The following is a 56,164-nucleotide window of genomic DNA, read 5'->3' as shown; positions in this document are numbered from 1 at the left end:
CTTCACGATGGCGACGGTGACCGGGAGCCGGAACCGGACCGTGGTCCCCTCGCCGGGGTCGCTCTCGACGGAGACGGAGCCGTCGAGGTCGCGCGCGGTCGTCCGGACCACGTCCATCCCGACGCCGCGGCCGGAGACGTCGGTGACCTCCTCCGCGGTGGAGAAGCCGGGGTGGAAGACGAGGTCGTAGGCCTCGTCGTCCTCCATCGCCTCGACCGCCTCGCGGCTCTTGACGCCCTCTTCGACCGCCTTGTCGCGGAGCTGGTCGGGGTCGAGTCCCCCGCCGTCGTCCGAGACCTCGATGATCACGTGGTCGCGCTCGCGCTCGGCGGTAAGCTCCACGTGTCCGGTCGGGTCCTTCCCGGCCGCCTCGCGCTCCTCCGGGGGTTCGATCCCGTGGTCGACCGCGTTCCGCAGGACGTCCACGAGCGGGTCGCGCATCTCCGTGAGGATCGTCCGGTCCAGCTCCACGTCATCGCCCTCGATCTCGAAGTCGATCCGCTTGTCGAGGTCCCGCGAGATGTCGCGCACCAGCCGCGGGAACGAGTCGGACACCTGCGAGAACGGGATGAGCCGCATGTCCATCGCCGTGTCCTGCAGGCTGGAGGCCAGCTTGTCCAGCTCGTCCAGCGTGTCCGACTCGGCGTCGGCGGCCTCCAGCTCTCGCCGGAGCTTGATCCGGCTCGTCACCAGCTGTTCGACGAGCCCGTACAGCTCGTCGACCTGATCGACGTCGACGCGGATCGACTTGATCTCGTCGCCGGACTTGGAGTCGGCGTTCGGTCCGGAATCGTCCGACGCCGATTCGGCGTCGTCGCCCCCGTCGTCGGTCCGCTCGGTCTCTCGGCCGGTCTCCTCGTCCGCACGCCCTTCGGCGGGCTGCTCCGCGCCCGCAGAGTCGGCGTCGCTCGGTTCGGCATCGACCGGGGCGGCGTCCGCGTCGCCCGATTCCGCCTCTCCGTCGCTCGGTTCCGCCTCCGCGTCGCCGTCGCTCGACCCGTCGACCGCGACCGCGGTCACCGACTCGACCTGCGTGAGCGCGCGGAGTCCCTCCTCGACGACCTCGGGGTCGGCGCCGCCGACGAAGGCGTCGAACCGCTCGTCGTACTCGCCGTCCTCCAGCGCCTCGGGGGAGGGCTCCGTCGCGTGCCCGTCGAACTGCTCGTCGATCGCCTGGAGGACGAGCGCCGCGTCGACGCCCGGCATCTGCGCGTCGCCGACCGTCACGTCCGCGTACGCGACCGGATCGGGGAGGTCGGCCGCGCCCGCGGGCGGTTCCGGCACCGAGACGTCCGGCGTGCCCTCGTCCGAGGCGTCCTCGTCCAACACGTCCTCGTCCCGGTCGGCGGCGTCGTCTTCGTTCGGTTCACTGTCTTCGTCGCTTCCGGCGTCGGCGTCGTCGACCTCGCTGTCGGTATCGCCGCTCTCGGCGGCCGCTTGATCGGACGCCTCCGCCTCGGCGTCGGCTTCGTTGCCGTCGTCGCCTCCGGCGTCGCCGCTTCCGTCCGCGCCGCCGACGGTGCCGTGTTCCTCCATCTCGCGCAGGCGCGACTCGAGGTCGGAGGGGTCCGTCGACACGTCGCCGGTCTCGGCGATTTCGTCGACCATCGCCTCGACCGTATCGACCCCCTCGAAGAGGAGGTCCATCAGCTCGGGGTTCACCTCGCGGTCGCCCTGCCGGACCGCATCCAGCAAGTCTTCGAGGGCATGTCCGAAGTCGGAGACATCCTCGTACCCCATCGCCGCGGCGTTCCCCTTCAGGGTGTGGGCGACGCGGAACACGTCGTCCATCGCCTCGGCGTCCTCGGGGTCGGCCTCGAGGGCGAGTAAGGCGTTGTTGAGGTCGGTGATCCCGTCTTCGGCCTCGGCGACGAACGCGGCGCGGTGGGAGTCCATCAGGCCTCACCCCCCACTATCGCGCCGGCGACGTCGTCGAGGTCGTACACCGCGTCGATCCCGCCGGTCTCGACCGCGCGCTTCGGCATCCCGTAGATGACGCAGGTGCCCTCGCTCTGCGCCAGCGTGCGCGCCCCGGCGTCGGCCATCGCGCGGATCCCCTCGGCGGCGTCGGATCCCATCCCGGTCAGCACGACGCCGACGAGCGGGTCGTCGATCACCTCGGCCGCGGAACGCATCGTCACGTCGGCCGCGGGGGTGACCGTGTGCGAGTCGTCGTCCTCGTCGAGCGTGACCCGGAGCCGCCCCGAGCGGTAGCTGTCGATGAGGGTGTGGCTGCCGCCGCGGGCGACCAGCGCCTCGCCGGCCCCGATCCGCGCGCCGTCGCTGGCCTCGCGCACGTCGTACACGGAGGCGGCGTCGAGCCGGTCCGCGAACCGCGAGGTGAACGCCTCCGGCATGTGCTGGACGATCACCACGCGACAGTCCGCCATCGGCAGCGCCGCCAGCACGCGCTCGACCGCGTTCGGGCCGCCGGTGGAGGCCGCGATCACCACGGTCAGCGGCTCGTCGACGTCGACCGCGTCCGCGTCGGACCCGGATCCGGCCGAGCGCGACGCCGCGGAACTGGGGTCGTCTCGCTCGCGCGTGGCGGCGTCGAGGTCGGCGCCCGCGACCGAGCGCACCGCCTCGACGAGCCGGTCGGACTCCCGCGAGACGCCGGTCGACACCTCGCCGCCGGGCTTCGCGAAGAAGTCGACCGCCCCGCGGTCGAGCGCCTCGAAGGTGACCTCCGCGCCCTCGTCGGTGTGCGCCGACAGCATCAACACCGGCGTCGGCGTCTCCTCCATCAGCCGCTCGACGGCTTCGAGTCCGCCCATCCCGGGCATCTCGACGTCCATCGTCACGACGTCTGGGCGCGTCTCGGCGACCACCGAGAGCGCCTCTTCCCCGTCCCCCGCCTCGCCGACGACCGCGACCCCCGCGTCGCTTAAGAGGTCGCTTATCAGGCCCCGCATGAACGGGGAGTCGTCGACGACCACCACTCGCGGCGACCCGTCCCGACCGCCGCGCCGATCCGTCGTCCTGCTCATGTCCCACACCGGACCCAGAATCAGCATAAATCCACGGACCCAGTAATCACCCCTGATAATTCAGGGGACACGATTATTTGTCGGTTGACCGCAGTTGCGAGCATGGCAGCCACAGAGGCGGACGCCGAACCGACCAAGGTGTTGGAGTTCGGGCTTGGCGACGGGACGTACTGTCTGGACATCGGGGTCATCGACGAGATCGTCGACGCGGGCGAGCTGACGCGGATCCCCAACTCGCCGGATCACGTCGAGGGCGTGATGGACTTACGCGGCCGGACGACGACGATCGTCGATCCGAAGACGCTGTTCGACATCGACGAGGACGGCCCGCGCGAGCGGATCGTCGTGTTCGACGACGACGAGATCGACGAGGGCGGCACGGTCGGCTGGATGGTCGACGAGGTGTTCCAGGTCCGGGATGTCTCTCCCGAGGACGTCGACCAGAGCACTACCGTCGAGGACGAGGGCGTCCGCGGCATCGTCAAGTCCGACGACCGGTTCGTTGTGTGGGTCTCGCCGGACGTCGACGACGACCTCGCCGCCGACCTCGACGACGTCGAGGCCGCGGAAGCGTAAGCGGGACGCGAGGTCGCCGGACGCGAGGGACGGTGCGGAGTCGACGGCGACCGTCGCCGGTCGGCCGGTTCTCACCCGTGAGAACCGGGTGCCAACGCTTATCAGCCGGCCAACGGGTTGCGTACGTATGCGCGTCTCAAGTGGCGTCCCGGGGTTCGACGATCTCGTCGACGGCGGCTTCCCCGAGGACCGCCTGTACGTGGTCAGCGGTCCGCCCGGGAGCGGCAAAACGACCTTCTGTTCGCAGTTCGCGGCCCAGGGCGCCCGAAACGGCGAGGACGTGCTGTACATCAGCATGCGACGAGACCAAGGAGGGGATCCGCGAGGACATGAGCGGCTACGACTTCGGGTTCGACCGCGCGCTCGACTCCGACCGGGTCACCTTCCTCGACTCCTTCTCGTCGGACGGCCGACGGTTCTTCGGGCTTCCCGGCGACCGCCGCGACCGGTCCGGGGTCACCAACCGTCTCACGGGGTTCATCAACTCCCGCGACATCGACCGGGTTGTCTTCGACTCGACGATGCTGCTGCGGTTCCTCCTCGACGACGATGAGGACACGATGATCCAGCTGCTCTCCTCGCTGAAGCGGACCGACGCCACGACGCTCCTGATATCGGAGATGACCGACCCGAGCGCCTACTCGGAGGAACACTACCTCGCGCACGGCGTCGTCTTCATGCACAACTACCTCGAAGACGAGGGGATGCGCCGCGGCGTCCAGGTGCTGAAGATGCGCGGGACGAACGTCGACACCGACATCCAGGACGTGGAGTTCACCGACGGCGGACTGCGAGTCGGCTCGGCAGCGACGGTGACCCACTGATGTACGACCGCACGTTCGGCACGGAGTGGGACGACCTCTCGCGGGAGGAGGCCGTCGAGCGCGCCTTCGCGCTGGGCGTGGCGGCCGGGGTGGGCACCCCTCACCCCGACGAGCTGGAGCGGGTGCTGGAGGCGTTCCCGGGGAGCTACGACCGGAGCATCGTGGAGCTGGCGTACGACGAGGGGCGGACGAAGGCCCTCGAAGCGAAGGCGGAGCGGGACAACCCCGACGACGAGGAAGTGTGGTCGTCGCTCGTCGACGGTGTCGGGACGCCGCGCGAGTCGCCGGTGCCCGCCGCGCTCCCCGGTGCGATACGTGAACTGACACTCACCGACCGGCCGCGGGAGGGACCGCCATCCTCGCTCGACCTCCCCTCCATGCTCCGAAAGTGATCCCTCGGAAGGGTTTTACCCAACACTCTCTCACGTTCACCAAATGACTGTGCTTCCCGACGCTGTCCGCGGTGCCGACAGCGTCCTCATCAGCGGTCCCCCGATGAGCGGGAAGTACGACCTGTTCAACCGGCTGCTCGCGGCGTGGTCCGACGGTCCGGTCGTGATCTCGACGGGCCGGACCGCGGAGAAGGTCCGCGGCGACTACGAGGAGCTGACGGGGAAAAGCGGCGACGACGTGGTCGTCATCGACTGCGTCACCCACGAGCAGGGCGACAAGCGCGAGGACACGCCGACGACGAAGTACGTCGCCAGCGCCGGCAACCTCACCGACATCGGGATCAAGTTCACCGACGTCGTCGAGTCCTCCGCCGGCCGCGAGCGCGCGGTCGGTCTCTACTCGCTGTCGCAGCTGCTGATGTACTGGGACCCCGAGCGCATCTACCAGTTCACTCGGGTGATGACCTCCCAGACCTCCGGCGAGGGGTGGCCCTTCGTCGGCGTCCTCGGCTCGACCGCCCACGACGAACAGGTCGTACACACCCTCCACGAACCGTTCGAGACCGTCGTCGAGACCCGGGTCGACGACGACGCGCGGGAGTTCCGCGTGCGCGGCCGCGTCGGGCAACCCTCCGACTGGCAGCCGTTCTGAGCCGACTCGACGAACCCCGCCGAAGGCGACTCGACGACACTACCCGGCGATCTCACCCCACCAGTTCGAACTCCGCGCCGATCGGCGGCGCGCCGACGAGTCCCCAGTAGACGAACCGGTAGGTCCCCGGTCCCAGCGGGGGACAGACCGCCAACTCGAGGTCGTCGACCGCGTCGGCGATCCCCGACTCCGTCAGCGTGAGGTCCCAGGAGTACGCCGAACTCGTGTCGATCGATCCCTCGCTCCGGGGGAGTTCGGCCGACTCGCCGGTCGTCGATCCGCGGACGTCGAGCCACCCCTCGCCCGTCTCGCGCTGGAGCGAGTAGGCGAGTTCGCCGCGCGTGGGCGCGGGGGCGTCGCCCGTGTTCCGGAGGACGAGCCGGAGCGACTGGCCGTAGGTCTCGGTGGTTCCCTCGGAGGAAAGCTCCAGCGCGGTCTCGTCGGTTTCGACGAGGGTCTCGGTGACCGACCCCTCGAACGGCCGATCGAGGCGGACGAACCCGTCGTCTTCGCAGGTCAGCGTCGCCGGCGTTCCCTCGGGTCCCTGCGGCCCGTCGCCCGCGGCGAAGTCGAGACAGCCCGCGGTCGCGACCGAGAGGGCGAGCGCGCCCCCGGCGAGCGCGTCGCGTCGCGTGTGGTCCATGCCGACATCGAGGGGCGCCAGCGGCATGAACCGCACGCGTCGGCCCGGGATCGGCGCGGGGTGTCGCCCCATCGACACGTCGCCGGCAGAGCGGTTCGGAACCGCTTTCCCGTCGGCCGTCGGATGGCCCCGCATGGAGCTGTTCGGATCGAGCGGCATCCGCGGGGTCGCGCTGCGGTACCTCACGCCCGCGCTCGTCCTCGACATCGCGAAGGCGGCGGGGACGGTCTGGGACGCCGACCGCGTCGCCGTCGCGCGCGACACGCGAACGACCGGGGAGCTGTTCGCGAACGCGGCCGCGAGCGGTCTCGCCGCGGTCGGCTGCGACGTCGACCGCCTCGGCGTCGTCCCCACGCCCGCGGTCGGTAACTACTGCGAGTCGGCCGAGGTCCCGGCCGTCCTCGTCACCGCCTCGCACAACCCCCCGGAGTTCAACGGGATCAAGCTCGTCGGCGACGACGGCGTCGAACTCTCGGTCGACGTGTTGGAACGGATCGAGCGGCGCGTCCTCGACGACGAGTACAACCACGCCGACTGGCGGACGGCCGGCGAGACGACGCCGATAGAGGGCGTCGTCGACGACTACGCCGATCAGCTGATCGACGCGGTCGACCGCGACGCCGTCGCGGACGCCGACCTCACGGTCGCGGTGGACCCCGGTCACGGCGCGGCCTCCATGGCCTCCCCGCAGATCTACCGCGAACTCGGCTGCGAGGTGCTGACGGTGAACGCGACGCCGGACGGCCACTTCCCCGGCCGCGACTCCGAGCCGGTCGGGGAGAACCTCGGAGCGCTCTCGCGGCTGGTCGCGACCTCGGACGCCGACGTGGGGATCGCGCACGACGGCGACGCGGACCGCGCAGTCTTCGTCGACGAGAACGGGACGTTCGTCGACGGCGACACCTCCTTCGCGGCGATGGCGGACGCCTGCCTCGAACCGGGCGACGCGGTCGTCAGCGCGGTCAACGTCTCCCAGCGGCTCGTCGACGTCTGCGCCGACAACGACGCCGACCTCGAACTGACGCCCATCGGCGCCACGAACATCATCACCCGGACGCGCGAACTCCACGACGAGGGGACGAACGTCCCCGTCGCCGGCGAAGGGAACGGGGGCGTGTTCTTCCCGCCCTACCGGCTCTCGCGGGACGGGGCGTACATCGGCGCGCGGTTCCTCGAACTGCTCGCGGCCGCGGACGGGGCGCCCGTCAGCGAGGTCGTCGCGCCGTACGCCGACTACCACTTCGTGCGGGAGAACGTCGAGTACGCGGACGACGACGAGCGCGACGAGATGCTCTCGGCCGCCCGCGCCTACGTCGAGACGGCCGACGCGGAGCCGAACACGACCGACGGCTACCGGCTCGACTACGGCGACGCGTGGGTGCTCGTCCGCCCGTCCGGCACCGAGCCGAAGATCCGGATCTACGCCGAGTCCGCCGACGCCGACCGCGCCGAACGCTTAGCGAAGGACATGCGCGTCGCCGTCGAGAGCGGCCGATAGCGACGATCTATTTATAAATAAACGAGGCGGTGGCGTCGCCGGCGGCAGAGCCGCCGGCTGCCAGAGGGACCTTCGGTCCCTCGCTGGAGTCAGTCGCCTCCGCTTCGCTCCGGCGACTGACGAGGCTGGGGAGGTGTGAGGTGCGGGGCGGTGCTGTGCGGGGCGGGCCTCACGGCTGGGGCTTTGGCGGTGTTCACCGCCGATCCGTCGGCGACAGTTTACATACAGTCGACTAACTCTTCGACGGCGGCCGCCTCACGAGAGTTCACTTACGAGTAGTATCAGTCCAGCGCGGCGAGCGCCTCGGCCGCCTCGCGGGCCGCTTCGAGGTGGTCGCGTGCGCGGCGCGGGTCGTCCGTCTCCTCGGCGGCGCGGGCGAACCGCGTCAGCGTGCGCGTCAGCGACGCGCGGGCGGCCCCGATACCCTCAGCGTCGTCGACCGAATCCGAAGGCGCGGATCGTTGGGTCTCGGAACGCTGGGATCCAGAGCGCTGGGACTCGGAACGCTGGGACTCAGCGCGTTGGGATCCGGAGCGCTGCGGCGGCGTCGACTGCGGGGATTCGGATTGCCGGGAAGGCGTAGTTGACTGCGGAGACGACCCCGACCCGGCTGGTTCGTTCGCGACAGAATCGACCGCCTCCACGTTCGGGTCGGGCCGTGCCGTCTCGGCCGCGTCGGCCGATCTCGCCGCGTCGGGGTCGACCGAGTCGTTCTCTGCGGCGCCGGCGTCGACGCCGCCTTCCGCGGCCGCCCCCGCGTCGCCCGAACTCTCGGCGCCGCCGGCGGCCGGGACCTCTCCTGCGCCCTCGCCCGCCGCGCCGCCGGCCTCGTTCCCGCAGGTGGGACAGAACTCGCGGCCGTCGTGGCGGAAGACCGGGTCACCGCAGTTGTCGCAGTGCCGGTTCGTCATCGTGGCGCCCTTCAGGAGGAGTTCGGACATCCGCTGGGTGTGCTCGCGCTTCTTTTCGTCCTCCGCGAACTTCTCGCGGAGCTTCTCGCGTTCCGCCTCCTTGTCGAACTCGTCGCTCATGGGCGGACGAACGTGGTTCGCGGGCAAAAGTTCGGCGGGCTTGGGACGGGAGAACTTGGAACGAGACGCTGCGAGCGCGACCGACGCTCTCGGACCGGAGCGACTACTCCTCGGTCACCGTGCGGTCGTCGGGGTCGAGCTCGCCGCGGTGGATCTTCGAGCCGTCCTGCGCGACCTGTCGTCCCAGCACCGCGCACTTCACGCGCATCGGAGAGATGTCGACGCCGAGCATCTCGGTGACGTCGTCGGTGTCGAGCGCGTCGAGTTCGTCGACGGTCATCCCGTGGAGCCGCTCCGAGAGCATGCTCGCGGAGGCCATCGAGATGGCGCAGCCGTCGCCGGTGAACCGCACCGCCTCGATCTCCTCTTCGGCGTCGTCGAGTTTGACGTCTATCTGAATCGTGTCGCCGCAGGAGGGGTTCTCGCCGACGTGCGTGAAGTCCGGATCCTCGAGTTCCCCGTAGTTACGCGGGTTCTTGTAGTGGTCGAGGATCTGCTGCCGGTACATGTCCGAGCCCAGTCCCATACTACCTGTGAGTACGCCGGTCCGGCTCAAAAGGGTTCCGTCGAGCGCGACCATATATAAACGAGAACGGCACGTGCGGTGGCGCGCCGGCGAGCGCCCGAAGGGCGCGAGCCGACCGCGAGGGAGGCGGCGGTCCGGCGCGGCTCCGCCCGCGCCGGGCCGTCCGCCGAGGCTGGGGAGGTGTGAGGTGCCGTGCGGGGCGGGAATCGACTGGGGCTTCGGTGGTGCTTGCGTGGAGACTCCGGGTTCTTACGGCGAGTTCGGAGCGAGCGATCGTTTCCGATTACGCCGCGTGTTCGTCGACCCACGCCGCGAGGTCCTCGCCCGGAATGAACCCCTCGGCGCGCCGTGCGACCGGCTCGCCGTCGACGAAGAGGACGAACAGCGGGACGCTCCGCACGTCGAACCGCTCGATCAGGGGCGGGTCGTCGCGGGGATTGATCAGCCCGACCGCGATATCGACCTCGACGCCGCGGGCGACGTTGCCAAGAACCGGTTCCATGCTGGCGCAGATGCCGCAGCCGTCGGTGTAGAACTCCACGAGCGCGACGCCCGCGTCGTCGACGAACTCGTCGAGTGCGTCTTCGTCGGTCAGCGAAACCGGCCGATCGGCGCCCGACAGCCCCTCGCCGGGCGCCTCGGAGCCTCCGGAATCGTTTGGCACAGTATTGGATCCCATACGCATTATTGGGTGCGAGCGGGGATAACTCCTTCCGTCGGCGAGGTCGGACGGTGGGAGACGAAAACGGGGAGAACAGGGAGAACAGAACCCGACCGGTCGAGGTCCGCGTCCCTACGCGGGATCGTCGCCGTCCGCCTCGGTGCGCCACCCGCCCTTCAGCGTGACGTACCAGACCGAGGCGCCGGCGAGGACGAAGACGGTAGCCATGTACGGGATGATCGGCAGTTCGATCCCGACGAAGTCGAGCACCGTCCGGAACTCGTAGACGATCACGCCGAATATCGCGAGCGTCACGAGCAGGCCGCCGCGGGAGACGTCGACGCTCACCGAATCACCTCGGCGAGCGAGACCGACGCGTCGCCGACCGCGCCGAGCAGCGTCGCCGCCGCGTTCGCGAGCGCGTCGAGAAGCGGCGCGAGCCACACCGGATACGTGCCGACGCCGGGACCGAGCAGGCCGCCCCGGTTGATGATCGCCGCCAGCGGGAGGGCGTACGCGAGGATGACAAGCGTCATCGCGATACCCACCCACAGGCGGAGGTTATCGAGCACGCGCGGCGCGTCGTCGGGACCGGACAGCGCCGGCGGCAGCGTCTCGGCGAGCCCCGAAACCTTCGGGTTCCCCATCGTGAGGACGAGGTTCGCGATGAACAGGACCGTCGAGACGAAAAGCAGCGTCCCGCCGATCGCGATCTGGACGTTCAGCTCCTCGAACCCGCCGAACATCGCCGGGTAGTCGAAACTGGAGTACTCCGGCTCCGCGGTCCGCCGCGGGACGCCCAGGATCCCCTGCGCGTGCATCGCGTTCGACATCAGCGCCATCCCGATGAACCAGACCACGACCTGGACCAGCCCGACCGCCCGGCTGTAGATCGGCTTGTTGGTGATCTGCGGCCAGAGCCAGTAGGTGGCGGCCATGAACGTGAGCGCCACCGCGGTCCCCACGGTGAGGTGGAAGTGGCCCGGCACCCAGATCGTGTTGTGGATCATGTAGTTGATGTTCATGCCGGCGTTCACCATCCCGGAGAACCCGCCGGCGGCGAACATCAGCCCCGCGAGCATCATCCCGGTGAATGCGGGGTCCCGCCACGGGAGATCGGTGAGCCAGCCGAGGAGACCGCTCCCGCCGCGCTGGCGGGCGCCGTACTCGACGCTCGCGACGACGGTGAACGCGGTGAGCAGGCTCGGCAGCAGCAGGAAGAACGTGTTCGTCATCGAGATGAACTTGAACCCCTCGGCGATCCCCGGGTCGAGGTACTGGTGATGGATCCCAACCGGAGTCGACAGGAGGAGGAACAGCACGAACACGACGCGCGCGAGCGGGTCGCTGAACAGCCGTCCGCCGGCGAGCTTCGGCAGCACGGTGTACCACAGCAGGTACGCGGGCATCAGCCAGAAGTAGACGACGGGGTGGCCGAAGAACCAGAACAGCGTCCGGGTCAGCGTCGGGTTCACCTGCTCGATCAGCCCGAGCGACCACGGCAGCAGGAAGATCAGCACCGACGCCGCCACGGCCGAGGAGGCGATGTACCACATCGCCATCGTCGTCAGCACCATGAACGTCTGGAGCGGGATCCGCTCGTCGGGGTTCTCGCGCTTCCACGCGAGCCACGCCCGGAAGTAGTCGGCCCCGGCGATCCACGACCCGACGATGAACACAGCGAGACCCGCGTAGAACAGCGGGTGCGCCTGAAGCGGGGCGTAGAAGGTGAAGAGGACGTCGGCGCTCATGTCGAGCGCGTCGGTGAAGCCGGCGAGGATCGAGATCCCCGTCATCGTCATCCCGGCGGCCATGAGTCCGTACCACGTCCACGTGATCCGGACGTCGACCAGCGGTCGGTCGAGGCTCCGCACGACCGCCCACGTGAACAGCCCGACGAGGAAGAACGTCGTGAAGCTGATAGCGAGGAACACCCCGTGCGCGGTGAGCGAGGTGTAGTAGTCGGAGGAGGCGATGACCCCCCGGAAGACATCGGTTCGGTGGAGCGTCTGGATGATTCCGAACACCGCGCCGAGCGTGAGCGCGAGGAACGAGCCGAGCAGCGCCGCCCGGACCACCCGCGCCTCTTCCGGGAACTTGTCGGCGAACGTCCGATCGCCCTCGATCGCTTCGCTCACGCGCCGTCACCCCCGCTCGTCCGCTCGTCGAAGTCGGACTGGCTCACGACCTCCAGGTTCCCCTGCATCACGTGGTGGCCGGCGCCGCAGTACTCGTTACAGACGATACCGTACTCCGCAGGGTCGTCGGTCTCGACCGTTATCTCGGAGACCTCGCCGGGAATCACCATCGTGTTCGCGTTCGTGCCGGCCACTTCGAACCCGTGGGTCACGTCCGCGGAGGTGACGTAGAACGTCACGGTGCTGTTCGCCGGCACGACGATGGGGTTGGGCTGGAACCCGTACTGCCGAGCGACGACGTACGCCTCGTACTCGTTCTCGCCGACCTGTTCGACGCGGGGCTCCGAGAACCGGTCGGTCTCGTCGAGCGCGCCGGGGTCGATCGTCTGTTCGGTGTCGCTCACCATCGCGACGCCCGGCCCGACGGCGCCGTACGTGACCGAGCCGAGCAGGAACAGTATCAGCAGCACCGACGCCGCCAGCCAGATCTTCTCGTAGGCGTGAATGTCGATACCGTGATCACCCCACGACGACCAGATCCCGGCCGAGGAACTCGATGTAGTAGATGTACACCCACGAGAGCACCAGGATCGCGAAGTATATCGCGATGAGCGTGAGCGTGCCGATCGGATCGAACTCCTCGGTGTCGGCGCTCACGTCGTCTGCGGGAGCGTGTCCTGTCTCGTTTTGACCCATAGGCCGCGGTTATCGACAATAGACCATATAAGGTGTACCCGTTTTCGGACCCTGAAAACACGGGCATTATATATTTTCGGGGGAACATTTTCTCCGGTATGGACTTCTCGATCCAACAGGCCGTCCTCCTGATCCTGGGCGGGCTCGTTCCGGCGGCGGTGTTCATCGCGGATCGGGCGGAGCTGTTCGTCGCGATCACACTGGTGAACGTGCTGCTCATCTGGGCGAGCCTCCGGATCGCGACCGGCGGGAGCTTCCCGGGCGTCGGCGGCGACCCGACCGACCCGGAACGAGCGTAACCGACCGAACCGCACCGTTCGGAAATCGTCGGGCCGAAGTCGCGGGCCATCGCTGGGCCGAAGTCGCGGGCCATCGCTGGGCCGAAGTCGCGGGCCATCGCTGGGCCGAAGTCGCGGGCCATCGCTGGGCCGAAGTCGCGGGCCATCGCTGGGCCGAAGTCGCGGGCCATCGCTGGGCCGAAGTCGCGGGTCGTCGCCGGACGGACCGCGCAGACCGCCCCTGCGAAACGCCGGAAACAAGCACGTATGACCGACTGTACGCTCTGTGATCTCTCGGTCGGGGACGACCCGCACACCACCCCCGACGTCGACGGCGAGTTCTGCTGCCGGGGGTGTCTCGCGGTCGCGCGCTCGCTCGACGACGTCGAGGACCTCGACGCGCTCGACGAGCGACGGCCGGACGCGGAGCCAGACGACGAGTTCGACGGGGAGACGGCGTTCTTCCACGTGGACGGGATGCGACTGCGCGACCTGCGAGTCGTTCCTCGAGATGACGGCGGGCGAGCAGGATGGCGTCGCGGCCGCCGAGGCGAGCTACGCCACCGACACGATCCGTGTCGACTACGATCCGAACACGGTGAGCGCCGAGGAGCTCCCCGAGCGCCTCTCTGTCGCCGGCTACACCGCGAGCGACCGCGCCGACCCGGACGACGGGGACGACGACGCGGTCGTCCGGTTCCTGATCGGCGGCGGCTTCTTCGGGATGATGGCGATGCTGTGGTACGTCCTCTTCCTCTACCCGACCTACTTCGGGTACGAGCCGATCGTCGATCTGGGCGGGGTCGCGGGCACCTACCTGTTCGCGCAGATCTGGGTGTTCGCCTCTATCGTGCTGTTTTACACCGGCTACCCGATCCTGCGAGGGGCGTACGTGAGCCTGCGGGCGCGACAGCCGAACATGGATCTCTTGGTGTCGCTCGCGGCCGGAAGCTCGTACGCGTACAGCACGCTCGCGCTGCTCGTCGGCCGGACCGACCTCTACTTCGACGTGACCATCGCCGTCATCCTGGTCGTCACCGCCGGCAACCACTACGAGTCGGTCATCAAGCGGCGCGCGACCGGGATGCTCGCCGACCTGACGACGACCGGCGACCGCACCGTGCGGACGGAGGCGGGCGAGACGGTCGACGCCGACGCGGTCTCCCCCGGCGACCGCCTCCTCGTGCGACCCGGCGAGCGAGTACCGTTCGACGGGACCGTCGCCGAGGGGACCGCCGCGGTCGACGAGGCGCTCGTCACCGGCGAGTCGCTGCCGGCGACGAAACGCGAGGGCGACCCGGTCCGCGGGGGCACCGTCGTCACCGACTCGCCCGTCGTGATCGAGGTCGGCGAGGAGGCGGCGAACACCCTCGACACCCTCGTGCGCCTGCTGTGGGAGATCCAGAGCTCCCGCTCCGGGATCCAGCGGCTCGTCGACCGGCTGGCGACCGTGTTCGTTCCCCTGGTCGTCGCGGTCGCGGCCGTCGGCGCCCTCGCCACCCTGGCGCTCGGGTCGGCGCCGATCGACGCCGCGCTCGTGGGACTCACGGTGCTCATCGTCTCGTGTCCCTGCGCGCTCGGGCTGGCGACCCCGCTCGCGGTCGCCGCCGGGATCCGCGACGCCGCCGAGCGCGGCATCGTCGTCGTCTCCGACGCCGTCTTCGAGGCGGCCGCCGATGTCGACACCGTCGTCCTCGACAAGACCGGGACGCTCACCGACGGCGAAATGCGCCTGCTCGACGCGACCGCCGAGGAGGAGGCTCCGGTCGACCGCGTCCGAGAGCGCGCGGCCGCCGTCGAGCGCGCCTCGGTCCACCCGGTCGCCGAGGCGATCGTCTCGGGGGTAGTAGGGGACGGGGGAGATCCCCCCGCGACAGACGGCGGCGCCGCGGCCGCAGAGGACTCGGCGGCGGCCGGAACCGACGCCCTCGGCGAGACCGCCGCCCTCGACGCCCCCGCCGCGACCGACGTCGACGTCTTCGACCGCGGGGTCGCCGGGCGCGTCGACGGCGACGAGGTTGTCGTCGGCCACCCCGACCTCTTCGACGAGCGCGACTGGCCGGTCTCCGATCGACTGCGCGAGGCCGGGACGGCCGCCCGCGACCGCGGGAACGTCCCCGTCTACGTCGGCTGGGACGGCCGCGTGCGCGGGGTCCTCGCGGTCGGCGACGAGGTGCGCGACGGGTGGGAGGCCGTCGTCACCGACCTCGACGCTGACGGCCGGCGCGTGGTCGTGCTCACCGGCGACGCGCCCGAAGCCGCGACGCGGTTCGCGGACCACCCCGCGATCGACGAGGTGTTCGCCGAGGTGCCGCCGGAGGCGAAGGCCGAGACGGTCCGACGGCTCGGCGCCGACGGGTCGGTGGCGATGGTGGGCGACGGAAGCAACGACGCCCCCGCGCTCGCCGCTGCCGACCTCGGCGTCTCGATCGCTTCCGGCACGGACCTCGCGGCCGACGCCGCGGACGCGGTCCTGCTCGACGACCGGCTCTCTGCGGTCCCGGAGCTGTTCGCCGTCACGCGCGGGACGAACCGGCGACTGAAGCAGAACCTCGGCTGGGCGTTCGTCTACAACGCGGTCGCGATCCCCCTTGCGCTCTCGGGCGTCCTCAACCCCCTGCTGGCCGCGCTCGCGATGGCGTCGAGCAGCCTCCTCGTGGTGACGAACTCCGCGCGCGCCGTTTATAAGGACGACTGAGGCGCTAGGGGTAGGGGAGTCGATTTAAAAATGGGCGGTGGCGCGTGCCTGCGAGCGGCCGCCATCGGCGGCCGCGAGGAGCACGCGCGAGGGAGTCAGTCGCCGGAGCGAAGCGACGGCGACTGACGAGGCTGGGGAGGCGTGAGGTGCTGTGCGGTTGCGGTGGGTGGGACTCAAAGGGGCAGCCGGGAGGCGGGCGCAGGCGACGCGAGCACCGCAGGGAGCGAACGGAGTGAGCGACCGAGGAGCGCGGCGAGCGTGCGCCCGCCTCCCGGCTGGGGCTTTGGAGTGGTCCGTCGCCGATCCGTCACCGACGATTTATAAGGGAGTGGCTTGGATTTTGGCGACGCTGCCCGCCGATCCGTGCTACGCTGTTTATAAATGAACGCCCGAGTACTATGCCGTCGCGCCGACGTACGGCTTGACCGCGCGGACGATGGCGTCGACGTCGTACTCGTCTTCCTCCTTGTCGAAGACGACCTCGTCGTCAGCGCGAACGATGAACACGCCCGCGTCGCCGGTCACCAGCGCGACCTCGTCGATGCTCTCGCCGAACTGCTTGAGGATCGCCTCGGAGACGTCCTGCGCGCGGTTCAACATGCCACAGGGGACGCAGTACTCGATTTCGATGCGTGTCATGGCCCTCCGTAGGGCGCGGACCGGATTAAAAGGGCGGGTCGCGGCCGGTTCCAATTCGCCCGAGACGGACGGCGACCGACGTCGACCCCCGACCGCCTCAGACCACCAGCGCGTCGACGACGACGGCGAACAGCAGCAGGCCGAGGTAGGCGTTCGAGGCGTGGAACGCGCGGAACGCCGCCCCCTCCGTCTGCTCGTAGTGAAGTTGAACGACCGTCCAGAGGAAGACGGCGCCGACGCCGACGCCGACGACGGCGTACAGCGCGCCGAGCGGGTCGGCGGCCGCGGCGAGCGCGACGGCGGCGACGAGCGTCGCGCCGAGGTACCAGAGGATGTGACGGCGCGTCGTCGTCTCGCCGCGGACGACGGGCATCATCGGGAAGCCGCCGCGCTCGTAGTCGTCCTTGTACGCCAGCGCGAGGTTGTAGAAGTGCGCGGGCGTCCACAGGAAGATCACGGCCGCGAGCAGCAGCCCGCCGCCGCCGACCTCGCCGGTGACCGCGGCCCAGCCGATGAGCGCCGGGAGCGCGCCGGCCGCGCCGCCGATGACCGTGTTCTGGACCGTGTTGGGCTTCAGTACGAGGGTGTAGACCACGCTGTAGAACGCGATGGCGACCAGCCCGAGCGCGGCCGTCAGCGGGTTCACCGTCCAGAACAGCGCGAGCGAGACGAGCGCGAGGGAGCCGCCGAACGCGAGCGCGTGCGAGACGGGCACGAGGTCGGTCGCGAGCGGGCGGTCGCTGGTCCGCTGCATCCGCTTGTCCACGTCGCGTTCGAACACGTGGTTGAACGTTCCGGACGCGCCGATGGAGAGCGCGCCGCCGACGAGCGTCGCGGCCACGACGTACGGGGTGAAGCCGGGACCGCCCCCCGTCGCCACCGGCTCCGCCAGCGCCATCGCGGCCGCGGCGACGAGGCAGAGCAGCCACATCAGCCGCGGCTTCATCAGCCGGAAGTACGCCGCCACAGTCGCCTTCAGCCGCGGGAGCGTCGCGGACGGAATATCCGGTTCGGGGGCGTCCTCGACCGGCGGGAGGTGATCGGTGCCGGGTTCGAAGCCCTCGGGGGCGTCGTCCGGCGCTCCGGTCTCGGTCTCCAGCCACCACGCGAGCGCGACGAGGACGGTCCCGAAGATTCCGACGCCGAGGAGCAGGTGGGCGGAGCCGAGCGCGGCCGGGAGGTCGCCGACCGCGACGAGCGCGCCGACGCCGGCCTGCGCGGGGTAGACGACGAGCGCGACCGAGAGCGCTGCGCGGACCCGACGGTCGGCGCCGTCCCGCCACGCGAGCGCGGCGGAGAGGGCGACGAGGAGGCCGACGACGACCGCGAGAACCCGGTGACCGAGGGCGATCCATCCCTCGGTCGCCGTGGGGAGAGCGGCGCCGTTCCCGCAGGCGGGCCAGCCGCCGCAGGCGGTCGCCGCCTCCGTGAGGGAGGTGGTGGCGCCGACGACGACGAGCAGGTACACGCCCATCGCGGCCGCGGCCAACACCGCGGGGAACTTGTCGGGGATGTTCACTCACCTCGGTTTGGGAGTCAGTCCATTTAGATGCCGCGCTTCCGCCCCCGTCGGGGTCCGCGCGTTCGCCGCGGCCGGAGGACTCCCCGGCCGCGACCTACGACGGCGTCGCGTCCGCGCCGTCGTCGCGCTCGGACAGGATCCGGTCGACGATGTCGCCGCTGGAGAGCAGCTCGCCCTCGTAGTTCGGCTCCCGGCCCGACGCGCGCTCGACGCGGCAGTCGACACCCCGGTCGTCGAGGGCGGCCGCGATGTCGGCCTCGTCGTGGTGCTGGTCGAACCCCAACACGATCACGTCGGGTTCGAGCCGCTCGATGGGGACGAACACGTCCTCCGGGTCGCCGAGGTGCGCCTCGTCGACCGCGTCGAGCGCGGCGACCATGTCTCGCCGCTGGCGGGCGCACAACACCGGCGCGGGCTTGTGGGTGACGTTGGTGCGACGGGCGACGATGGCGTGGAGCTCGTCGCCGTACGTCGCCGCGTCTTCGAGGTAGTGGACGTGGCCGGGGTGGAGCAGGTCGAACGTTCCCTGCGCGACGACCCGAGTCATCGGAACCACGAGAGGAAGCCGCCGGAGTCGCGTCGCTCCTCGCCGATCTCGCGGTCGATGTCCTCCTGGGTAAAATCGAAGAAGTGCTCGTCGGGGACCTCCACGTCGAGCACGTCGAGGGTGGTCTGGTTCCCCTCGTTGTCGAACGCCTTCCAGTCGCCCCAGCCGTAAGGGGCGCCGACGATGATGTGGACCCGCCCCTGCCCGAAGGTGGCGAGGTCGGCGTCGCTCGGCCGCAGCGCGCCGTTCGGGTGCGAGTGGACCGAGCCGACCGCGCGCATGTCGTTCGGCTTCATGTGGGACCGGACGCTGGCGCTCGTCGGACTTGACTCCGTGCCCGGGATGACGAGCACGTCGGTGATCACCTGCCCGTCCCGGTCGAGGTCCAGTTTCCGGGCGTCGTCCGCGCGGAGAAACCCCATGTACTCGTTGGGGTGCGTCTCCTCGCTCGCCTCGAGGACGAAGTCCAAGGTCTCTCGGGCGATCCCGAGGAGCTCGTCCGAGCGGAACAGTCGCATGAGCGAGACAAGTCGCCGTCGCCTCATAGGGGTTCCGGACCGCGAGACGCGGGTGGATTCATCGCCCCGAGCGTCGAGAGAACAGGCTTAACACCGGCCGTTCCCGAAAAGTGTCCATGAGCGAAAACACCGCCGGGGATTCCGGCACGCGGGGCGATTCGAGCCCCGAACCCGACGCCGACGCAGCGGAGGGGACGACCGGCGATCGCCCGGTCGTCTACGACCTGGCACCGGACTGTACCCTCGAAGACGCCGAGGTCGACGCCTTATACCACGCCGAGGTCAACGGCGTCGTCGACTACGGTGTGTTCGTCGACCTCTCCGACGCCCTCTCCGGACTCGTCCACGAGTCGAACCTCGACGGCGACTACGCGGTCGGCGACCGACTGGTCGTCCGGCTCGCCGAGGTGAAGGAGAACGGCGACGTCGCATTCGACGACGTCGACGTTGACGACTACGACACCGAGACGGTCGCCCACGAACCGACCGTCTCGCGGGTCCGCGGTCTCACCCCGGGCGACGAGGTGACGGTCGAGGGCGAGGTCGTCCAGGCGAAACAGACGGGCGGTCCCACTATCTTCGCCGTCGCCGACGCCTCCGGCGTCCTCTCCTGTGCCGCCTTCGAGTCCGCGGGCGTCCGGGCGTACCCCGAGGTCGAGGTCGGAGACATGGTCCACGTCGCGGGAACGATCGAGAGCCGCGAGAACGCGCTCCAGCTCGAGGTCGACTCGCTGAAGCGACTTCCCGACGAGCGCGCCGCAGAGGCCCGCGAACGCTACGAGGCGGCCCTCGACGAGCGCGCGGAGCCGGCCGACGTCGACCCCCTCGTCGAGTGGGAGGCGTTCGAGCCGATCCACGAGGACCTCCGCGAGCTGGCGCGGCTGCTCCGTCGGACCGTCCTCGCCGGCCGCCCGATCCGCGTCCGCCACCACGCCGACGGCGACGGGATGTGCGCCGCGATCCCCGTCCAGCTCGCTCTCGAGAACTTCGTTCAGGAGGTCCACGGGGACCCGGACGCTGCGCGACACCTGTTCAAGCGGCTCCCGAGCAAGGCGCCGTACTACGAGATGGAGGACGTCACCCGCGACCTCAACTTCGCCTTGGAGGGCCGGGCGCGCCACGGGCAGAAGCTCCCCTTCCTGCTGATGCTCGACAACGGGTCGACCGAGGAGGACGTACCGGCCTACGAGAACCTCGCGCACTACGACATCCCCATCGCGGCCGTCGACCACCACCACCCCGACCCCGAGGCGGTCGAGCCGCTGCTCGACGCCCACGTGAACCCCTACCTCCACGACGAGGACTACCGGGTCACCACCGGGATGATGTGCGTCGAGCTCGCCCGCCTCGTCGACCCGTCGCTCACCGAGGAGCTGGAGCACGTGCCGGCGGTCGCTGGTCTCTCCGACCGCTCGAAGGCGGAGGCGATGGACGACTACGTCGCGCTCGCCGAGGACGCGGGCTACGACGAGTCCGACCTCCTCGACATCGGGGAGGCGCTCGACTACGCCGCCCACTGGCTCCGCTACTCCGAGGGGAAGACGCTCGTCAACGACGCCTTGAACGTCGGCTGTGACGACGAGGAGCGCCACGAGGAGCTGGTCGAGTTCCTCTCCGACCGCGCCGAGCGCGACGTGGAGCGCCAGCTCGACGCCGTCGACGACCACGTCGAACACGAGCGGCTCGCCTCCGGCGCGCACCTCTACCGGATCGACTTGGACGAGTACGCCCACCGGTTCACCTACCCCGCGCCGGGCAAAACCACCGGCGAACTCCACGACGCGAAGGTGAAAGAGACCGGCGACCCCGTGATCACCATCGGGTACGGGCCCGACTTCTCCGTGCTGCGCTCGGACGGCGTCCGGCTCGACATCCCGAACATGGTGACCGAGCTGAACGAGGAGCTGCCCGAGGCCGGCGTCTCCGGCGGCGGCCACCTCGTCGTCGGGTCGATCAAGTTCGTGAAGGGACGCCGGAGCGAGGTGATCGAGGCGCTGGTCGCGAAGATGGCGGACGCCGAGATCGACGAGGCGCTCTCGTCGACCATCGCGCTCGACGACTAAGCCGGCTCGGCGACTGACCCCACTCCACGACTGACCGCGACGGCGCCGCAGTCGCGGCCCGCTTCCTCGCTTCAGCCGAACTCGATCTCTCGCCGAGCCACGGCGCCGGCCCCCGCGAGCGCGACGCCGAACCCGGCGACGAGCGTGACCGGAAGGTGGACGCCGCCGCCGCGCCAGTCAGCCGCGTACGCGCGGGCGTAGAAGTCCGCCACGGACTCGTTTTCGACCGCGATCAGCACCTCGCGGTTGTTCGTCGCCGCGCTCGGGTTCCAGTTGAGGCTCCCGACGACCGCCGCGTCGTCGACGACGAGTCCCTTCGCGTGGACCTTCCCGAAGCGGCCGCGCGGCTCGGCGAGGTCGACAGCGATCGGCTCGTCCGCGAGCGACTCCGAGAGGTTCCGGTTCGCCTCCCGGTCGTACCACGCGTCGGAGAGCAGCAGGTGGACGTCGACGCCGCGGTCGGCCGCGCGCCGGAGCGCGCGGACGATCCGGTCGTCGGGACCGCCGACGCGCGGCACGACGGCGAGCACCCGCTCGTCGGCGGCGTCGATCCGCGCGACGATCCGGTCGGCGGCGTTGCCTGGCGCGGTCAGGACGGTCACGTTCGCCGCCGCCGGCTCCGCCGGCGCCTCGAACCGCGTCGGGTACGAGCCGTTCGCGCGCCCGCCGTCGTGGAACTCGGTGTCGGCGCGGAACTCGCGCCACGACCGCGCGTCGCGCGCCTCGAAGTCGGCGGAAAACAGCGCGGCCAAGTCGCCGGCGACGGTCGCGTCGCGCTCGGGAGCGACTCCGTTCTCGGTGCTGTCGTCGCCCTCGACACCGGAATCGCTCTCGACACCGGAATCGCCCTCGACGACCACGCCCCAGCCGCGGTTGCTCCGCCCGCCGGTGCCGGACCGCTTCCAGTTCTCCGTGAGGACGACGGCGCGGTCGTCCGCGACCGCGTACTTGGGGTGGTGGAACCGAAAGCGTTCGACCTCCCCGTCGAGGATCCGGACCTCGACGCCGGCGGCCGTCAACCGGTCGAGCAGCCGCGCGCTCCGGGTCGAGAACCCGCCGACCGGCGACCCCTCCAGCAGCACGCGGACGCGAACCCCGCGGTCGGCGGCCGCGACGAGCGCGTCGGCGACCCGCTCCGAGGTCAGCGTGTAGCCGGCGAGGAACAGGCGGTCGTCCGCGGTCCGGAGCGGCTCGACCGGGACTCCCGGACTGTCGGGGAGGACGAACGGCGTCACGGCGGCGTCCGCGGTCGGCTCCGGGGAGCGGGGGTCGTACCCTCGCGGCCGCCACTCGCCCCACGCGGCGCGCCAGCGGTACCCCTCGCGGGCGCGGTCGTAGGCGACGGTGTCGACCGCGCTTCCGTCCCGGCGGAGTTCGATCCGGTCGCCGGAGGCGGACAGCGGGAAGTGGTCGGTCAGGCGCCGAACCGGCGGCGTGTCGGTCGCGTCGGTGACCGTCGGTTCGGCGTCGCTCGCGAAGCCGTCGAGGATCGACGCGGTCCGGTTGGGCGCCATCGATAACGCCACCCTGCCGCTCGCGTTCGCCGGGATCCGGGCGTCGTAGTAGCCGTCGGAGAGCGACCAGTTCCCGCGCTCCGGCAGGGAGACGACGAGGTACTCGCCGCGGTTCTCCTCGGTCGTCGGGTTGGGGTACAGCTCGACGATTCGGGGCTCGCGAGCCGCGTCGGAGGCGTTAGTCGGCGGCGACCCAACCCCGTCGAGAGGGACCGCCGCCGCCGGAGGACAGAGGACGACACTCGCAGCGGCGACGAGAAGGACGAGCGCCGCGACGCGAGACGGGCCTTTCGGACGACGGAGCGACACGGAGCGCGTGGCTCCGGTATCGGATAAAAGCGTTCGCGGCCGAGGCGGTCGATCGGATCCGAGTCAGGCCGTCGCCGCGGGTTCGGTCTCGTCGAGCGCGCGCCGCGCCTTCTCGCCCTCTGTCGAGACGATGAAGGAGTGCTCGTCGGCGTGTTCGGCGGCCGCTTCGAGCGCTTCGCGGGTGCCGATCTGGCGGAGCGCCCAGCCGGCGGCCGCGCGGACGTCGTCGGAGGGGTCGTCTTCGAGCACGTCGGCGAGGGGGTCGACGGCGCGGGCGTCGCCGATCAGTCCGAGGGCGCGGGCGGCGTGCGGGCGGACCAGATCCTCGGTGTCGCCGTCGGGGTCGAGCTGGTTCGCGAGCGGCTGGACGGCCTCGCTCGCGCCGATTTCGCCGAGCGCCTTGAAGACGGCCTTCTGGAGCTGCGGGTTCGAGTCCTCCGGGACGTATTCGACGAGGGTGTCGGTCGCCTCCTCGGCCGCCATCTTCCCGAGGATCCGGATCGCGGGCCGGTCGCGCTTCTCGGCGCGGCCGAGGATCTCCTCGACGGACGCCTCGGTCTTGCCGCGCTTGCCCATCCGCTCGAACGCCTCCAGGCAGTGGCGCTCCATGAAGTCGGACTGCAGGGAGTCGAGCGCGAGCAGGATCATGTCGACGTTGCCCTGCGCCTCGTGTTCCTTCAGTGCGGCCCACTCGACCGGGTAGTCCTTGTAGTGGCCCAGCACGTCGTAGTACCCCTGCGCGCGGAGCTGCTCGTGGGTCTCGAGGTCGTCCCACTCCTCGGCGTCGTCGAGTCCGGTCTCCAGCTCGTCGGTCGCCTCCAGCAGCGCGGCGATGTCGTCGGCGTCGTCGTCCGCGTCGAGGTCGGCGTCGGCGATCGCGGCGGCGACGTCGTCGAGCGCCGCGACGAGGTCCGGGATATCGTCGCCGTCGGGACCGGCGTCGACCTCGACCGTCTCGGCGGCCGCGTCGACGAACGACGCGACCGCGGCGGCGACGTCGTCGTGACCGTCCTCGGTCCACTCGGTGTCCTCGACCGTCCCGGCGGCGCTCTCGATCGCCTCGACGACGTCCTCGCCGTAGGGACCGCGGGCGTCTTCGACGCCGTCGCGGAGCTCCGCGACGCGGTCCTCGAGGTCGCCGCGGGGGTCGTCGGCCTCCTCGTCGTCCTCGTCCGGCTCGGGGAGGTCCGCCTCCTCGATGCCGGTCTCGGCGTCGTCCAGCAGCGCCTCGACATCGTCGAGGTCGGCCTCCGTCTCGGCGTCGTCGAGGCGGTCGGCGATCTCGTCGAGGTACTCGTTCAGGGACTCCTCGGTCGGGTCTTCGGGGAGCGTCGGGGCGGCAGTCTCCGTCGACTCGCCGGCGTCCCCGCCGTCGTCCGCGGCGTCGGCCTCGTCAGAGGCGTCGGCCGGGTCGTCGTCGCCGTTGCTCATACACCACGAACTCCGTGTGTAGTCCATTAAGAGGTTTCCCTTCGCGAGCGTCGCCGAACCCCGAGCGGACGAGAGTGACCGCACTCGGCGCGGTGCGTCCGGTTGCGGCGACCCGCCCCGACGCCGTCGACGTCGAGTCGACGCGAGGAGTTACCGACAACGCAGGCAGAGAGTCATGTTCACAACCAGCACACTTTTATTATCCCCTTCTAATACCGGAACGATTCGATGCTGGATGTCGACCGCGAGGAGATAACCGACGGGCCGGTCGGACGAGTGCTGCTCGTCCTCGCCGCGCCGCTCGTCGCGCAGAACGTCGTGTACGTCGCCAACGCACTGATCGACACGTTCTGGCTCGGGCGGGTCGGCGAGGACGCGGTCGCCGCCGTCGGTCTCAGTCTCCCGATCCAGTCGCTGCTCGGCGCGACGGTGGTGATCGGCGCGGTCGGCACGCAGATCCTCGTCGCGCAGTACGCCGGCGGCGAGGACGAGTCGCGCGCGCGTCGCGTCGCGGTCAACGGCGCGCTCGTCGCGCTCGCGGTCACGGCGGCGGTCGCGATCCCCGTGGTCGTCTACGCAGAGGAGGTCGCCGCGCTGCTCGGCGCCGACCCCGCGCTCGCCGGCACGACGGCGACGTACCTCGCGATCGTGATCGCCGTCCTCCCGGTCGGGGCCGTCGGCGACACCGTCGAGAACTGCTTCACGGCGTACGGCGACACCCGTGCGGTGTTCCACGTGAGCCTCGTGAGCGTCCTCGTCAACCTCGTCGCCGCGCCGGTCCTCATCTTCGGGGTCGGTCCGGTCCCGGAGCTGGGGGTGGCCGGCGCCGCGCTCGGTACCGCGCTCGCGGGCGTCGCCGGTCTCCTGTGGATCCTCGCGTACGCCGCCGGGATCGGGCGCGACACCTTCCGACTCACCCGCGAGGCCTTCGCACTCGATCTCGCGACCGTCCGCGAGGTCGTCTCCGTGGGTCTCCCGCTCGGCGGCCAGCGCGGCGTGAGCGAGCTGGTGCGGGTGCTCGTCGTCGGTCTCGTCGCGATCGCTGGCGGCTCGGCGGGCGTCGCGGCGTACACGGTCGGCGCGCGGGTCGCGACGCTCGCGATCGTCCCGGCGCTCGGGATGCGAACAGGCCGCCCAGTCGATGATCGGGCAGAACCTCGGCGCCGACGCCCCCGCGCGCGCTCGCCGGACGACGACCGTCGGCACCGGGATGGTCGTCGCCGGCTTCCTCGCGCTCGGCGCGGTCCAGTTCCTGTTCGCCGGCGGGATCGCGGACCTGCTCGCGCCCGACCTCACCGCGACGGGGCGCGACCTCGCGGTCACCTACCTCCGGATCCTCGGCGCCTCCTACTGGGCGCTCGGCGGCACGTACACCCTGTTGGCCGGGTTCAACGGCGCCTCGCGGACCCGGACCTCCTTCGCCGCCGACCTGATCAAGTACTGGGTGATCCGGTTCCCGATCGCGCTCGCGGCCGTCCCGGCCGCGACGACGGTCGGCGCGTTCGGCGTCACCGTGACGCCCGGACTGGGCTGGGGCGTCGAGGCCGTCTTCTGGGCGGTCGCCGTCTCGAACGTCGTCGGCTTCGTTGGACTCGGCGGCTACTTCCTGTACACGACGCGGCGCGGGATGTTCGCGAACGCCGCCGAGCGCGCGAGTGGCGGAGACGACGGAAGCGGCAGAGAGGGCGGAAGCGAGGGCGAGGCCGTCGCGGAGGCGGCCGACGACTGAGGGCGGCCGAACCGGCGCCGCGAGCGGGTCGGGATTCCGTCAGTCCACGAGCGGGTCGTCGCTCTCGACCACGGTCGCGAACTCGCCGTTCAGGTGCGCGAGCGCGACGCGGTGGGAGGTCTCCGGGTCGATCCGCTCGCCGTCGGGCGCCTCGCGGGCGTGCGTCGCGGTCGCGTCGGCGACCACCCGGACGTCGTAGCCGCGGTTCTCGGCCTCGCGCGTCGTCGTCGAGACGCAGTGGTCGGTGGTGAGTCCGCAGACGACGAGCGACTCGTGGCCCGCCTCGCGGAGCCACTCGTCGAGTCCGGAGTCGAGGAACGCGCCGTTGACCGACTTCTCGAAGGTCGGCTCCCCGTCGACGGGCGCCGTCTCCGGCTTCCACGCGAAGCCGGGGGCGTCGGGACGGAGCGGGGAGTCCGGCTCCGTCGAGGCGTGACGCACGTGCGCGACGGGGCGACCCGCCTCGCGCCAGCGGTCGAGGAGCGCGGCCGCGGCCGCCTCGGCGTCAGGGTTGTTGCGCTCGCCCCACCCCGGTTCGTCGAAGCCGGTCTGGAAGTCGACGAGGAGGAGGACGGCGTCGGAATCAGTCATCGCCCGGCCCCGCGGTGACGGAGGCGTCGAGATCGCCCGCGTCGTCGTCGCCCGCGAACCGCCGCCACGCGCCGGGTTCGAGCAGGGACTCTGGCGCCTTCGGGTGGTCACGGGTCGGGTCGAGGGGGCACTCGTCCGGACTGGCGTCGTCGTCCTCGCGGAACAGGTACTGCCTCCACTCGCGGTCGCCCTCGGTGCCCCAGTCGCCGAGGTCGGCGTGGGGGCAGACCCCGTCGTAGTCGCCCATCCGGTCGCGGATTGTCTCGCGGGCGCGCTCGCCCGCCTCGGTGTCGGCCGTGAGTCCCTCGAAGACGGCCCGCGGTTGGAAGGTGATCTCCAAGCCGACAGGCGAGTACCGGCTCTTCCGGTCGTCGTAGAAGGGGGCACGCGAGGTCGGGAACAGCGCCTCGCTGCCGAAGCAGAACTCCCAGCGCGGGGTGTCCGGGTCGGTCGGGATGTCGTCGGGCCACGGAGACGGGTCGTGGACGTGGAGGAACTCCAGCACGTGCCAGAGGCGCTCGTGGTAGTGCGCCTCGCCGCGCTCGCCCGCCGGGGGCTTGAAGAACACCGCGAGGGGCGCGCGGTCGGCGTGGTCGGGGTAGGTGTCGAGGTATTCGAGGAGGACGTCTCGCAGCCGCAACAGCGCGGCGGGGTCCGTGGTCGACTCGCAGGCCGCGTACAGGAGGTCCCCCTCGCGCTCGACCTCGATGCCGAAGTAGCAGGGGAACGGCGACCCGTCGCGCTCGCCGAGCATCGACTCCCGGAAGGTCCGGTAGTGCTCCTGAAGCCACGACGGCGCGTCGTCGAGCCGACCGTGGAGCGTCTCCTGGTCCAACAGCACGCCCTCGGTACCGGGCTCGTTCATACCCGTTGTGGGGGAGAGACGGTCTTTTGGCTTTCGCCGGGTTCGACGCGGCGGGAACGGTTCGGCGGCGCTATTTTAATCAGACTAGTGCGGCGGCGCGTGCCTGCGAGCGGCCGCCATCGGCGGCCGCGAGGAGCACGCGCGAGGGAGTCAGTCGCCCGAAGCGAAGCGAGGGCGACTGACGAGGCTGGGGAGGTGTGAGGCGCGGTGCTGTGCGGGGCGGGACTCAAAGGGGCAGTCGCGAGGGCGGCGCAGGCGAAGTAAGCACCACAAGGAGCGAGTGAAACGAGCGACTGAGGCGCGCAGCGAGCGTGCGCCGCCCTCGCGACTGGGGCTTTGGCGGTGTTCGCCGCCGATTCGCGATCAGCTATTTATAAGCGAGTGACTGGGGCTTTGGCGGTGTTCGCCGCCGATTCGCGATCAGCTATTTATAAGCGAGTGACTGGGGCTTTGGCGGTGTTCGCCGCCGATTCGCGATCAGCTATTTATAAGCGAGTGACTGGGGCTTTGGCGGTGTTCGCCGCCGATTCGCGATCAGCTATTTATAAGCGAGTGACTGGGGCTTTGGCGGTGTTCGCCGCCGATTCGCGATCAGCTATTTATAAGCGAGTGACTGGGGCTTTGGCGGTGTTCGCCGCCGATTCGCGATCAGCTATTTATAAGCGAGTGACTGGGGCTTTGGCGGTGTTCGCCGCCGATTCGCGATCAGCTATTTATAAGCGAGTGACTGGGGCTTTGGCGGTGTTCGCCACCGATCCGTCAGCGGAGAGCGGCGAACCGTGGGGTAATAACGCCCCGACGCAGATACGATCAGTCGCTTACGACCGCGAATCGCGACGCGTCGCTCTCCTCGGTCGGGGCGGTGAGCAGCGACATGCCCACGGTGAGTGCGCCGGACAGGACCATCAGCCCGAGCGCCACGTCCCAGCCGCCGAGGACGGTCCGCGGGAGCGTCGGGACGAGCGGCAGCACCGACGACAACACGACGAGCAGGTACGTCGCCTGCGGCACCGCGACGCCGACGACCATTCCCGTGCGCGTCGTCCGCGGCCAGTAGAGCGCGCAGATCACGGGGAACGCGAGCAGCGCGAACCCGGAGAAGGCGGTGTCACCGACCTCGATCAGCGTCCCCGGGCGGAACAGGCTCGCGACGAAGGCGAGCGTCGCGAACGCCGCCACGCCGATCCGCGCGATCCACGCCTCGCGCCGCTCGGAGGCCTCCGCGTCGATGAGCGGGCGGTACAGGTCGCGGGTGAAGTACGACGACCCCGACAGCAGCATCGAGTCCGACGAAGACATCATCGCGGCCATCGCGCCCGCGATGACGAGCGCGGCGAACCACGCGGGCGCGTATTCGTTCAACACGACCGGCAGCACGTTCGCGCCGTCGGGCACCTCGATCGGCATCCCGGCAGCCCACGCGCCGAGCATGAACGCGGGGAGGAACAAGAGTAGTACCAGCACGGGCCACAGCGCGAACGACCGCTTCAACACCTTGCCCGACTTCGCGACGAAGAACCGCTGGTTGATCTGCGGGAACATCGTCACCCCGAACGCGATGGTGATCGCCGACGAGACGATGAACCCGGGCGTGTACGTCCCGCCGCCGAAGCTCCCGAACTCGGGCCGGGCCGCCAGCATCCCCTCGGTCGCGGCGCCGACGCCGCCGACCGCCGAGACGACCCACGCCGCGGCGACCCAGACGATGGAGAGCATGAACAGGCCCTGAAGCGTGTCCGTCCACGCCACGCCGCGGAGGCCCGCGACGGCGACGTAGAGGATCATGAACCCCGTGATGAGCGCCGCGCCGCCCCAGTAGGGGACCGCGCCGTCGGTGAGTCCGACGAGCGCCTCGCCAGCGCCCATCTGCTGGAGCATCACGTACGGGAACAGCCACAGGAGGCTCACGCCCGCGACGAGCGCGCGGAGGCCGACCGAGCCGAACCTGTCGCCGAGCATCTCGCCGAGCGTCACGTAGCCGTTGCGGGCGCCGATCAGCCACTGCTTGTAGCCGATGACGTACCACAGCACGGCAAACAGCACGCCGTCGAGGGTGCCCATCACGATCAGCCACTCGGGACCGGCGGCGTACGCGAGGTTCGGCCCGCCGAAGAAGGTGAACGCGGACAGAAGCGTCGCGAACGTCGTGAAAAGCAGGACGAGCGTCCCGATAGACCGGCTCGCGAGGTAGTAGTCCTCCGCCGTCGTCTCCGAGACCCGGTACGCGACCAGCCCGAGCGCGAGCGCGACGACGAGGTAGCCGACGACGACGCCGAGCGAGAGACCGAGCGTCACCGGCCGTCACCCCCCAGCGCGGGGCCGCCGTTCCGACCGTCGCTCGATTCCGACCGCTGCCCCATCCCGCGCTCCCACGCGCCGCTCCGGACGAACAGCGCGAACAGGACCGCACACAGCCCCAGCCACGCCACGTGCCACCAGATCCACACCGGCAGCCCCGCGACGACGCGGTCGACGCCCCACAGCGGCCACGGCACCGCGAATGCGACGAGTATTGCGAACGTCGGTATCCACACGAGATCGCTCCGTAAGCGCGTCATGTGAGACGACACTACTTCTATGAACACTAAGAACTATCGGATGAGTTCGAAAACAGGTGTTGGAGAGAATTTTTCTTCAATAACCCTCGCCGGAGGGGCGTGGCGATAGCTATTTTCCGCGAGGGACGAAACGTAACACGGGCGGCTTCTCCCGCCCGATATCACCATTCACCCATCATGAAAGACACAGAAAAATACCTGATTCACGCCACCATCGCGGCCGACGGCGTCGTCGAGCGGAGCGACGTCGTCGGGGCGGTGTTCGGCCAGACGGAGGGGTTGCTCGGCGACGAGCTGGACCTCCGCGACCTCCAGGAGTCCTCGCGCGTCGGCCGGATTGACGTCGCCGTCGAGTCCGAGAACGGCCAGTCGTTCGGCGAGGTCACCGTCGCGTCGAGCCTGGATAAAGTCGAGACCGCCATCCTGGCGGCCGCGCTGGAGACCATCGACCGCATCGGTCCCTGTCACGCCTCCGTTGAGGTAACGAGCATCGAGGACGTGCGGGCGGCCAAGCGCCGCGAGGTCGTCGAGCGCGCCAAGGAGCTGATCGCCGGCGGCTTCGAGGAGACGAGCCTCGCGAGCAGCGACGTGTTAGACGAGGTCCGCGACGCCGCCCGCGTCGAGGGCATCGTCGACTACGAGGGACTCCCCGCCGGCCCGCGCGTCGGCGACTCCGATGCCGTCATCGTCGTCGAGGGGCGCTCGGACGTGTTGACGCTCCTCGACTGCGGGATCAAAAACGCCGTCGCGGTCGAGGGGACGAACGTCCCCGAGGCGGTCGCCGACCTGACCGCCGACCGGACCGTCACCGCGTTCCTCGACGGCGACCGCGGCGGCGAGCTGATCCTCCGCGAACTCGCGCAGGTGGGCGAGGTCGACTACGTGGCGTTCGCGCCGCCCGGCGAGTCCGTCGAGGACCTCGACCGCGACGCCGTCTTCGAGGCGCTCCGCGGGAAGGTCCCGTACGCCAGCCTCGCGGACGCCGCCGACCTCCGGGCGGCCGCGAGCGACGAGGAGGTCCCCGACGGCGACGACCCCGGGTCGGTTGCCCGCGTCGGCGACGGCGGGGCGGTGCCGGGCGATTCCCCCGGGGACGACTCGGCCGGACCGTCGACCCGAACGACCGAGTCGCCCGAGACCGAGTCGTCCGAGACCGAGTCGTCCGAGACCGAGTCGGAGACCGTATCGACCGAGTCTGAAGACATCGAATCCGGGACCGAGACCGGCGCGCCCCCGTCCGGCGGAGCGAACGAACCGCCGGAATCGGCGCCGACGCCGGACGAGTTCGAGGGCGAGACGGAGGCCGGCGTCGAACCCGACGCGGACGCCGGGGAGCCGGCTGACAACAGTCTCGATTCGGCGGCCGACGACGATCCGGATCCAACGGCCGACACCGAGTTGGACGTGGATTCGGTCGGCGAGTCGGTGGAAGGATCGGACGCCGAGTCGGTGGAAGGATCGGACGCCGAGGAGAGCGACGAGACCGCCGACGACTCCGACGAACCGCGGTCGATGGCGGCGCACGTCGACGAGGTCGTCGACGGGGAGACCGGGCGCGCGCGGCTCCTCGGCGACGAGTTCGACGTCCTCAACGAGGTCGACGCCGCGGAGGCGTTCGACGCGGTCGAGGGCGCCGAGACCGCCCCGGAAGCGGTCGTCGTCGACGGGACCGTCGACCAGCGGCTGCTCGACGTGGCCGCACAGCGCGGCGTCGGCGACCTGATCGGCCGCGACCTCGGCGAGTTCGTGAAGCGCCCGGTCGGGACGCGGGTGCTGACGGCGGCGGACCTCCGCGCCGGAAGCTGACGATATGAGGCGGTCGGCGTCTTCCGTTTATAAGTAGTTGACCGCGGATCGGCGACGAACACCGCTGAAGCCCCAGCCGCTCGGCTGTACGACAGTGGTTCTTATAAATAACTGATCGACACGAGCACCACCGAAGCCCCAGCCGCGAGGCGGGCGCACACTCGCTGCGCTCCTCGCTCAGTCGCTCACGCTGTTCGCTCCTTCGCTGCGGTGCTTACGTCGTCTGCGCCCGCCTCGCGGCTGTCCCTTCGAGTCCCGCCTCGCACGGCACCGCAGCCTCACGCCTCCCCAGCCTCGTCGCGGCCGCTTAAAAGCGGCCGCGACTCCCTCGCACGCGCTCCTCGCGCCCTGCGGGCGCTCGGAGGCGCGCGCCACCGCACCTTATAAATCGCGTCGTCAGTACCGGGTCACACCAGTCCGACCGCGCCGAGCAGCGCGAACAGCGCGTCGCCGTACGTCAGCGAGACGACGAGACCGACCGCCATCGGGACGACGAACGGCATCCCGGGCGAGACCAGCACGCGGTCCTCGCGGGCGACGACGTCGAGACCGTCGCGGAGCGTCTCGGCGTCGGTGCCGTAGGCGCCGTGATCGATCTCGTCGAGGAAGCGCTCGGCCGCCCAGGGGTCGTCCGCGGTCCCTCCGTCCGGCGCCGCGTCGTCGACTGCGCGCCCCCCATCGGTCCGCGGCCCGACCTGAGTCCCCCGTCGGTCGGATCGAACGTCTCGTCGACCGAGGCGGGGTCGCGAAGCCCCTCCGAGTCGCTCCGCAGGTCCGCCAGCGTGATCCCGCGCCAGCGGAGGTACATCCGGAGCGCGTCCAGGTCGAGTCCACCCCGAGTGGGTCCGTCCGTGTCCTCGAACAGCCGCCCGTGTCGGTCGGGTAGCGAGTCGGCCGCGACCGGCCGCGCGAAGAACATGCTCGACGAGACCTCGCCGCGAACGAGGTTGAGAACGGCGAGACCGACCGGATAGGCGAGACCGAGCAGGACGGTGTTCGTGAGGATCGTCAAGGAGAACACGCCGAGATCGGTGCCGACGAGCGGGAGGACGAGACCGGCGACCTCGTAGGCCGGGAACGTCGGGAAGATCACCGCGAGCGCGATCATCGCCTTGGCGTCGGCGCCGCCGAACGCGCCGAGGTACCAGAAGGCGTAGCCGAGCGGCGCGACGAACAGCAGGCTGATCGCGGCCCGCAGGAGAAAGACGCGCCCGTCGAACCCCGCGAACGGCCACAGCGAGACGGCCTCCCAGACGAGCAGGAACGCGCCGAACAGGTACATCGGCGGCCAGATCCGGTTCGGAAGGCGTCGGGTCCTGACGTCCCGGATCGCCGCCCACGCGAAGACGGGGACGACGAGCAGTCGGAGGAGGTCCGGCAGCGTCGCGAACATGTCTCCACGGGGGAGACCGGCCCAATTAGGCGTTCGGGTTCGGCTATCGCGATCGATACCGCCCCGCGAACCGGCGGCATCTCGCCCCGCGAACCGGCGGCATCTCGCCCCGCGAACCGGCGGCATCTCGCCCCGCGATTCGCTGACATCTCTCTCACCGATCCGCCGGTCCTTTGTGAGTCGGCCGCCGACTCGGCCGCAATGCGCCGCCGCTTTGGGACGAGCGTCTACGCCGGCCTGCTGTTCACCGTCCTCGGCCTCGTCGCGTGGGCGACCGGCCAGCCGTTCGTCTTCCCGAGCCTCGGCCCGTCCGTGTTCGTCCTCGCGTTCGACCGCCGGAGCGAGCGCGAGCGCGCCGTCCGCGTGGTCGGCAGCCACCTGATCGGCGGCGTCGCCGGACTGGCGGCGTGGACGGTTATCGCCGACGGCGCCGCGCTGACGGCGACGCCGCCCGCCTTCTCTCCCGAGGGCTTCCGGCTGACCGCGAGCGCGGTCGCCTCGCTCGTCGCGACCAGCTGGGCGATGATCGCGACCGGAACGGTCCACCCGCCGGCGTGCGCGACGACGCTCATCGTCTCGCTCGGCCTCCTCTCGGCCCCGTCCGAAGTGGCGATCATCGTCGCGAGCGTGACCGTCCTCGTCGCCTTCCACGCCGTCGTCATCCTCGCGTTCAAGCGCCTCGTCGGGGACGCGCACCCACTGTACGGGCGGGACGAGGCTGACGGCGGCGACGGAACGAGTTAACCGTCCGGTCGGTCGGGTCGCCTGTCGAAGACATCGAGGATCGGCTCGGGGTCCGCGAGACCCGGAATCCGGTACTCGTCGTCGCGAAGTTCGATCACGACGGTCTCGGTGCCGAGCCGGCGGTCGAGCCGGCCGCGTTTCACCCGGAGCCCCGTCTCGTCCCACGGTTCGACGCGCCACAGGGGAACGTCGAACAGACGGTCGCGGGCGACGAGGGCGTCGTCGCCGGCGCGGTATTCGACGAGTCCGTACCGGAACTCGTGGTCGAGCGTGGCGAGCGCCAGCGGGACCCCGAGGGCGGCCGCGCCGAGGGTGACGGCGGTCGGCCAGTTGCGGCCGACGGCGAACAGCAGGCCGACGAACCCGAATATCCCGGCGATGTACCACAGTCCGGGGTGACCGAGAGGGGTCGTCAGCGCCCCCGCGACCCGCGCGCGTCGTGGCTGGCGAACCGTCTCGACCGGTCCCGCGAGCAATTCGTCCGGCGGCTCCGGCTCGGGCGGGTCGTAGGAGAACCCCGAGATCGAGCGCCGACGACTCGTCGAACGCCGCCAGCCGGTCGCCGTACAGCCCGCCGAGGTCGAACGCGGCCTTCACCGCCACGATCCCGAGCAGGAGCGGGAGTCCGACCGCGTCGGCGTCGAGCGCCGAGATCGGCGCGTCGTCCTCCAGCCGCCCCGCGCCGACGACGGTAACGGTGAACATCGCGCCGAGGAATATCGCCGCACCGCGGGCGAACACGCCCTTAATCGCCGTCTGCGCGCTGTGGACTCGGTACTCGCCGCGGCCGAAGTACTCGACGAGCGTCGTCACCCCCTCCCCGACGAAGATGGCGAGCGTCGCGAGCGCGACGGTGTCGACCACGGCCGACGCCGCTCCCTCACCGACGACGACGCCGACCGTGAGCGTGCCGACGAACAGCCAGACGACGGCGAGGATCGGCGCCGCGATCGGGAGCACGAGCAGCGACGAGAGCCGGACCTGAACGTCGGTCCACGGGATCGGTAGTCCGAGCCGGCGCCCCGCGAGCGGCCCGGAGATCAGCACCCCGCGTTCGACCTCGGACGGCCGCCCGGCGAACAGCCCGCGGACGAGCGCCCAGCCCGAGGCGATCCCGAGTTCGAACCAGTACAGCGTCATCAGCGCGGCCGCGTTCCAGCCGAGCGCGACCACGCCCACGAGCGGGAGCAGGTTGGCGATCGCCACCGAGAGCGCGCGTGGCCGGCGACCGCGACCGAGCGCGCGAATCCGATCGATGAGGGGGAGGGAGGGCATCCGTCGGTCGTTTCACGTCGCCGTATATAAGCGGCCGGGGGTTGGCTGAGAGCATTCGGCGCCGGCCCGGCGTGCGACCGGCTCCGCCGAGACGCGACCGGATTCAGCGCGCCGGGCCGGCGTCGCGGTGGAGGTACAGGTACGCGAGCACTGGGAGGATCGTGAACACGAGCGTCGAGAGGCCCCAGATGACCGCGTAGCGGCTCCCGCGCGCCTTCGCGTCGCGATAGATCCACACCGCGGCGGCGACGACGACGCCGTAGATGACGAGCGTGAGCGGAAGCGACCACGGGAGGGAGACACCGAAGAGGCTCATGGGTCACCGGTGAGGTCCGCGCACATTACGAAGTCGGGTTCGGCCGCGACCGGGACGCGGTTCGCCCCGGTGTCGCTCACGTGCTCGACCGTCTCGGGGATCAGCACGCGGGCCTCGTCGGCGTCGGCCGCGGCGGCGTCGGCGGCGACCGCGTCGTACAGCGCCCCCGCCGCGTCGACGTCGCGCCACGCCGCGACGCCGTACGTCGCGATGCGGGTGGTCTCCCCGTCGACCTCGCGCTCCGTGACGCGGGTCCGGACCGCGAAGCCGGCGACGGCCGTCGGGCCGGCGACCGCGATCAGCCGGCCCTCGGCGGCCGCGGTCGCGAGCCGCTCGCGGGTGAGCGCCGAGCAGGCCCACGACTCGTCGGGGTCAAGCGCGAGACCGCGCAGGTGGTCGCGGGCGTCGCTGTCGCTCCAGAACGCCCACGCGGCGTTCGGGTCGGGGTTCTCGAGGGCGTCGAAATCAACGTCCCCGCCGTCGGCCGCGTCGGCGTCGGGTTCCGGCTCCGCGAACCGGAACTCGGTCTCCGGTTCGAAGCCGACCGCGCGCGACTGGCCGAGTCCCATGACGTTCCACGAGAACACCATATTGCGGCAGACCGTCGCGCCGCGCTCGCGCGACCAGTCGAGCGCGGCCTCCGAGAGCGCGGTGCCGACGCCGTGGCCCCGCACGGCGGGGTCGACGCGGATCCCCTGTCCCCACGCCTCCCACTCCGACAGCGAGACGGCCTGGATACAGCCGACGACCGCCTCCGGATCGCCGCGGTCGGCGGCGCCACCGCCCTCGCCTTCGACGAGGGTGTCTCCCGGTTCGCGGTCGTCGAGGCCGGTGGGTTCGGCGGCTTTTGGGGGCAGCGTCGCGACGAACGTGCCGCGGTCGGGGTCGTCGGACTCGGCCCAGTCGGGGAACACCCGCGGGATGTAGTCGTCGTGGCGCTCGCCCCACGTGTCGCGCGTGAACGCCGCGACCGCGTCGGCGTCGTCGGGGCGCGCCTCGCGGACGACGGGGGCGGGCGCCGAGTCGGAGTCAAGCGCCGGGTCGGAGTCGGGCGCCGGCTCTTCCTCCGGTCCCGTCATCGCCAGGGCTGCGACTCCTCGGTGAGTTCGCCCGCGAGGTCGCGGCCCATCGCCTCGTCGGGGTCCGAGAGGTTCGCGAGCGCCCACATCAGCTTCACCTTCGCGGTGCCGGGGAGGGTGTCGCCGGCCTCGACGACGCCCGCGTCCAGCAGGTCGCGGCCGGTGTCGTACACCCGGTCACAGACCCGCCCGGCGAGACACTGGCTCGTCATCGCGACGACGGTGCCGCTCTCGACCAGCTCCTCGATCCGCGGGATGAGGTCGGTGTGGACGTGGCCGAGTCCGGTCCCCTCGATCACGACGCCGTCCTTGTCGTCGAGGTAGCCCCACGCCGCCGGGTCCATCCCGGGCGTGAACTTGACGAGTTCGACGTCGCCGTCGAGGTCGAGCACGAGGTCGACATCGGCGCCGCTCTCGTCCCCGTCTGCGTCGGCCGCGCCGCGCGCGAGCGGCTCGCGGTTCCACTCGATCGCTGCGTCGGCCGCGTCGCCCTCGGCGCCCGCCTCGGCGGCGGCCTCGTAGTCGATCAGGCCGAGCGGGGCGGCGCCGACCGTCTCGAAGGCGTCGCGGCGGGAGGTGTGGTTCTTCCGGACGCGCGTGCCGCGGTGGAGCGCGCAGGCGTCGTCGGAGGGGGCCGCGTCCGATCCGACACAAGCGTCTCGGCGTGGTCGGCCTTCGCGGCCTCGACCGCGCAGACCGCGTTCATCACGTTGTCGGAGGAGGGGCGGTCCGCGGAGCGCTGGCTCCCGGTGAACACGACCGGGACCGGCGAGTCGAGCATGAAGGAGAGCGCGGACGCGGAGTACTGCATCGTGTCGGTGCCGTCGATCACGACGACGCCGTCGGCGCCGGCCTCGATCTCCTCGGCGACCGCCGCGGCGAGCTCGCGCCAGATGGACGGCTCCATGTTCTCTGAGAGGATGTTCGCGACGACCCGGCCGCGGTAGTTCGCGCGCCCGGCGAGTTCGGGGACGGCCCGGAGGACATCCTCGGCGTCGAACTGGGCGGTGACCGCGCCAGTCCGGTAGTCGACGGTGGAGGCGATGGTCCCGCCGGTGGAGATGAGCGAGATCGTGGGCAGATCGTCGTCGAAGGTGATCTCCGAGGTGGCGTCGCCGCCGTCATCGGTCTCGGCCGCGGGGTCGACCTCGCGGACGCCGGACTCGAGCACCTCGACGTCGGCCGCCTCGCGGTCGATCCCGACGTTGTACCCGCCGTCGAGCTTGACGACGAGGTGGTCGCGCGTCGTGGAGGGGAGCAGTACGCCCTCGTTGGTGACGCCCCCGCGCTCGACGCGGACGCGATCTCCCGGTTGCGATACGACCGGATTCCCCGGGGCGGACTTGAATCCAACCGTTCGACGCGGGAGGAGAGGCACGACGAAAGAACGCGGAACGGGAGAGAAGAGAGGAGGAGCCTGTGGCGGCGGAGACCGGTGGCTATCGACCGATCACGGGGACGACGAGCGGCCGGGTCAGTGCTCGATGTACTCGGCTTCCCAGTCGGTGCGCGCCTCGATTTCGCGTCGGCCCCGTCGAGTCAGCGTGTAGTAGTTGGTACGGCGGTCGCGCTGACCCTTCTCGACGAGTCCCTTCTCGACGAGCGTGTCGAGGTTCGGGTAGAGGCGGCCGTGGTGGATCTCCTTTTCGTAGTACTCTTCGAGCTCCTCTTTGATGGCCAGCCCGTGCGGCTCGTCGAGCCCCGCGATCACGTAGAGCAGGTCGCGCTGAAAACCTGTGAGGTCGTACATACAACTGCTCGTACATACCTGTCGAAAATAAATAAATATACCGTTACATCTGTATTCGTACGACCACACCGCAGGCCCTACCTCGCCGCAACGGACGCACTCGTTCTGTCAACTCCGCAACTCTCGCTCGGGACCGATTCGACGTGTACAGCTGGAAGATCGTTTTTGAGGGCTGATACGTGTCGCAGGTTCGGTGACGCGCGGGGTCGACCGCGGCCGACTCGTCACGGGGGCGCACGCACGGGGGAGAACGGGCGCGTTCGGGTTGGCACGGATGCGGAGAGCGCGGCGTGCTTCGGTCGGACGCGGGTCCGGAGAGACGCGACGCTGGCGGTCAAGTATCGGAAGAAGGCACGCCCGACGCGGAAAAAAGCCGCGTCGGGCCTGCCGATTGGTCCCCGCTGACGCTTCGGCCCTCCAGACGAAGCGTCACCTGTACGTAGCGGGTAGAACGGCATAAACGTGTCGTACGTCGCTCACATGTGTTCTTCTTCTAACACCCAGCCGAGCGCGCGCTTGTAGTGGGTGAACAGCTCCTCGACGCCGCGGTGGTTCATCTCCTCGTCGTCCAACTGCTCGCGGAGGAACTCGTACTGCTCTCTGACCTCCTCTTCGGAGCGCATACCGGGAGAAGGGCTGCCGGCCGGATAGTGTTGTGGCCGGAGGTCGATCGGTCGGCCCGGCGTCTCGGGAGGGGGATCGGTCGGCCCGGCGTCTCGGGAGAGGGATCGGTCGACCCGGCGTCTCAGGAGGGGATCGGTCGACCCGTCGAGACCCTCGGAACGGACGCGGAGCGCTCACCGGGAGGGGGTCACCGGTACCACGCGACGAGAACGCCGACCACCAGCAGCACGCCGACGGCGGTCAGTACGGCGCCGAGACGCGGCGATCCGTTAAGCGTCGTCATGCCGAGAACCATCGTCACGCCGATCATCGTCGTCAAAAGGCCGGTCACCAGAAATACGGCACCCCACACGACATCGGGGACCAGTTTGGCTACTTCACCGATCAGAACGTCGATGATGTCGTCGATCATAGGGACCAGACGTGTGCCGGCAACGATTCTGCCGACCAAAATACTGCCGACGATCGGTGACGAACACCTCCAAAGCCCCAGCCGCTCACTTATAAATAGACGCTGATCGATTGGCGGTGAACACTTCCAAAGCCCCAGCCGCGAGGACTCGCGCGGCTTGCTGTCGCCCGAAAATCTTCGATTTTCGGGATGACGAGAGAGCTTCGCTCTCTCGAACCACGCACCTCGCTCAGTCGCTCGCGCTGCTCGCTCCTTCGCTGCGGTGCTTACTACGCCGTGCTTCGTCCTCGCGGCTGGGGCTTTGAGTCCCACCCCGCTCCGCACAGCACCACCGGAAGACGGTCCTGCTCGCTCACTGCGTTCGCTGTGCGGGCTGCGACTTCCGTACCCCCACTCGCTCCCTCCGGTCGCTCGCGGGACCGCACCTCACACCTCCCCAGCCTCGTCGCGGCCGCTTAAAAGCGGCCGCGACTCCCTCGCGCGTGCGATTCGCGCCCTCCGGGCGCTCATCGGCACGCGCCACCCCCTCGTTTACTTTTTAAAATGTCGTCGTCGCGGTCGCGGGCGAACGGTAACGTTGATACGTCGACCGCGGGTAGGGAGGGAGAGATGGACGACCGGACCCGCGAGTACCTCCGGGGTCGCTTCGGCGACTACTACCGGTCGGTCTCGCTGTCGCTCCCGCCCGACGCGAACCTCCGCGAGTGGGGCCACATCCCGTGGACCCCGGGGTCGGGGACGACGATGGTCCGCCACCAGTCGCTGTACGACCTCGGCGACGTCGACACGTTCTTCGCCGACAACGCACCCCGACACGCCTACTTCTCGGCCGCGCGCTACGACGACCCGGGCGCCGCGACGATGGGGCAGAAGGGGTGGCGAAACGCCGACCTCGTCTTCGACCTGGACGCCGACCACCTCCCCGGCGTCGACCCGGATTCGACCTCGTACCCGGAGATGCTCGCGACGTGTAAGGACGCCCTCCTGCGCCTGCTCGATTTCATCGACGACGACTTCGCGTTCGAGGACGTGACCGTCGTCTTCTCGGGCGGGCGCGGCTACCACGTCCACGTCCGCGACGAGAGTGTCCGTGATCTTGACAGCGACGCGCGCCGCGAGATCGTCGACTACGTGCGCGCGATCGACCTCGACACCGACGGCCTGATCCGGACCGTCTCCGACCGCGGGACGACGAAGCGCGTCCTCCGCACCGAGGGGGGCTGGGGCGCGCGCGTCCACGACGCCCTGGTCGAGTACGCCGACGACCTCCGCGAGATGGACGACGAGGCCGCGCGCGAGCGCCTGATGAAGTTCGACGGGATCGGTGAGAAGGGGGCGAAGACGATCCTCGGCGCGTTCGACCACAACCCGACCGCGGTCCGCGAGGGCAACGTCGAGGCCGGCGGTCCGGGCGTCCGCCGGCTCGTGGAGGCGCTCGCCTCGCGCGTCGCCGCGACCGACGCGGCGCCGATCGACGAGCCGGTGACCACCGACACCCGGCGGCTCATCCGGCTGCCGGGGACGCTCCACGGCGGCTCCGCCTTGGTCGTCACGCCGCTCGACCGCGACGAGCTGGCCGACTTCGACCCCCTCCGGGACGCGGTCCCCGACCGGTTCGTCGGCCGCGAGATCCGGATCGAGACGGACGCGGATCGGACGGTAGAATTAAACGGCGAGCGCGTTAGAGTTGAATCCGGTAGAAACACCGTGCCCGAGTTCGCGGGAGCGTTCCTGATGGCCCGCGGCGAGGCGCGGAAAGCCCCCGAACGATGACCGACGACAAATGAACCTCGACGAACTCCGGTCCGCGCAGGCGAAGGAGCGGCGGAAGGACAGCCTCCAGCACCTGCGGGACTCGTTTTACGACGACGTTGGCGCGTACGTCGCGGACTTACGCGCCGCGCGCGACCGCCGCGCCGAGCAGGTCGACAACCCCTTCGAGGACGACGACGTCAGCCGGCTCTCCGATGAGGTCGAGACCGCCGAGGAGGTCGCCGAGGCGCTCTACGAGCGCCGGGTCGGCAAGGTCGTCAAGCTCGCCTCCTTCGCCGCGGCCGACATGTCCGTCGACGAGGAGGGGATGACGACCGAGGAGCGCCGGCTGTTCGAGGACCTTGTCGAGCGCATCACCGCGAACAAGTCGCAGGTGCTCGACGTCCTCGCCGGCGAGTCGCCCGTTTCGGACGAGCCAGCTATCTCGGACGAACCCCCGGTTTCGGACGAACCGGAGCAGCCGGCCGGGACGGACCGAACGCCAGAGGTCGAAGAACCCCAACCGACCGCCGACACGGAGGCGACCGGCTCGGAGCGAACCGAGTCGCCGCCCGCCGACGCGGGCGCGCTCGCCGGTGCGATGGGCGGCGACGACGGTGAGTCGGCCCCCGACGCGTCGCCGGAGTCGCGCGAGGGCGACGAACTCCCTCCGTCCGGGTCCGCTGAGGAGGACGACGGCGGGACGACGCCGGTGCCGCCCGATCCGGAACCCCCCGGAGCCGTCGGTGTCGACAGCGAGAGCGGAGAGACCGACGGTCTCGGCGACGACGCCCCCGCTGACGCCAATCTCGCGGACGACGCGGAGGGGGAACCGGACCCGGAGCGACGACGGACGGCGGGGCGGTGCCCGAAGCGGCGGCGGCCAACGAGCCGGGCGTCGAGTCCGGACCGGGGGAGTCGACCGACCGGGCGACCGTCCGGATCACTCGCGACGTGGGGGCCATCTTCGGCGTCGACGAGCGGGAGTACGAGCTCGCGAGCGAGGACGTCGTCTCCCTCCCGGTCGAGAACGCCGACCCGCTCGTCCAGCGCGACGCGGCCGAGCGGATCGACTGACCGGAGCTGATGACACCCCCTCCGACCGGAGATCGGTCCGACGCCGACGGTGGATCCGATTCTTCCGAAATAACGCGTATTACGGCTGTTTTCGGCGCCGCCGCGACCGTTCTGGCGCTCGGCGGTATCTCTCTCGGAATCCTCCTCGACCCGACCTTCTCGTGGACGACCGACGCGCTCTCCGACCTGGGCGTCCGCGACGGGAGCGCCCCCGCGTTCAACTGGGGGTTGATCGGCGGCGGGGCGACGGGCGTTCTCTACGCCGCGGATCTCGGGCGAGGCGGTCGGTCTCTCCGAGCCGCGCTCCTCGCGCTGGCGATGACCGCGATGGCCGGCGTCGGCGTCTTCGACCTCACCGAACCACTCCACGGTCCCGCCGCGATCGGGTTCTACGGTCTCATTACGCTGGTTTTCGCCGTCGACGGATGGACGAGGCGCCGGGAGACGACCGGCCGCGTCGCGCTTGCGTTCGCCCCGGTTCACGTCGCCGTCTGGGCGACGTTCGTCGCCGGCTGGTGGCCCGTGACCGGACTCGCGCTGCCGGAACTCCCCGGCGCACTCATGCTCGCCGCGTGGGTGTGGGTCGTCGGCCCGGCGCCGGTGATCGGGGCGGCTCGCTCTCGCGCAGGCGAGTCGGGCGGGTCGAGTGAATCCGACGACCCGAGCGGGTCGAGTGGATCCGGCGATCCGACCGACGGACACTAACGCCGCGGGCGGCTACGGGCGGTCGATGGAGCTGGAGTTCCTCGGCGGCGCCCGCGAGGTCGGCCGGAGCGCCCTCCTCGTCGACGACACCCTCCTGCTGGACTACGGACTCCTTACCGCCGACCCGCCGCGGTACCCGGTGCGAGACCCCGAGCCGGACGCGGTCGTCGTCTCGCACGGGCACCTCGACCACGTCGGGGCGGTCCCCGCGCTGCTGAAGGGCGACCGCCGGCCGCCGGTCCACTGGACGCCGCCGACCGGCGAACTCGCGCGAACCCTCGTCGAGGACACGCTGAAGCTCCACGGCAACAGCCCGCTGTGCCCGTTCGGCGCCGAACACGTCGCGCGGCTTGGCGAGGTCGAGCGGCGGCACGGCTACGGCGAGCCCTTCCCGGTCGCGGGCGGGATCGATGAGGGCGGCTACGAGGTGACGCTGTTCTCGGCGGGGCATATTCCGGGTTCCGCGCACGTCCTCGTCGACGACGGCGAGGCGCGGCTGCTGTACTCCGGCGACTTCCACACCGACGACCAGCGGCTGGTCGCGGGGACGACGGCGCGGCCCGACGCTGACGCGGTGGTCTGCGAGTCCACCTACGCCGACGTGACCCACGAGGACCGCGCGACGGTGGAGTCGGCGTGGGCCGACCGCGTCGAGCGGACGATCTGGGAGGGCGGCACCGTCGTCGCGCCCGCGTTCGCGATCGGTCGGACGCAGGAGCTGCTCCTCGTCGCGGCCGCGCACGGGATCACGCCGTACGTCGACGGGATGGGCGTCGGGGTGACCAAGATGCTCCGGCAGTATCCGTCGTTCCTGCGCGACTCCGAGGCGTTCGGCGAGGCGGTCGGCCGCGCCCGCGTCGTCACGGGACGCGACGGGCAGCGCGAGCGGATCGCCGCCGAGAACGCGCTCATCGTCACCACCTCGGGGATGCTCGCGGGCGGCCCCGTTCACACCTACCTCCCGGAGATCCGGACGAACCCGACGAACCTCGTGACGCTGACGGGGTACCAGGTGGAGGGGACGCCGGGACGAGAGCTTCAGGACCGCGGACAGTTGGAGCTGAACGGGCGGGTCCGGCCCGTGAGCGCGCGCGTCGAGTCGTACGACTTCTCGGCGCACGCCGACCGCGAAGGGTTGGAGTCGTTCCTGGACGCCTACCGGGACGCGCGGGTGTTGGTGAACCACGGCGACCGCTGCGAGGCGTTCGCGGAAGACCTGCGCGAGGACGGGTTCGCAGCGAGCGCGCCCGAGATCGGGGAGCGGATCGAGCTGTGAAGGCCAGCAACTGTGATTTTAAGCGGCAACTCGCGCGATCGTAAAAGGTACGATCGAAAACTACCTACTCCCCACCGTCGGTGTACGCCCAGTCGTCGAGCACGCGCTCGGCGACCGCGTTCGCCTCCGCCGGCGAGGGACAGGAGCCGTCGACGACCTCGGCGGAGAGCTCGCCCGCGAGGTCGTACACCGCGGACCCGTCCGCGCGCTCGGCGACGCGCTCGAAGGTCGGTCGGTAGCCGGCGGCGGCGCGCTGGCCGATTTCGTCGAGCGAGGCGTCGATGGTGTACTCGAGCTGCCGGACCGCTTCCTCGGGTCTCATACGCGGTACACCGACCGCGACCTACTTAAAGGTACTCGGATTCGAAACTGAGTTAATTTCGACTCCCCGCCCACTCCGAACCGACGTTTATACGCGTCGGGGGCGCGGACTGGGGGTATGACCGACGAAGCCGAGCGCGGTGCCGCCCCGGGAAATCGCGCCGACGAGCCCTCTCCCGTCGCGGACCGCGCGGACGATGTCGCCGAGCGCGCGGCCGTGGCGAAGCGCGCCGCGGAGGCGGGCGCCGCGGTCGCGAACGAGAGCTTCCGCAGCGACATCGCGGTGGAGACGAAAGGCGAGGACGACGTGGTGACCGAGGCCGACCGCGCCGCCCAGCGCACCGTCATCGAGGCGATCCGCGAGTCGTTCCCGGACGACGCGGTCGTCGGCGAGGAGGAAGACGAGCGCAAGACCGTCCCCGACGACGGTGCCGCGTGGGTGATCGACCCCATCGACGGGACGAATAACTACGTCCGCGACGTCCGCGTGTGGGCCACCGCGGTCGCGGCCGTCGTCGACGGCGAACCCGTGGCGGCCGCGATCGTCGCGCCCGCGCTCGGCGACACCTACACCGCCGACGCTACGGGTGCGTACCGCAACGGCGAGCCGATCGCGGTGAGCGACGTGGACGAGCCCCGCGACGCCGCCGTCGACCCGACGATCTGGTGGGCGTACGACGCCCGCGACGAGTACGCCCGCGCCTGCGAGGCGATCGTGGCCCGCTTCGGCGACATGCGCCGGCTCGGCGCCGCGCAGGTGGTGCTCCCGACCGTCGCGGACGGCGGGCTGGAGGGGACGATCACGAACCTCCGCGCGAACCCGTGGGACACGGTGGCGGGGGTCTTCGTGATCCGGCAGGCCGGCGGGCGCGTGACGGACTTGGAGGGGAATCGATGGCGTCACGACTCGACCGGGTTGGTCGCCTCGAACGGCGCCCTCCACGACGAGATCCTCGCGGCCGCGAACGAGATCGAATCGGACTGATACGTGGTGTACGGAGTTGTTCCCGGTCGATTAGGGATCATCGGTTAGTGGGACAAGGCAGCCGACCGGTGGGTGGAATCTGTCGCCGAAGCTCCGGACGCTCGCTTATAAATAGCTGGTAACGGATCGGCGGCGAACACCGCCAAAGGCCCAGCCGCGAGGGCTCGCGCGACTCGCTGCGCTCCTCAGTCAGTCGCTGCCGCTCCTTCCTTGCGGTGCTTGCGTCGTCGTGCTTCGCCCTCGCGGCTGCCCCTTTGAGGTCCCTCCCCACAGCACCGCAACCGCGCCTCACGCCTCCCCAGCCTCGTCGGTGGTCCTCCGCTTCGCTCCGGACAACCGACTCCCTCGCGCGTGCGACTCGCGCCCTCCGGGCACTCGTCGGCACGCGCCACCGCATCGTGAGGGTGTTCGAGGTCGCGGTCGCGTCCCGGAGCCGAGGGTTCAAATTCGGGGCCGGCGAATCGGGGCGTATGTACGCGGTCGTCGGCTGCAACGAGTGCGCCAACATGTGGCTGGTCACGGACCCGGAGACGAGCGAGACGGCGAAATGCTCGCGGTGCGGCAAGACCCACAAGACGGCCAAGCTCAAGCGCTTCTTCGAATCCGACGAGCGCGCGGCCGCACAGGAGGCGCGGTCGGCGCTGCTCGCGAAGAAACGCGGCGACAGCGCCGCGTTCGCCGAGGTCGACCACGTCTCTGAGCTGGAGGCCGCCGTCGAAGAGGCCGGCATCGACGACCGCGAGTACCTCGAATCAGCCGGAATCGACGCCGACGCCGTCGACGAGGCCGCCTCGCGCGCCGAGGGCGACGGAGGCGGGTCGCGGAGCCGAACCGAGGTCGTCCGCGACGCGGTCGACGCCGTCGACGACCCCACCGAGGCGGCAGTCGTGGAGCGCGCCGCGGCCGACGGCGTCCCCGCCGACGCGGCCCGCGAGATCCTGACCCGCCTCGCGCGTCGCGGGGAGGTCACCGAGTCGAACGGTCAGTATCGCGTCCTCTGAGATCGGTTCTGAGCGTCTCAGGTCCGCGTCTGGACAAAGCACTTATATTTCGCTTGAGAGGGGACTCACATGGACACCCGCACAGCCCTCCTGGCGGCGGCCGCCGCGCTCCTCGTCGCGAGCGCGGTCGGCGCCGTCGCCGCGCCGGACGCTATCAGCGACCCGCGCGAGACGAACGAACCGCCCGGCCGGATCGACATCGCCGGCGCGACCGTCGCGCCCGGCGAAGTCCGCGGCGAGACCGCCGAACTCCGGCTCGGCACCGACCTCCGACACCGCGGATCGACGGTCGAGAACGTCACCGTCCGTCACCGCGCGATCGGCAGCGAGTCCGGTCTCCTCGCGGACGAGACGACGGTCGACGTCGGCGACGTCGACGTCGAGGGGGAACGCACCGTCAACGGCACCGTGACCGTCGACCGCGAGGGCGGCTACCGCATCGAGACGGTCGTCTTCGTGGACGGCGAGCGCCGCGAGCAGCAGACCACCCGGGTCGCCGGCGTCGCGGCGCTCACGCCCGACTACGCGGACACGCAGGTCGGGTTCACCGACGGCTCCGTCTGGCCGACGGTCGCGGTGAGCGTCGTCGAGGCCGACAACGAGACGGCGACGCTGTCGACGTCGATCTCGGTGACGAACCGCGGCGACGAGCCGAGCGAGGACATCGACCTCCGACTGCTCCTGCGGCAGGCGGAGTCGAACGTGATCGCCGCGGAGGCGACCGAGACGGTCGGCACCGTCCGCCCCGGCCGCACCGACACCGTGACGGCGACCGTCGAGGTCCCCGACGGGTACAACTACTACGTCGACGCCGCGCTGTTCGACGACGACGTGCTCGTCGACGAGACGCAGGGCGTCGCGAACCTGAACCCGCGGGAGACGATCAGCGCGAACGAGACGGTCCGCGACGTGGAGTTCTCGGTCGGGGACTTCGAGCGCGGCGAAGAGGGCGCAGCGGGCGACGACGCCGCCGACGGCGCCGCGCCGGACGGAAGCACCAGCGACGACTCGACGCCCGGATTCGGTCCCATCGTCGCGCTCGTCGCGCTCGTCGTCGCGGCGCTGACCGCGCGGAGGCGACAATGACGGACGAACCGCCCGCCGAGAGCGCGGCCGACGACGGTCCCCACGCGAGCGACGAACCCGCGACCGATCCGACTCACGACCCACAGCCCATGACCGACGACACCGACGCGACCGACCGCACAGAGACGGAGTCCGAAGGCACCGACACGAACAAATGGACGGAGCCGGTCGATTCCCCCGGCTTCGACCGCTTCTCGACCGACGACCTCCGCGGGCTGCTCGACCGCGTCGGACTGGCCGCGCTGTCGCTGCTCGCGGTCGTCGCCGGCTGGGGGTTCTACAGCCAGTCCGGGAACGCGATCCGCACCTGGTTCGATCCGGCCTACCAGTCCGTCGCGCTCGCCGTGTTCAACCTCGCGGTCCTGCTCGTCGCGCTCGCGGGCGTGACCCACCAGCTCCGCCGGATCCGGGCGACGGAACCCGACGGCCCAGACTGAGCCACCGCGGGAAAGCGAAGCTCCTCCCTTCGCTACTCGTCGGGGATCTGGTCGGTGTCCGCCGGAATCTGCTCGACCTGTCCCGCGAGCGTTGCGGCGTCGCCGGCGACGGTAGAGGCGTCGACGCCGGCCTCGCCCGCGACCAGCCGGACGTGCGCGGCGAGCAGCGCGAGCGCCCGGAGCCCGGCGCCGTCGGGGTCGTCGGCGGTGCGCTGAGCGAACGTGGTGTCGACCTCGCCGTCGCGGACGACGCCGACGTGGACCGCGTCGATGTCGTCGCCGTCGAGGAGGTCACGGGCGCTGGCGAGTTCCGTCTCGAAGTCGTCGCTCGCGGACGCGTCGGCGTCCGCGGGGGTGTCGTCGCTCATACCGTGCCTCGGGCGAGCGGCGTGAAAAGCGCGGCGGCGATCCTGTGCGAGACGGACCGGCGAGACGAGAGAACAGCGGAAACGCAGCGGGTACGGACTTACTCCTCGGGGCGGGGCCGGGCGATGAACAGCGCTTCTTCGATGGTGAACGGGTCGTACGTCGACTGGTGGCAGACGCAGTACGTTCCGTCGCCGGCGTCGTAGCGGGCGGACTCCTCTAACACCTTGTACCCCGGGATACAACAGAAGTGCGTACAGACGTTGAGATACGCCATGAACCCCTGGTCGGTCGACGCCTGGAGCCACTCGTTGTTCTGGGCGGCCTCCTCGATCTCCGGTGAGCGGATGACGACCGCGTTGAGGTTGGTCTCGGCGTCCTCGGAGCGCCACGTGACCGACGCGGGCTTGCCGACGCCCTCGCTGCCGATCCCGTTGCCCCACTCCGCGTAGTCGTCGAAGTCGTCGATGTGGATCCGGTCGCCGCCCGAGTACGTGTTCGACTGCCAGTCGTACGGCGGGCCGCTCGCTGCGCGGAATAGGTTGTCGGACTCGAAGTTCGGCTGGACGTTCTCTTGGGACTCGACGCCGCAGTACTGGAACCACGCGCCGGTGTAGGTCTCCCCGCCGAGCTCCTCTTGAGCGACCTCGATCTCCTGTCCCTCCTGGGTGACGGTGGTCGTCTCGGGCCAAATCCCCTCGATGTAGCCGTCGTCGGTGACGCGGAGCGGGATCTGCGGAAGCCCGCGGGGCGCCGGGCCGCCGGTATGCGCGATGGTCTTCGCGATCGTCGACCCGCCCCCGACGCCACCGGAGGTCGTCAGGGTGTTCACGGTCGCCGACCCCATCGCGCCAACCCCCGCGAGGGCCGCGCCGCCGACGACGCCCTTCACGAAGCGTCGCCGCCCGGACTCTGACGGATACTTGTCGGACGCACTCATACTCGGTCGTCAGGGAGGATCGGTAAAAAGGGTGACGAACCCTCTACCGCGCCGAGAATCGGATCCCGGAGCGGTCGTCGCCGACACTCCGAACCCGCCCGCCTCTGAGCCGAGTCGCTCGTCGAACGCGTCCCCGCGGACGAAGTCACACAGAAACGATCGTGAACGTATTTACTCGGTCCCGAGGCAAACCTTCGTCCGGACCGCGGTTTTTAACCGACCCCGACCGCAGTATCCGTGGTATGGAGCTGCACAATCGGGACGTGCGGACGGACGTTCGGGAACTCGGGGCGCTGGTGGGAGACGTCCTCGCCGCGCAGGCCTCGACCGAGGCGTACGAGACGGTCGAGACGCTTCGGAACGCGGCGATCGCCTACCGACGGGGAGACGCCTCGAACCGCGACGACCTCCACGAGGCGGTCGACGGTCTCTCGACCACCCGCGAGGAGGTCGTCGCCCGCGCGTTCACGACCTACTTCGAGCTGATCAACCTCGCCGAGGAGCGCGAGCGGGTCCGCGCGGTCCGGAACGCCGACGACGGGACCGCCCTCCACGACTCCTTCGACGCGACGATAGCCGAGTTCGCCGAGAACGGCGTCGACGCCGCCGAGCTTGAGGAGCTGCTCGCGGACGTGCTCATCGAGCCGACGTTCACCGCCCACCCGACCGAGGCCCGACGGTCGACCGTGAAGTCCAAGCTCCAATCCATCGCGAACCACCTCGAGGAGCTGGACGAGCGCAACCTCACCGACCGCGAGCGGCGCGCCGTCTGGCGCGACGTCAGCGCCGAGGTGACCAGCCTGTGGGGCACCCGACAGGTCCGCCAGCGAGCGCCCGAGCCGGAAGACGAGGCGAGAAACGTCCAGTGGTACCTCGAGAACACGCTGTTCGACGTGGTCGGCGACGCCTACGAGGAGTTCGAAGAGACCATCTCGAAGGAGTACGACGACGTCGACTGCCCCAAGCTCTTCGAGTTCCGCTCGTGGGCCGGCTCCGACCGCGACGGCAACCCGTTCGTCACCCCCGAGGTGACCGACGAGACGCTGGAACGCCAGCGGGAGATCGCCGTCGAGAAGTACCGCGACCGCTGTAAGCGGCTCTCGGCCGTGCTGAGCCAGGACGGCAATCGGTACGCCGACGGCGACGCGCTGGCACGGTCGCTCGCGGCCGACGCCGAGCGATTCCCGACGGTGGTCGAGGAGGCCCGCGAGCGCTACCCCGACGAGCCGTACCGCCAGAAGCTCCGGCTGATGCGCGAGCGGCTCGACCGCGTCAACGACGTGCGCCCGGGCGAGTACCCCGACGGCGACGCCTTCCTCGACGACCTCGACATCATCGCCGAGTCGCTGCGCGCCGACGGCCAGGAGTCGGTTCTCGAATCCTTCGTCGAGCCGTTCCGCCGGCAGGTCGACACGTTCGGGCTGACGCTGGCGTCGCTCGACCTGCGGGACCACCGCGAGAACCACACCGAGGCCGTCGCCGAGGCGGTCGGCGTCGAGGGCGTCGACTACCGCGGGATGGACGAGTCGGAGCGCGTCGACTTCCTCACGGAGGCGATCCTTCAGGAGGACCCGGTCATCGACCTCGACGAACCGGGCGACGTCTCGGAGACGACCGAGCGCGTCCTCCAGCGATTCGAGTCGTTCGCGGAGTGGCAAGAGGAGTACGGCCAGCAGGCGATAGACACCTACTGCATCTCGATGACGGAAGAGCCGAGCCACGTGCTGGAGGTGCTCTTCCTGTCCGACCAGGTCGGCGTCGTCTCCCTCCCCGACCACTGCGCGGTCGACGTGGTCCCGCTGCTCGAAACCGAGTCGGCGCTCAACGGCGCCGAGCGCATCCTCGGCACCCTCTTCGAGAACGAGGCGTACGCGACCGCGCTCGAGACCCGAAACGAGGTTCAGGAGGTCATGCTGGGCTACTCCGACTCCAACAAGGAGAACGGGTTCCTCGCGGCGAACTGGGACCTCTACGAGAACCAGCGCCGGATCGCCCGGTTCTGCCGCGAGGAGGACGTCACCCTCCGGCTGTTCCACGGCCGCGGCGGCTCGATCTCGCGCGGCGGCGGCCCGATGAACGAGGCGCTGCTCGCGCTGCCGAACGAGACCGTCACCGGCCAGGTGAAGTTCACCGAGCAGGGCGAGGCCATCGCCGAGAAGTACGCCAACCCGCGGATCGCCGAGCGCGAGCTGGAACAGATGCTCGACGCGCAGATCCGCGCTCGGAAGGAAGCGAACGAGGAGCCGGTCGAGAACGTGCCCGACCGGTGGGTGGAGGCGATGGAGATCATGGCGCCCGCCGCCCGGGAGACGTACCGCGACCTGTTGAACACGGACGGGTTCGTCTCCTACTTCGAACAGGCGACGCCGATCAGCGTCGTCGAGAACCTCAACCTCGGGTCGCGGCCCGCCTCTCGGTCCGGCGAACGTAGCGTCGAGGACCTGCGGGCGATCCCGTGGGTGTTCTCGTGGACCCAGACCCGGCTCATCCTGCCCGGCTGGTACGCGGTCGCCTCCGGCATCGACGCCTACCTCGACGAGGTCGGCGAAGAGGAGGGGTTAGCGACGCTCCGCGAGATGTTCGAGGAGTGGCCGTTCTTCCGGACCACGCTCGACAACGCCTCGCTGGCGCTCGCGCGCACCGAGCCCGAGATCGCCGCCGAGTACGCCGACCTGGCCGACGACGACCTCCGCGAGCGCTTCTTCCCCGAACTGGTCGGGGAGTACGAGCGCGGTCGCGAACTGGTCTTGGAAATTAGCGGCCGCGACCAGCTGCTCCGCCGCGAGTGGCTCGAAGAGAGCCTCGGCCGCCGCAACCCCTACGTCGACCCCCTGAACCTGCTTCAGGCGAACCTGCTCGGGCGGACTCACCGCACCGACGAGGAGGAGCGAACCCTGCGGCTCACCGTCAACGGCATCGCCGCCGGGATGAAGAACACCGGATAAGCGCGACCGACGCCCTCGCCGGCGGCCGCCTCGTTTCCCGGTTCGCCGGCGCAACCGATTCTGCGACCTGGTTCTCCCGATCACTCTGCGACCTGGTTCTCCCGATCACTCTGCGACCCGATTCTCCTGTCCAGCCGATGGACCGAGCCGACGCCACGTCGTTGACACGGAAGGGAGACGGTCGTCGACACCGATCCGATTTGATATAGCGGTATTCAATATATGTCGGCGATCGACCGGAACAGAGAAACACCGGGAACAGACGGAGATCAGCCGTAAAATCGGACGTACGGTGCTTCCGAGCGCGGCCGCGGCTAATCGATTACGGCGAAAACGGACAGAAAAGCCGAGTTACGCGTAGCGTTCGAGTTCCGGCCGGTCGAGATCCTCGAAGACCTCGGTCGCGACCTCCGAGAGGAACGCCTCGCCCTCGTCGGAGACGCGGCGACCCTCGCCGCTTGCGGTGGTGACGAGCCCCTCTTCTTCGAGCGCCTGGAGCGCCGAGCGGATGAGCTTGCGGGAGCCGCCCTCGTGCTCGCCGGGGCGGACGGAGTAGCGGTTCGAGCCGCGCTTCTTCGAGCCGTACTCGGTGGCGAGCCGCTCGATGCCGACCGGCTCGTTCTGCGCGACCTTCCGCAGGAGGCTCGCAGAGCGGACGTACCAGAAGTCGTCCTGCTCCGGGGGAAGCTCCTTACCCGCACCGCTCTTGGTGAACTCGACCCAGTCGGGCTCGTCGATCCGGTCCTCGAGTCGCGCGGCGACGGCCTCGATGAGGTCGTCGGCCGGCACGTCGTAGATGGTTACCATTGAGGTGAATTTCAGCCTAACGTCGTTTAAACCCATCGTATTCGAGAAGCGTCGTGTGACCCGTTTTCACGGGAGAGCGGACCCAGGAACGGAACCGCGAGGGCGCGATCTCGCCGCCGACTCGCCGAGCAGCTACTCGACGTACTCGTACTTCCGCTCGTTCATCCGACCCCAGCCGGTGAAGACGAACTCCCCGTCGGGCTGGGTGAACTCCTCTATCTCGCGTTCGACGTCCATGTCGTACTCGTGGACGTCGTGGACGTCCTCGTACTCGTCCCACGTGAGGTCGTAGCGGGCGTCGAGCTGGTCGTCGATGTCCAGTCCCTCGATCTCCGCGCGCCACCCCTCGCGGATCGTCTCGGCGTGGATCTCGGCCTGCGCGCCGGAGCCATAGGAGGCGACGAGCAGCGTGTCTCCGACGAACTCGCTGTCGCGGGTCAGCGCGTCTCGCAGGGCGCTCACGCGGGCGATGTGGACGGAGCTGGTGTACCAGTTGCCGACCTCGCGCGAGAGTTCGAGCGTCGGCTCGACGGCGGTCTCGTACCACGTCTGGTACTGCTCGGTGGTCTTCAGGTCGTCCATGTACCCGCGGATCGCCTCCTCGTAGGCCTCGCGGTCGTCGTACTCGCTCTCCCGGGGTTGACGACCGATCTCGTCGGCGAGCGCGTCCTCGTGGGCGGTGTCGCGGATGACGTGGCGATACGCCAACAGCGCCGCCTTCCGGACCATTCCGGGGAACGGCGTGTGGAAGGGGGCGTAGGTGAAGTCCTCCAGTTCGATGTCGTCCGTGACGGACTCGTAGTCCTCAACGGCCTCCCGCAGCCGAGAGAGGTACACCTGAACCGACCGCTTCCCGTCGACGCTGGGGAACTGCTGGTTCGGCTTGAGGAAGTCCGTCTCGTCTTTCGACCCGTACCCCTGATCGGTCGACAGCTCGACGATCGAGGGCTCTTCGTCGATCAGCATCGCGACGGCACCGGCGCCCTGCGTCGCCTCGCCGGGGTCGCCGCGGGCGTACAGCGCCGTGTCCGTCGTGATAACGATCGCGGGACGGTCGCGGTTCCGGCCGGCCCGGATCCAGTTGTACGCGTCGTCTATCGCCTGCGTGCCGGCGAGGCAGGCGAACTTACGCTCGCCCTTGTTCGCGTGGGTGAAGTCGCCGTCGTACACCTGTTCGAGGCAGCCCGCGATGTACGTCGACACCGGCTTCGAGTGGTCGAATGCGGACTCCGTGGCGACGTCGATCCGACCGACATCCGCCGGCTCCAACCCCTTGCGGTCCATCAGTCGCTTCGCGGCGTTCGCGCCCATCGTGACGATGTCCTCGTACACGTCCGGGAACGAGGAGTTGTTGAGTCCGAGCCCCTTCGTGTACTTCTCCGGGTCGTCGCCCTTCTCCGGCGCGAACGTGCCCGGGAGGTCGAGCTTGAGCTTGCCGGTCCAGATCTCGATGCCGTCGATCCCGACTGCGGTCATACACGGTCGTTCACGAGGACGGCATATGGCTTTGTCGATGGCGGGTACGTCGATCGTGGAAGAGTCCGCGGCGGCGACTCACTCCCGCTCGGGGGCGAACGACGCCCCATCGGTCCGGACGGCTTCGCCGGCCGTGACCGATATCCGGCCGTCGCCGGCGAACCAGCCCGCGCCGACCGCCTCGAACGCCCCGTCGCGGAGGTCGGCGTCGCCGCCGGCGGTCAGGTCTATATCGCCCGCGCTGGCCCCGATCCAGGCGCTTGCGGAGGTGGTAACGGCGGCGTCGCGGACGGAGAGGTCGCCGCCCGCGCGGAGCGAGACATCCCCGGCGTCGGCGCCGAAGAACCCCTGCGAGGAGGCGTCGATCGCGGCCCCGGCCCCGACGGAGAGGTCGCCGTCGGCCGCCAGCGCGACCGCCTCCCCTCGTATCGTGACGCCGTCCCGGACCGTGACGCGGTCGGCCGTGGTCTCGACCGGAACCGCGACGTCGACGTCGTCGAACACGACGAGATGGCCGTCGACGGGACCGAGGAAGGCGAGTTCGACCGCGGTGTACGTCTCGTCCCGGACGCCGTCGCCGTCGCTGTCGACGTACGCGACCGCGTCGGTCGGCGCGTCGAGGACTTCGACGGTCGTCGTTGCGTCGTCGTCCCCGGTGTCGACGGTCAGCGTCTGCTCGCCGACGTCGGTCGGAAGCGTCTGCCAGCGCAGCGAGACCGTCCGGCGCTCTCCCGGCCGAAGCGTGACCTCGTCCGAGTCGATCTCCTCGTCGCCGACGCTGAGCGCGACCGTCCGCGTCCCGTTCTCGTCGCCGACGTTCTCGACGGTCGCGTCGACGGTGAGCGGGTCGCCCGCGTCGACCGTCGCGTCGACGGCCCCGATTTCGACATCGAACTCCGCGGGGCGGAGCGGGTCGAGCCGCAGGTCGACGGTCGTCGTCGCGTTCGGCTCGACGGTCGCCGTGGCCGCCGAGACGGCGAGTCCCGGTGCGGTCGCCGACACCTCGTACTCTCCCGGATCGAGACCGTCGACCCGGTACGCGCCGCCGGGTCCGGTCGTCACCTCGGCGACGCGGCCGGCGCCGTCGACGGCGACGGTTGCGCCCGACAGGGGAACGACGGACCGCCGGATTCCCAGCGAGGCGCCGGAAGCGACCCGCATTGACGCCGTGTCGGGACCGACGACTGTCCCCTCGATCGTCCCCGTTTCGGCGGTCGGAGCGGGTTCCGGAGTCAGCGACGCCCGCTCAATCTCCTTCCCCGAGGGCTCGTGGTAGAGTCGGACCTCGTTGGACGCGTCTGCGACGAGCGCGTCCGAAACGGTGCGGCGGTCCCCGGGAGCGAACTCCCCCGATGGCGGCGCGAACGGATACCGAGTCGTGTTTCCGTTCGCCCTGACGACGACCGCGAGCTCGTCGTTCGGGAGTGCGTCGCCGCCGAGGTGGCTGACCCGGAGGTCGGTCCCGTCCGCGCTCAGATCCGCGGAGACGACGACCTCGTCGCCGCCGGAGGCGACATCGCCGATGTAGACGATCCCGACGGCGCTCGCGCTCAGGACGAAGACGCCGAGTAACAGTATGACCCCGACCGTCTCCGACTGGGCGCGATCGGTAGCGGGGCGGGACATGAAAATGGCTGGTCGGATCGATCTCCGCCGAGGCGGCATTTCAATACCCTGTCCCGTCTATCGGGCGTGATAACGC

Annotated in this window: 47 protein-coding genes and 7 pseudogenes (1 of these 54 cut by a window edge); 20 read left to right on the top strand and 34 right to left on the bottom strand. The window is 70.1% G+C overall.

The genetic code is table 11. The features are described 5' to 3' along the window. Together ACODNG_RS11470 and cheB are read right to left on the bottom strand one after the other, a co-directional pair. Positions 1-1,896: the 5' portion of an ATP-binding protein gene (locus ACODNG_RS11470; RefSeq protein ID WP_434521411.1), read on the bottom strand. Its footprint begins 495 nt before the window's first position; 1,896 of the gene's 2,391 nt are visible here — the first part of the coding sequence; the start codon lies at positions 1,894-1,896; the stop codon falls past the left edge of the window. Further along, positions 1,896-2,990, bottom strand: a complete 1,095-nt coding sequence (cheB, locus tag ACODNG_RS11465; RefSeq protein ID WP_434521410.1) for a chemotaxis-specific protein-glutamate methyltransferase CheB — start codon at positions 2,988-2,990, stop codon at positions 1,896-1,898. Before cheB ends, ACODNG_RS11470 begins: the two co-directional genes overlap by 1 nt. Before the next feature lie 102 nt (positions 2,991-3,092). Here cheB and ACODNG_RS11460 point away from each other — a divergent pair, with 102 nt between their 5' ends. The 4 genes and pseudogenes from ACODNG_RS11460 (at position 3,093) to ACODNG_RS11445 (ending at position 5,434) form a co-directional block, all read left to right on the top strand. After that, positions 3,093-3,566 carry a chemotaxis protein CheW gene (locus tag ACODNG_RS11460; protein WP_434521409.1) on the top strand — a complete coding sequence of 158 codons (474 nt, stop codon included), beginning with the start codon at positions 3,093-3,095 and terminating at the stop codon, positions 3,564-3,566. A 127-nt stretch (positions 3,567-3,693) separates the two neighbouring features. Beyond that, positions 3,694-4,390, top strand: a pseudogene (locus ACODNG_RS11455) (RAD55 family ATPase). After that, positions 4,390-4,782 carry a hypothetical protein gene (locus tag ACODNG_RS11450; RefSeq protein ID WP_434521408.1) on the top strand — a complete coding sequence of 131 codons (393 nt, stop codon included), beginning with the start codon at positions 4,390-4,392 and terminating at the stop codon, positions 4,780-4,782. The pseudogene ACODNG_RS11455 and the gene ACODNG_RS11450 overlap by 1 nt, the downstream one beginning before the upstream one ends. A gap of 43 nt (positions 4,783-4,825) precedes the next feature. Then, a complete protein-coding gene (locus ACODNG_RS11445) occupies positions 4,826-5,434 on the top strand; it encodes a DUF7504 family protein (RefSeq protein ID WP_210113439.1) in 609 nt (202 codons plus the stop codon). A 52-nt stretch (positions 5,435-5,486) separates the two neighbouring features. On the opposite strand, the gene ACODNG_RS11440 is transcribed toward ACODNG_RS11445, so the two are convergent. After that, positions 5,487-6,077: a hypothetical protein gene (locus ACODNG_RS11440; protein WP_434523094.1), complete on the bottom strand. Its 591-nt coding sequence runs from the start codon at positions 6,075-6,077 to the stop codon at positions 5,487-5,489. A 133-nt stretch (positions 6,078-6,210) separates the two neighbouring features. Here ACODNG_RS11440 and glmM point away from each other — a divergent pair, with 133 nt between their 5' ends. Further along, positions 6,211-7,575 (top strand): phosphoglucosamine mutase, encoded by a 1,365-nt coding sequence (gene glmM, locus ACODNG_RS11435; protein ID WP_434521407.1) that lies wholly within the window; start codon positions 6,211-6,213, stop codon positions 7,573-7,575. Between the two features lie 281 nt (positions 7,576-7,856). On the opposite strand, the gene ACODNG_RS11430 is transcribed toward glmM, so the two are convergent. The 7 genes from ACODNG_RS11430 to ACODNG_RS11400 all read right to left on the bottom strand — a co-directional run bounded on the left by ACODNG_RS11430 (position 7,857) and on the right by ACODNG_RS11400 (position 12,627). Then, positions 7,857-8,606: an Sjogren's syndrome/scleroderma autoantigen 1 family protein gene (locus ACODNG_RS11430; protein ID WP_434521406.1), complete on the bottom strand. Its 750-nt coding sequence runs from the start codon at positions 8,604-8,606 to the stop codon at positions 7,857-7,859. A 103-nt stretch (positions 8,607-8,709) separates the two neighbouring features. Then, on the bottom strand, positions 8,710-9,132 hold the full coding sequence (gene sufU / locus ACODNG_RS11425; protein WP_434521405.1) for a Fe-S cluster assembly sulfur transfer protein SufU: 423 nt from the start codon (positions 9,130-9,132) through the stop codon (positions 8,710-8,712). A 283-nt stretch (positions 9,133-9,415) separates the two neighbouring features. Then, positions 9,416-9,811 (bottom strand): thioredoxin family protein, encoded by a 396-nt coding sequence (locus ACODNG_RS11420; RefSeq protein ID WP_434521404.1) that lies wholly within the window; start codon positions 9,809-9,811, stop codon positions 9,416-9,418. Between the two features lie 114 nt (positions 9,812-9,925). Beyond that, the gene (locus ACODNG_RS11415) at positions 9,926-10,141 is read right to left on the bottom strand and encodes a CbaC protein (RefSeq protein ID WP_434521403.1); all 216 of its coding nucleotides are present in this window, start codon (positions 10,139-10,141) and stop codon (positions 9,926-9,928) included. Continuing rightward, a complete protein-coding gene (locus ACODNG_RS11410; protein ID WP_434521402.1) occupies positions 10,138-11,931 on the bottom strand; it encodes a b(o/a)3-type cytochrome-c oxidase subunit 1 in 1,794 nt (597 codons plus the stop codon). The genes ACODNG_RS11415 and ACODNG_RS11410 overlap by 4 nt, the downstream gene beginning before the upstream one ends. Then, a complete protein-coding gene (locus ACODNG_RS11405; RefSeq protein ID WP_434523093.1) occupies positions 11,928-12,443 on the bottom strand; it encodes a cytochrome c oxidase subunit II in 516 nt (171 codons plus the stop codon). The genes ACODNG_RS11410 and ACODNG_RS11405 overlap by 4 nt, the downstream gene beginning before the upstream one ends. Positions 12,444-12,450: 7 nt before the next feature. Further along, positions 12,451-12,627, bottom strand: coding sequence for a hypothetical protein (locus ACODNG_RS11400; RefSeq protein WP_434521401.1), 177 nt, complete (start codon positions 12,625-12,627; stop codon positions 12,451-12,453). A 98-nt stretch (positions 12,628-12,725) separates the two neighbouring features. On the opposite strand from ACODNG_RS11400, the gene ACODNG_RS11395 reads away from it, so the two are divergent. Together ACODNG_RS11395 and ACODNG_RS11390 are read left to right on the top strand one after the other, a co-directional pair. Beyond that, a complete protein-coding gene (locus tag ACODNG_RS11395) occupies positions 12,726-12,926 on the top strand; it encodes a hypothetical protein (protein ID WP_434521400.1) in 201 nt (66 codons plus the stop codon). Between the two features lie 246 nt (positions 12,927-13,172). After that, positions 13,173-15,603, top strand: a pseudogene (locus tag ACODNG_RS11390) (heavy metal translocating P-type ATPase). 396 nt (positions 15,604-15,999) lie between these two features. Here ACODNG_RS11390 and ACODNG_RS11385 read toward each other — a convergent pair. The 4 genes from ACODNG_RS11385 to ACODNG_RS11370 form a co-directional block, all read right to left on the bottom strand. Continuing rightward, positions 16,000-16,242 carry a SelT/SelW/SelH family protein gene (locus ACODNG_RS11385; RefSeq protein ID WP_434521399.1) on the bottom strand — a complete coding sequence of 81 codons (243 nt, stop codon included), beginning with the start codon at positions 16,240-16,242 and terminating at the stop codon, positions 16,000-16,002. A gap of 97 nt (positions 16,243-16,339) precedes the next feature. Beyond that, entirely contained in the window at positions 16,340-17,761 is a 1,422-nt protein-coding gene (locus tag ACODNG_RS11380) for a heme o synthase (protein ID WP_434521398.1), read from the bottom strand. 97 nt (positions 17,762-17,858) lie between these two features. Continuing rightward, on the bottom strand, positions 17,859-18,311 hold the full coding sequence (locus tag ACODNG_RS11375) for an adenylyltransferase/cytidyltransferase family protein (RefSeq protein ID WP_434521397.1): 453 nt from the start codon (positions 18,309-18,311) through the stop codon (positions 17,859-17,861). After that, positions 18,308-18,829 (bottom strand): Mov34/MPN/PAD-1 family protein, encoded by a 522-nt coding sequence (locus ACODNG_RS11370; protein WP_434521396.1) that lies wholly within the window; start codon positions 18,827-18,829, stop codon positions 18,308-18,310. Before ACODNG_RS11370 ends, ACODNG_RS11375 begins: the two co-directional genes overlap by 4 nt. Before the next feature lie 116 nt (positions 18,830-18,945). On the opposite strand from ACODNG_RS11370, the gene ACODNG_RS11365 reads away from it, so the two are divergent. Beyond that, the gene (locus tag ACODNG_RS11365) at positions 18,946-20,892 is read left to right on the top strand and encodes a DHH family phosphoesterase (RefSeq protein WP_434521395.1); all 1,947 of its coding nucleotides are present in this window, start codon (positions 18,946-18,948) and stop codon (positions 20,890-20,892) included. Between the two features lie 71 nt (positions 20,893-20,963). Here ACODNG_RS11365 and ACODNG_RS11360 read toward each other — a convergent pair whose 3' ends face one another. After that, complete coding sequence (locus tag ACODNG_RS11360; protein ID WP_434521394.1) at positions 20,964-22,715, bottom strand: phospholipase D-like domain-containing protein; 1,752 nt, start codon at positions 22,713-22,715, stop codon at positions 20,964-20,966. A 63-nt stretch (positions 22,716-22,778) separates the two neighbouring features. After that, a complete protein-coding gene (locus ACODNG_RS11355) occupies positions 22,779-24,146 on the bottom strand; it encodes a HEAT repeat domain-containing protein (protein ID WP_434521393.1) in 1,368 nt (455 codons plus the stop codon). Between the two features lie 228 nt (positions 24,147-24,374). On the opposite strand from ACODNG_RS11355, the pseudogene ACODNG_RS11350 reads away from it, so the two are divergent. Then, a pseudogene (locus ACODNG_RS11350) lies at positions 24,375-25,875 on the top strand (MATE family efflux transporter). Between the two features lie 39 nt (positions 25,876-25,914). Here ACODNG_RS11350 and ACODNG_RS11345 read toward each other — a convergent pair. From ACODNG_RS11345 to ACODNG_RS11330, 4 genes are all read right to left on the bottom strand, one after another. After that, positions 25,915-26,466: a cysteine hydrolase family protein gene (locus ACODNG_RS11345; protein WP_434521392.1), complete on the bottom strand. Its 552-nt coding sequence runs from the start codon at positions 26,464-26,466 to the stop codon at positions 25,915-25,917. Further along, entirely contained in the window at positions 26,459-27,331 is an 873-nt protein-coding gene (locus ACODNG_RS11340) for a YqcI/YcgG family protein (protein WP_434521391.1), read from the bottom strand. The genes ACODNG_RS11345 and ACODNG_RS11340 overlap by 8 nt, the downstream gene beginning before the upstream one ends. A gap of 810 nt (positions 27,332-28,141) precedes the next feature. Next, positions 28,142-29,626, bottom strand: a complete 1,485-nt coding sequence (locus ACODNG_RS11335) for a sodium:solute symporter family protein (RefSeq protein WP_434521390.1) — start codon at positions 29,624-29,626, stop codon at positions 28,142-28,144. Further along, positions 29,623-29,889 (bottom strand): DUF3311 domain-containing protein, encoded by a 267-nt coding sequence (locus ACODNG_RS11330; RefSeq protein ID WP_434521389.1) that lies wholly within the window; start codon positions 29,887-29,889, stop codon positions 29,623-29,625. Before ACODNG_RS11330 ends, ACODNG_RS11335 begins: the two co-directional genes overlap by 4 nt. 177 nt (positions 29,890-30,066) lie before the next feature. On the opposite strand from ACODNG_RS11330, the gene dnaG reads away from it, so the two are divergent. Further along, positions 30,067-31,695 (top strand): DNA primase DnaG, encoded by a 1,629-nt coding sequence (gene dnaG, locus ACODNG_RS11325; protein ID WP_434521388.1) that lies wholly within the window; start codon positions 30,067-30,069, stop codon positions 31,693-31,695. 407 nt (positions 31,696-32,102) lie between these two features. Here dnaG and ACODNG_RS11320 read toward each other — a convergent pair. After that, positions 32,103-33,088 (bottom strand): annotated as a pseudogene (locus ACODNG_RS11320) (prepilin peptidase). 201 nt (positions 33,089-33,289) lie between these two features. Here ACODNG_RS11320 and ACODNG_RS11315 point away from each other — a divergent pair. Beyond that, a complete protein-coding gene (locus tag ACODNG_RS11315; protein ID WP_434521387.1) occupies positions 33,290-33,832 on the top strand; it encodes an HPP family protein in 543 nt (180 codons plus the stop codon). Here ACODNG_RS11315 and ACODNG_RS11310 read toward each other — a convergent pair. From ACODNG_RS11310 to ACODNG_RS11280, 7 genes and pseudogenes are all read right to left on the bottom strand, one after another. Further along, positions 33,829-35,107 (bottom strand): annotated as a pseudogene (locus ACODNG_RS11310) (DUF6498-containing protein). The gene ACODNG_RS11315 and the pseudogene ACODNG_RS11310 sit on opposite strands and share 4 nt — an antisense overlap. A gap of 103 nt (positions 35,108-35,210) precedes the next feature. Beyond that, positions 35,211-35,423, bottom strand: a complete 213-nt coding sequence (locus tag ACODNG_RS11305) for a hypothetical protein (RefSeq protein ID WP_434521386.1) — start codon at positions 35,421-35,423, stop codon at positions 35,211-35,213. Next, positions 35,420-36,502: a GNAT family N-acetyltransferase gene (locus ACODNG_RS11300; protein ID WP_434521385.1), complete on the bottom strand. Its 1,083-nt coding sequence runs from the start codon at positions 36,500-36,502 to the stop codon at positions 35,420-35,422. The genes ACODNG_RS11305 and ACODNG_RS11300 overlap by 4 nt, the downstream gene beginning before the upstream one ends. Next, a pseudogene (gene gatD, locus ACODNG_RS11295) lies at positions 36,499-37,763 on the bottom strand (Glu-tRNA(Gln) amidotransferase subunit GatD). Before gatD ends, ACODNG_RS11300 begins: the two are co-directional and overlap by 4 nt. Before the next feature lie 213 nt (positions 37,764-37,976). Beyond that, a complete protein-coding gene (locus ACODNG_RS11290; protein WP_004597247.1) occupies positions 37,977-38,252 on the bottom strand; it encodes a PadR family transcriptional regulator in 276 nt (91 codons plus the stop codon). 476 nt (positions 38,253-38,728) lie between these two features. Then, positions 38,729-38,875, bottom strand: a complete 147-nt coding sequence (locus ACODNG_RS11285) for a hypothetical protein (protein ID WP_007345373.1) — start codon at positions 38,873-38,875, stop codon at positions 38,729-38,731. Between the two features lie 188 nt (positions 38,876-39,063). Beyond that, entirely contained in the window at positions 39,064-39,288 is a 225-nt protein-coding gene (locus ACODNG_RS11280) for a hypothetical protein (protein ID WP_434521384.1), read from the bottom strand. A 609-nt stretch (positions 39,289-39,897) separates the two neighbouring features. On the opposite strand from ACODNG_RS11280, the gene priS reads away from it, so the two are divergent. From priS to ACODNG_RS11260, 4 genes and pseudogenes are all read left to right on the top strand, one after another. Beyond that, a complete protein-coding gene (gene priS / locus ACODNG_RS11275; RefSeq protein WP_434521383.1) occupies positions 39,898-41,061 on the top strand; it encodes a DNA primase small subunit PriS in 1,164 nt (387 codons plus the stop codon). A 10-nt stretch (positions 41,062-41,071) separates the two neighbouring features. Next, positions 41,072-42,117 (top strand): annotated as a pseudogene (locus ACODNG_RS11270) (DNA replication complex subunit Gins51). Positions 42,118-42,126: 9 nt separating this feature from the next. Beyond that, on the top strand, positions 42,127-42,822 hold the full coding sequence (locus tag ACODNG_RS11265; RefSeq protein ID WP_434521382.1) for a DUF998 domain-containing protein: 696 nt from the start codon (positions 42,127-42,129) through the stop codon (positions 42,820-42,822). Positions 42,823-42,847: 25 nt separating this feature from the next. Then, a complete protein-coding gene (locus ACODNG_RS11260) occupies positions 42,848-44,098 on the top strand; it encodes an MBL fold metallo-hydrolase (protein WP_434523092.1) in 1,251 nt (416 codons plus the stop codon). A 64-nt stretch (positions 44,099-44,162) separates the two neighbouring features. Here ACODNG_RS11260 and ACODNG_RS11255 read toward each other — a convergent pair whose 3' ends face one another. Further along, positions 44,163-44,420, bottom strand: a complete 258-nt coding sequence (locus ACODNG_RS11255; protein ID WP_434521381.1) for a hypothetical protein — start codon at positions 44,418-44,420, stop codon at positions 44,163-44,165. A 117-nt stretch (positions 44,421-44,537) separates the two neighbouring features. On the opposite strand from ACODNG_RS11255, the gene ACODNG_RS11250 reads away from it, so the two are divergent. From ACODNG_RS11250 to ACODNG_RS11235, 4 genes are all read left to right on the top strand, one after another. Next, positions 44,538-45,404, top strand: coding sequence for an inositol monophosphatase family protein (locus ACODNG_RS11250; protein ID WP_434521380.1), 867 nt, complete (start codon positions 44,538-44,540; stop codon positions 45,402-45,404). A gap of 470 nt (positions 45,405-45,874) precedes the next feature. After that, on the top strand, positions 45,875-46,405 hold the full coding sequence (locus ACODNG_RS11245) for a DUF5817 domain-containing protein (protein ID WP_434521379.1): 531 nt from the start codon (positions 45,875-45,877) through the stop codon (positions 46,403-46,405). 69 nt (positions 46,406-46,474) lie between these two features. After that, positions 46,475-47,491: a DUF7490 domain-containing protein gene (locus ACODNG_RS11240; RefSeq protein WP_434521378.1), complete on the top strand. Its 1,017-nt coding sequence runs from the start codon at positions 46,475-46,477 to the stop codon at positions 47,489-47,491. Continuing rightward, entirely contained in the window at positions 47,488-47,928 is a 441-nt protein-coding gene (locus ACODNG_RS11235) for a hypothetical protein (protein ID WP_434521377.1), read from the top strand. Before ACODNG_RS11240 ends, ACODNG_RS11235 begins: the two co-directional genes overlap by 4 nt. A 32-nt stretch (positions 47,929-47,960) precedes the next feature. On the opposite strand, the gene ACODNG_RS11230 is transcribed toward ACODNG_RS11235, so the two are convergent. Further along, complete coding sequence (locus ACODNG_RS11230) at positions 47,961-48,296, bottom strand: hypothetical protein (protein ID WP_434521376.1); 336 nt, start codon at positions 48,294-48,296, stop codon at positions 47,961-47,963. Between the two features lie 98 nt (positions 48,297-48,394). Next, positions 48,395-49,234, bottom strand: a complete 840-nt coding sequence (locus ACODNG_RS11225; protein WP_434521375.1) for a ubiquinol-cytochrome c reductase iron-sulfur subunit — start codon at positions 49,232-49,234, stop codon at positions 48,395-48,397. A 242-nt stretch (positions 49,235-49,476) separates the two neighbouring features. Between ACODNG_RS11225 and ppc the strand changes: the two genes are divergently transcribed. Continuing rightward, positions 49,477-52,179 (top strand): phosphoenolpyruvate carboxylase, encoded by a 2,703-nt coding sequence (gene ppc / locus ACODNG_RS11220; protein WP_434521374.1) that lies wholly within the window; start codon positions 49,477-49,479, stop codon positions 52,177-52,179. A gap of 351 nt (positions 52,180-52,530) precedes the next feature. Here ppc and ACODNG_RS11215 read toward each other — a convergent pair whose 3' ends face one another. From ACODNG_RS11215 to ACODNG_RS11205, 3 genes are all read right to left on the bottom strand, one after another. Further along, positions 52,531-52,986: a 30S ribosomal protein S19e gene (locus tag ACODNG_RS11215; RefSeq protein ID WP_434521373.1), complete on the bottom strand. Its 456-nt coding sequence runs from the start codon at positions 52,984-52,986 to the stop codon at positions 52,531-52,533. A gap of 132 nt (positions 52,987-53,118) precedes the next feature. Then, complete coding sequence (gene hmgB / locus ACODNG_RS11210) at positions 53,119-54,462, bottom strand: hydroxymethylglutaryl-CoA synthase (RefSeq protein ID WP_434521372.1); 1,344 nt, start codon at positions 54,460-54,462, stop codon at positions 53,119-53,121. Between the two features lie 78 nt (positions 54,463-54,540). Next, positions 54,541-56,088 carry a carboxypeptidase regulatory-like domain-containing protein gene (locus tag ACODNG_RS11205; protein ID WP_434521371.1) on the bottom strand — a complete coding sequence of 516 codons (1,548 nt, stop codon included), beginning with the start codon at positions 56,086-56,088 and terminating at the stop codon, positions 54,541-54,543. Between the last annotated feature and the right edge of the window lie 76 nt (positions 56,089-56,164).

Origin of the sequence: Halorubrum sp. AS12 (assembly GCF_051122765.1) — an archaeon.
In the GTDB taxonomy this organism is placed as follows: domain Archaea; phylum Halobacteriota; class Halobacteria; order Halobacteriales; family Haloferacaceae; genus Halorubrum; species Halorubrum trapanicum.
This window is presented reverse-complemented; position numbering and strand designations above follow the sequence as displayed.

Excerpts from the sequence above, each read along its gene's own strand:
- cheB (WP_434521410.1), bottom strand. The coding sequence starts at position 2,990 with ATGAGCAGGACGACGGATCGGCGCGGCGGTCGGGACGGGTCGCCGCGA.
- ACODNG_RS11460 (WP_434521409.1), top strand. The coding sequence starts at position 3,093 with ATGGCAGCCACAGAGGCGGACGCCGAACCGACCAAGGTGTTGGAGTTC.
- ACODNG_RS11450 (WP_434521408.1), top strand. The coding sequence starts at position 4,390 with ATGTACGACCGCACGTTCGGCACGGAGTGGGACGACCTCTCGCGGGAG.
- ACODNG_RS11445 (WP_210113439.1), top strand. The coding sequence starts at position 4,826 with ATGACTGTGCTTCCCGACGCTGTCCGCGGTGCCGACAGCGTCCTCATC.
- ACODNG_RS11440 (WP_434523094.1), bottom strand. The coding sequence starts at position 6,077 with ATGGACCACACGCGACGCGACGCGCTCGCCGGGGGCGCGCTCGCCCTC.
- glmM (WP_434521407.1), top strand. The coding sequence starts at position 6,211 with ATGGAGCTGTTCGGATCGAGCGGCATCCGCGGGGTCGCGCTGCGGTAC.
- ACODNG_RS11430 (WP_434521406.1), bottom strand. The coding sequence starts at position 8,606 with ATGAGCGACGAGTTCGACAAGGAGGCGGAACGCGAGAAGCTCCGCGAG.
- sufU (WP_434521405.1), bottom strand. The coding sequence starts at position 9,132 with ATGGGACTGGGCTCGGACATGTACCGGCAGCAGATCCTCGACCACTAC.
- ACODNG_RS11420 (WP_434521404.1), bottom strand. The coding sequence starts at position 9,811 with ATGGGATCCAATACTGTGCCAAACGATTCCGGAGGCTCCGAGGCGCCC.
- ACODNG_RS11400 (WP_434521401.1), bottom strand. The coding sequence starts at position 12,627 with ATGGGTCAAAACGAGACAGGACACGCTCCCGCAGACGACGTGAGCGCC.
- ACODNG_RS11395 (WP_434521400.1), top strand. The coding sequence starts at position 12,726 with ATGGACTTCTCGATCCAACAGGCCGTCCTCCTGATCCTGGGCGGGCTC.
- ACODNG_RS11385 (WP_434521399.1), bottom strand. The coding sequence starts at position 16,242 with ATGACACGCATCGAAATCGAGTACTGCGTCCCCTGTGGCATGTTGAAC.
- ACODNG_RS11375 (WP_434521397.1), bottom strand. The coding sequence starts at position 18,311 with ATGACTCGGGTCGTCGCGCAGGGAACGTTCGACCTGCTCCACCCCGGC.
- ACODNG_RS11370 (WP_434521396.1), bottom strand. The coding sequence starts at position 18,829 with ATGCGACTGTTCCGCTCGGACGAGCTCCTCGGGATCGCCCGAGAGACC.
- ACODNG_RS11365 (WP_434521395.1), top strand. The coding sequence starts at position 18,946 with ATGAGCGAAAACACCGCCGGGGATTCCGGCACGCGGGGCGATTCGAGC.
- ACODNG_RS11355 (WP_434521393.1), bottom strand. The coding sequence starts at position 24,146 with ATGAGCAACGGCGACGACGACCCGGCCGACGCCTCTGACGAGGCCGAC.
- ACODNG_RS11345 (WP_434521392.1), bottom strand. The coding sequence starts at position 26,466 with ATGACTGATTCCGACGCCGTCCTCCTCCTCGTCGACTTCCAGACCGGC.
- ACODNG_RS11340 (WP_434521391.1), bottom strand. The coding sequence starts at position 27,331 with ATGAACGAGCCCGGTACCGAGGGCGTGCTGTTGGACCAGGAGACGCTC.
- ACODNG_RS11330 (WP_434521389.1), bottom strand. The coding sequence starts at position 29,889 with ATGACGCGCTTACGGAGCGATCTCGTGTGGATACCGACGTTCGCAATA.
- dnaG (WP_434521388.1), top strand. The coding sequence starts at position 30,067 with ATGAAAGACACAGAAAAATACCTGATTCACGCCACCATCGCGGCCGAC.
- ACODNG_RS11315 (WP_434521387.1), top strand. The coding sequence starts at position 33,290 with ATGCGCCGCCGCTTTGGGACGAGCGTCTACGCCGGCCTGCTGTTCACC.
- ACODNG_RS11305 (WP_434521386.1), bottom strand. The coding sequence starts at position 35,423 with ATGAGCCTCTTCGGTGTCTCCCTCCCGTGGTCGCTTCCGCTCACGCTC.
- ACODNG_RS11300 (WP_434521385.1), bottom strand. The coding sequence starts at position 36,502 with ATGACGGGACCGGAGGAAGAGCCGGCGCCCGACTCCGACCCGGCGCTT.
- ACODNG_RS11290 (WP_004597247.1), bottom strand. The coding sequence starts at position 38,252 with ATGTACGACCTCACAGGTTTTCAGCGCGACCTGCTCTACGTGATCGCG.
- ACODNG_RS11285 (WP_007345373.1), bottom strand. The coding sequence starts at position 38,875 with ATGCGCTCCGAAGAGGAGGTCAGAGAGCAGTACGAGTTCCTCCGCGAG.
- ACODNG_RS11280 (WP_434521384.1), bottom strand. The coding sequence starts at position 39,288 with ATGATCGACGACATCATCGACGTTCTGATCGGTGAAGTAGCCAAACTG.
- priS (WP_434521383.1), top strand. The coding sequence starts at position 39,898 with ATGGACGACCGGACCCGCGAGTACCTCCGGGGTCGCTTCGGCGACTAC.
- ACODNG_RS11265 (WP_434521382.1), top strand. The coding sequence starts at position 42,127 with ATGACACCCCCTCCGACCGGAGATCGGTCCGACGCCGACGGTGGATCC.
- ACODNG_RS11260 (WP_434523092.1), top strand. The coding sequence starts at position 42,848 with ATGGAGCTGGAGTTCCTCGGCGGCGCCCGCGAGGTCGGCCGGAGCGCC.
- ACODNG_RS11255 (WP_434521381.1), bottom strand. The coding sequence starts at position 44,420 with ATGAGACCCGAGGAAGCGGTCCGGCAGCTCGAGTACACCATCGACGCC.
- ACODNG_RS11250 (WP_434521380.1), top strand. The coding sequence starts at position 44,538 with ATGACCGACGAAGCCGAGCGCGGTGCCGCCCCGGGAAATCGCGCCGAC.
- ACODNG_RS11245 (WP_434521379.1), top strand. The coding sequence starts at position 45,875 with ATGTACGCGGTCGTCGGCTGCAACGAGTGCGCCAACATGTGGCTGGTC.
- ACODNG_RS11240 (WP_434521378.1), top strand. The coding sequence starts at position 46,475 with ATGGACACCCGCACAGCCCTCCTGGCGGCGGCCGCCGCGCTCCTCGTC.
- ACODNG_RS11235 (WP_434521377.1), top strand. The coding sequence starts at position 47,488 with ATGACGGACGAACCGCCCGCCGAGAGCGCGGCCGACGACGGTCCCCAC.
- ACODNG_RS11230 (WP_434521376.1), bottom strand. The coding sequence starts at position 48,296 with ATGAGCGACGACACCCCCGCGGACGCCGACGCGTCCGCGAGCGACGAC.
- ACODNG_RS11225 (WP_434521375.1), bottom strand. The coding sequence starts at position 49,234 with ATGAGTGCGTCCGACAAGTATCCGTCAGAGTCCGGGCGGCGACGCTTC.
- ppc (WP_434521374.1), top strand. The coding sequence starts at position 49,477 with ATGGAGCTGCACAATCGGGACGTGCGGACGGACGTTCGGGAACTCGGG.
- ACODNG_RS11215 (WP_434521373.1), bottom strand. The coding sequence starts at position 52,986 with ATGGTAACCATCTACGACGTGCCGGCCGACGACCTCATCGAGGCCGTC.
- hmgB (WP_434521372.1), bottom strand. The coding sequence starts at position 54,462 with ATGACCGCAGTCGGGATCGACGGCATCGAGATCTGGACCGGCAAGCTC.
- ACODNG_RS11205 (WP_434521371.1), bottom strand. The coding sequence starts at position 56,088 with ATGTCCCGCCCCGCTACCGATCGCGCCCAGTCGGAGACGGTCGGGGTC.